The organism is Pseudomonas sp. RL, assembly GCF_000647775.1.
In the GTDB taxonomy this organism is placed as follows: Bacteria; Pseudomonadota; Gammaproteobacteria; order Pseudomonadales; family Pseudomonadaceae; genus Serpens; species Serpens flexibilis.
Genome location: NZ_JBOY01000013.1, coordinates 1 through 52,096, shown reverse-complemented (window position 1 = coordinate 52,096; position 52,096 = coordinate 1). Strand labels below are relative to the sequence as shown.

48 protein-coding genes and 2 pseudogenes are annotated in these 52,096 nt (G+C 65.6%); 15 read left to right on the top strand and 35 right to left on the bottom strand.

Translation table 11 applies throughout. The features are described from left to right. Positions 1-393: pseudogene (locus AS93_RS20815) on the top strand (ribonuclease E); the annotation flags it as partial. 177 nt (positions 394-570) lie between these two features. On the opposite strand, the gene murB reads toward AS93_RS20815, so the two are convergent. From murB to AS93_RS0103630, 11 genes are all read right to left on the bottom strand, one after another. After that, positions 571-1,590, bottom strand: coding sequence for a UDP-N-acetylmuramate dehydrogenase (gene murB / locus AS93_RS0103680; RefSeq protein WP_027589340.1), 1,020 nt, complete (start codon positions 1,588-1,590; stop codon positions 571-573). Then, positions 1,587-2,051, bottom strand: a complete 465-nt coding sequence (locus AS93_RS0103675; protein WP_027589339.1) for a low molecular weight protein-tyrosine-phosphatase — start codon at positions 2,049-2,051, stop codon at positions 1,587-1,589. The genes murB and AS93_RS0103675 overlap by 4 nt, the downstream gene beginning before the upstream one ends. A gap of 2 nt (positions 2,052-2,053) precedes the next feature. Next, the gene (gene kdsB / locus AS93_RS0103670) at positions 2,054-2,818 is read right to left on the bottom strand and encodes a 3-deoxy-manno-octulosonate cytidylyltransferase (RefSeq protein ID WP_027589338.1); all 765 of its coding nucleotides are present in this window, start codon (positions 2,816-2,818) and stop codon (positions 2,054-2,056) included. After that, the gene (locus AS93_RS0103665) at positions 2,815-3,006 is read right to left on the bottom strand and encodes a Trm112 family protein (RefSeq protein ID WP_027589337.1); all 192 of its coding nucleotides are present in this window, start codon (positions 3,004-3,006) and stop codon (positions 2,815-2,817) included. The genes kdsB and AS93_RS0103665 overlap by 4 nt, the downstream gene beginning before the upstream one ends. A gap of 10 nt (positions 3,007-3,016) precedes the next feature. Continuing rightward, entirely contained in the window at positions 3,017-4,036 is a 1,020-nt protein-coding gene (lpxK, locus tag AS93_RS0103660; RefSeq protein ID WP_027589336.1) for a tetraacyldisaccharide 4'-kinase, read from the bottom strand. Next, positions 4,036-4,464: a biopolymer transporter ExbD gene (locus AS93_RS0103655; RefSeq protein WP_027589335.1), complete on the bottom strand. Its 429-nt coding sequence runs from the start codon at positions 4,462-4,464 to the stop codon at positions 4,036-4,038. Before AS93_RS0103655 ends, lpxK begins: the two co-directional genes overlap by 1 nt. After that, a complete protein-coding gene (locus AS93_RS0103650) occupies positions 4,461-5,111 on the bottom strand; it encodes a MotA/TolQ/ExbB proton channel family protein (RefSeq protein ID WP_027589334.1) in 651 nt (216 codons plus the stop codon). Before AS93_RS0103650 ends, AS93_RS0103655 begins: the two co-directional genes overlap by 4 nt. 70 nt (positions 5,112-5,181) lie before the next feature. Continuing rightward, positions 5,182-7,404 (bottom strand): DNA internalization-related competence protein ComEC/Rec2, encoded by a 2,223-nt coding sequence (locus AS93_RS0103645; protein ID WP_027589333.1) that lies wholly within the window; start codon positions 7,402-7,404, stop codon positions 5,182-5,184. A gap of 54 nt (positions 7,405-7,458) precedes the next feature. Further along, positions 7,459-8,703, bottom strand: a complete 1,245-nt coding sequence (locus AS93_RS0103640; protein ID WP_027589332.1) for a lipoprotein-releasing ABC transporter permease subunit — start codon at positions 8,701-8,703, stop codon at positions 7,459-7,461. Positions 8,704-8,708: 5 nt separating this feature from the next. Further along, positions 8,709-9,392 (bottom strand): lipoprotein-releasing ABC transporter ATP-binding protein LolD, encoded by a 684-nt coding sequence (lolD, locus tag AS93_RS0103635; RefSeq protein ID WP_027589331.1) that lies wholly within the window; start codon positions 9,390-9,392, stop codon positions 8,709-8,711. After that, on the bottom strand, positions 9,385-10,632 hold the full coding sequence (locus AS93_RS0103630; protein ID WP_027589330.1) for a lipoprotein-releasing ABC transporter permease subunit: 1,248 nt from the start codon (positions 10,630-10,632) through the stop codon (positions 9,385-9,387). The genes lolD and AS93_RS0103630 overlap by 8 nt, the downstream gene beginning before the upstream one ends. Positions 10,633-10,775: 143 nt before the next feature. On the opposite strand from AS93_RS0103630, the gene AS93_RS0103625 reads away from it, so the two are divergent. Genes AS93_RS0103625 through AS93_RS0103615 form a run of 3 tightly spaced genes read left to right on the top strand, consistent with a single transcriptional unit; the run spans position 10,776 to position 12,391 of the window. Beyond that, positions 10,776-11,345, top strand: coding sequence for a PilZ domain-containing protein (locus AS93_RS0103625; protein WP_027589329.1), 570 nt, complete (start codon positions 10,776-10,778; stop codon positions 11,343-11,345). Between the two features lie 10 nt (positions 11,346-11,355). Further along, positions 11,356-11,649 carry a hypothetical protein gene (locus AS93_RS0103620; RefSeq protein WP_027589328.1) on the top strand — a complete coding sequence of 98 codons (294 nt, stop codon included), beginning with the start codon at positions 11,356-11,358 and terminating at the stop codon, positions 11,647-11,649. A 19-nt stretch (positions 11,650-11,668) separates the two neighbouring features. Then, a complete protein-coding gene (locus AS93_RS0103615) occupies positions 11,669-12,391 on the top strand; it encodes a glycerophosphodiester phosphodiesterase family protein (protein ID WP_027589327.1) in 723 nt (240 codons plus the stop codon). 239 nt (positions 12,392-12,630) lie between these two features. Here AS93_RS0103615 and sthA read toward each other — a convergent pair whose 3' ends face one another. The 10 genes from sthA to AS93_RS0103565 all read right to left on the bottom strand — a co-directional run bounded on the left by sthA (position 12,631) and on the right by AS93_RS0103565 (position 23,054). Next, positions 12,631-14,025, bottom strand: coding sequence for a Si-specific NAD(P)(+) transhydrogenase (gene sthA, locus AS93_RS0103610; RefSeq protein ID WP_027589326.1), 1,395 nt, complete (start codon positions 14,023-14,025; stop codon positions 12,631-12,633). Between the two features lie 124 nt (positions 14,026-14,149). Continuing rightward, positions 14,150-14,383: a (Na+)-NQR maturation NqrM gene (nqrM, locus tag AS93_RS0103605; RefSeq protein WP_027589325.1), complete on the bottom strand. Its 234-nt coding sequence runs from the start codon at positions 14,381-14,383 to the stop codon at positions 14,150-14,152. Then, positions 14,380-15,411 carry an FAD:protein FMN transferase gene (locus AS93_RS0103600; protein WP_027589324.1) on the bottom strand — a complete coding sequence of 344 codons (1,032 nt, stop codon included), beginning with the start codon at positions 15,409-15,411 and terminating at the stop codon, positions 14,380-14,382. Before AS93_RS0103600 ends, nqrM begins: the two co-directional genes overlap by 4 nt. Before the next feature lies 1 nt (position 15,412). Next, a complete protein-coding gene (nqrF, locus tag AS93_RS0103595) occupies positions 15,413-16,636 on the bottom strand; it encodes an NADH:ubiquinone reductase (Na(+)-transporting) subunit F (RefSeq protein WP_027589323.1) in 1,224 nt (407 codons plus the stop codon). Positions 16,637-16,651: 15 nt separating this feature from the next. Continuing rightward, on the bottom strand, positions 16,652-17,260 hold the full coding sequence (gene nqrE / locus AS93_RS0103590) for an NADH:ubiquinone reductase (Na(+)-transporting) subunit E (protein ID WP_027589322.1): 609 nt from the start codon (positions 17,258-17,260) through the stop codon (positions 16,652-16,654). After that, positions 17,260-17,934, bottom strand: coding sequence for an NADH:ubiquinone reductase (Na(+)-transporting) subunit D (locus AS93_RS0103585; protein WP_175444378.1), 675 nt, complete (start codon positions 17,932-17,934; stop codon positions 17,260-17,262). Before AS93_RS0103585 ends, nqrE begins: the two co-directional genes overlap by 1 nt. Next, on the bottom strand, positions 17,931-18,719 hold the full coding sequence (locus AS93_RS0103580) for a Na(+)-translocating NADH-quinone reductase subunit C (RefSeq protein ID WP_027589320.1): 789 nt from the start codon (positions 18,717-18,719) through the stop codon (positions 17,931-17,933). Before AS93_RS0103580 ends, AS93_RS0103585 begins: the two co-directional genes overlap by 4 nt. Then, complete coding sequence (locus AS93_RS0103575; protein WP_027589319.1) at positions 18,712-19,923, bottom strand: NADH:ubiquinone reductase (Na(+)-transporting) subunit B; 1,212 nt, start codon at positions 19,921-19,923, stop codon at positions 18,712-18,714. Before AS93_RS0103575 ends, AS93_RS0103580 begins: the two co-directional genes overlap by 8 nt. Before the next feature lie 3 nt (positions 19,924-19,926). Further along, the gene (locus tag AS93_RS0103570) at positions 19,927-21,264 is read right to left on the bottom strand and encodes a Na(+)-translocating NADH-quinone reductase subunit A (RefSeq protein ID WP_027589318.1); all 1,338 of its coding nucleotides are present in this window, start codon (positions 21,262-21,264) and stop codon (positions 19,927-19,929) included. A 347-nt stretch (positions 21,265-21,611) separates the two neighbouring features. Continuing rightward, a complete protein-coding gene (locus AS93_RS0103565) occupies positions 21,612-23,054 on the bottom strand; it encodes a glyceraldehyde-3-phosphate dehydrogenase (protein WP_027589317.1) in 1,443 nt (480 codons plus the stop codon). Positions 23,055-23,257: 203 nt separating this feature from the next. Between AS93_RS0103565 and mfd the strand changes: the two genes are divergently transcribed. Continuing rightward, positions 23,258-26,701 carry a transcription-repair coupling factor gene (gene mfd / locus AS93_RS0103560; RefSeq protein ID WP_027589316.1) on the top strand — a complete coding sequence of 1,148 codons (3,444 nt, stop codon included), beginning with the start codon at positions 23,258-23,260 and terminating at the stop codon, positions 26,699-26,701. Between the two features lie 12 nt (positions 26,702-26,713). Further along, positions 26,714-27,262 (top strand): CsiV family protein, encoded by a 549-nt coding sequence (locus AS93_RS0103555; RefSeq protein ID WP_027589315.1) that lies wholly within the window; start codon positions 26,714-26,716, stop codon positions 27,260-27,262. A 158-nt stretch (positions 27,263-27,420) separates the two neighbouring features. On the opposite strand, the gene nagZ is transcribed toward AS93_RS0103555, so the two are convergent. From nagZ to AS93_RS0103540, 3 genes are all read right to left on the bottom strand, one after another. After that, positions 27,421-28,416, bottom strand: coding sequence for a beta-N-acetylhexosaminidase (nagZ, locus tag AS93_RS0103550; protein ID WP_155956101.1), 996 nt, complete (start codon positions 28,414-28,416; stop codon positions 27,421-27,423). A gap of 22 nt (positions 28,417-28,438) precedes the next feature. Then, positions 28,439-28,963 carry a L,D-transpeptidase gene (locus AS93_RS0103545; RefSeq protein ID WP_027589313.1) on the bottom strand — a complete coding sequence of 175 codons (525 nt, stop codon included), beginning with the start codon at positions 28,961-28,963 and terminating at the stop codon, positions 28,439-28,441. A gap of 67 nt (positions 28,964-29,030) precedes the next feature. Then, a complete protein-coding gene (locus AS93_RS0103540; RefSeq protein ID WP_027589312.1) occupies positions 29,031-29,738 on the bottom strand; it encodes a TetR/AcrR family transcriptional regulator in 708 nt (235 codons plus the stop codon). Between the two features lie 186 nt (positions 29,739-29,924). Here AS93_RS0103540 and lexA point away from each other — a divergent pair, with 186 nt between their 5' ends. Together lexA and sulA are read left to right on the top strand one after the other, a co-directional pair. Beyond that, complete coding sequence (lexA, locus tag AS93_RS0103535; protein WP_027589311.1) at positions 29,925-30,536, top strand: transcriptional repressor LexA; 612 nt, start codon at positions 29,925-29,927, stop codon at positions 30,534-30,536. Positions 30,537-30,553: 17 nt separating this feature from the next. Continuing rightward, positions 30,554-31,006 (top strand): SOS-induced cell division inhibitor SulA, encoded by a 453-nt coding sequence (gene sulA / locus AS93_RS0103530; protein WP_027589310.1) that lies wholly within the window; start codon positions 30,554-30,556, stop codon positions 31,004-31,006. 6 nt (positions 31,007-31,012) lie between these two features. Here sulA and AS93_RS0103525 read toward each other — a convergent pair whose 3' ends face one another. From AS93_RS0103525 to fadB, 6 genes are all read right to left on the bottom strand, one after another. Then, positions 31,013-31,246: a hypothetical protein gene (locus AS93_RS0103525; RefSeq protein ID WP_027589309.1), complete on the bottom strand. Its 234-nt coding sequence runs from the start codon at positions 31,244-31,246 to the stop codon at positions 31,013-31,015. A 121-nt stretch (positions 31,247-31,367) separates the two neighbouring features. Then, positions 31,368-31,865 (bottom strand): DUF6586 family protein, encoded by a 498-nt coding sequence (locus tag AS93_RS0103520; RefSeq protein WP_027589308.1) that lies wholly within the window; start codon positions 31,863-31,865, stop codon positions 31,368-31,370. A 55-nt stretch (positions 31,866-31,920) separates the two neighbouring features. Further along, complete coding sequence (gene topA, locus AS93_RS0103515; RefSeq protein WP_027589307.1) at positions 31,921-34,524, bottom strand: type I DNA topoisomerase; 2,604 nt, start codon at positions 34,522-34,524, stop codon at positions 31,921-31,923. Positions 34,525-34,622: 98 nt separating this feature from the next. Beyond that, positions 34,623-34,874: a DUF1653 domain-containing protein gene (locus AS93_RS0103510; protein ID WP_027589306.1), complete on the bottom strand. Its 252-nt coding sequence runs from the start codon at positions 34,872-34,874 to the stop codon at positions 34,623-34,625. A gap of 140 nt (positions 34,875-35,014) precedes the next feature. Beyond that, a complete protein-coding gene (fadA, locus tag AS93_RS0103505) occupies positions 35,015-36,190 on the bottom strand; it encodes an acetyl-CoA C-acyltransferase FadA (protein ID WP_027589305.1) in 1,176 nt (391 codons plus the stop codon). A gap of 30 nt (positions 36,191-36,220) precedes the next feature. Next, complete coding sequence (gene fadB / locus AS93_RS0103500; RefSeq protein WP_027589304.1) at positions 36,221-38,368, bottom strand: fatty acid oxidation complex subunit alpha FadB; 2,148 nt, start codon at positions 38,366-38,368, stop codon at positions 36,221-36,223. Between the two features lie 373 nt (positions 38,369-38,741). Here fadB and AS93_RS0103495 point away from each other — a divergent pair, with 373 nt between their 5' ends. Further along, positions 38,742-39,185: a universal stress protein gene (locus AS93_RS0103495; protein WP_027589303.1), complete on the top strand. Its 444-nt coding sequence runs from the start codon at positions 38,742-38,744 to the stop codon at positions 39,183-39,185. Between the two features lie 95 nt (positions 39,186-39,280). On the opposite strand, the gene AS93_RS0103490 is transcribed toward AS93_RS0103495, so the two are convergent. Continuing rightward, positions 39,281-39,964, bottom strand: a complete 684-nt coding sequence (locus tag AS93_RS0103490; RefSeq protein WP_027589302.1) for a hypothetical protein — start codon at positions 39,962-39,964, stop codon at positions 39,281-39,283. Between the two features lie 13 nt (positions 39,965-39,977). Then, complete coding sequence (locus tag AS93_RS0103485; protein ID WP_027589301.1) at positions 39,978-41,876, bottom strand: ATP-binding cassette domain-containing protein; 1,899 nt, start codon at positions 41,874-41,876, stop codon at positions 39,978-39,980. Positions 41,877-42,095: 219 nt separating this feature from the next. Here AS93_RS0103485 and AS93_RS0103480 point away from each other — a divergent pair, with 219 nt between their 5' ends. Continuing rightward, the gene (locus AS93_RS0103480) at positions 42,096-44,021 is read left to right on the top strand and encodes a transglycosylase SLT domain-containing protein (RefSeq protein ID WP_027589300.1); all 1,926 of its coding nucleotides are present in this window, start codon (positions 42,096-42,098) and stop codon (positions 44,019-44,021) included. 181 nt (positions 44,022-44,202) lie between these two features. Here the strand turns inward: AS93_RS0103480 and recX are convergent, their stop codons facing one another. From recX to AS93_RS0103465, 3 genes are all read right to left on the bottom strand, one after another. Further along, positions 44,203-44,652 (bottom strand): recombination regulator RecX, encoded by a 450-nt coding sequence (gene recX, locus AS93_RS0103475; protein WP_027589299.1) that lies wholly within the window; start codon positions 44,650-44,652, stop codon positions 44,203-44,205. 11 nt (positions 44,653-44,663) lie between these two features. Continuing rightward, positions 44,664-45,713 (bottom strand): recombinase RecA, encoded by a 1,050-nt coding sequence (gene recA, locus AS93_RS0103470; RefSeq protein WP_027589298.1) that lies wholly within the window; start codon positions 45,711-45,713, stop codon positions 44,664-44,666. Between the two features lie 90 nt (positions 45,714-45,803). Then, positions 45,804-46,304, bottom strand: a complete 501-nt coding sequence (locus AS93_RS0103465; protein WP_027589297.1) for a CinA family protein — start codon at positions 46,302-46,304, stop codon at positions 45,804-45,806. Positions 46,305-46,702: 398 nt separating this feature from the next. Here AS93_RS0103465 and mutS point away from each other — a divergent pair, with 398 nt between their 5' ends. The 5 genes and pseudogenes from mutS to AS93_RS18635 form a co-directional block, all read left to right on the top strand. Beyond that, the gene (gene mutS / locus AS93_RS0103460) at positions 46,703-49,282 is read left to right on the top strand and encodes a DNA mismatch repair protein MutS (protein ID WP_177324717.1); all 2,580 of its coding nucleotides are present in this window, start codon (positions 46,703-46,705) and stop codon (positions 49,280-49,282) included. Positions 49,283-49,423: 141 nt separating this feature from the next. Next, on the top strand, positions 49,424-49,747 hold the full coding sequence (gene fdxA, locus AS93_RS0103455; protein ID WP_027589295.1) for a ferredoxin FdxA: 324 nt from the start codon (positions 49,424-49,426) through the stop codon (positions 49,745-49,747). Positions 49,748-50,021: 274 nt separating this feature from the next. Then, positions 50,022-50,447: a hypothetical protein gene (locus tag AS93_RS0103450; RefSeq protein WP_027589294.1), complete on the top strand. Its 426-nt coding sequence runs from the start codon at positions 50,022-50,024 to the stop codon at positions 50,445-50,447. A 156-nt stretch (positions 50,448-50,603) separates the two neighbouring features. Next, positions 50,604-51,005 carry an META domain-containing protein gene (locus AS93_RS0103445; RefSeq protein ID WP_027589293.1) on the top strand — a complete coding sequence of 134 codons (402 nt, stop codon included), beginning with the start codon at positions 50,604-50,606 and terminating at the stop codon, positions 51,003-51,005. Between the two features lie 224 nt (positions 51,006-51,229). Next, a pseudogene (locus tag AS93_RS18635) lies at positions 51,230-51,973 on the top strand (leucine zipper domain-containing protein); the annotation flags it as partial. Positions 51,974-52,096 lie beyond the last annotated feature (123 nt).

The following is a 52,096-nucleotide window of genomic DNA, read 5'->3' as shown; positions in this document are numbered from 1 at the left end:
GCTGCGGCGTCGGTCGAACCGCAGGTCAGCGCTCCGGTCGAGCAGCAGCCCGTCACGGTTGTCGAGGCTCCGGCCCCGGCGGTTGCACCCACGCCGGCTCCGGCGCCGGTACAACCGTCCAGCGGCCGCGCCTCCAACGACCCGCGTGAAGTTCGCCGTCGCCAGCAGGAAGCCGAACGCCTGGCACGTGAAGCCGAGGCAGCCCGCGCCGCGCAAGCCAATGCCGAGGCCGCCGCTCCGGTAGAGCAACCGCAGCAGGAAGAGGCCAAGAACCTGGAAGCCCAGGCGCAGGAAGCCGAAGGCAAGGACGAGACCGCCGTTCAGGTCGAGGCCGACAGCCAAGCCGAGGAGCCGGCTCGTGATGAAGAACAGCAGACCAAGCTGCCCTCGTAATCACACCCGCTGAAACGAAAAAGGGGATGCCGATGGGCATCCCCTTTTTTGTTCCCTAACCTCCACGCTTTGCAGGAGCGGCTCAGTCGCGATGCTTTTCTTGCAGGCCCACCAGAAGCTCGCGACTGAAGTCGCTCCTACACAGCGTCCCCGGTCTCTTGCTCCCGCAGACAAGCATCACCAGACGTTGGGCTCGATCTCCAGCTCGACACCGAAGCGCGCGGCAATGTCCGCCTGGATGCGCCGCGCCAGGGCCAGCAGCTCGGCGCCAGTCGCCCGGCCATGATTGACCAGCACCAGCGCTTGCTTGTCGTGCACGCCGGCATCGCCATCCCGATAGCCCTTCCAACCGGCCTGCTCGATCAGCCAGCCGGCGGCCAGCTTCACCCTACCCTCACCGGCCGGATACGCCACCAGCCCGGGGTACTGCTCGCGCAAGCGAGCCGCGTGGTCGGCCGGTACCAGCGGATTCTTGAAGAAGCTGCCGGCATTGCCCAGCACCGCCGGATCGGGCAGTTTCTCGCTGCGGATCGCACAGACCGCGCGACTGACATCCCGTGCCGTGGGCGCCTCGCAGCCCTGTGCAGCCAATTGCTGACGCAACGGACCATAGTCCAGTCGCAGCTCGGCGTGCCTGCTCAGGCGAAAACGCACACGCAGGATCAGCCAACGCCCGGCCTGGCGCTTGAACAGGCTGTCGCGATAGCCGAAGGCGCAGTCCGCCAGCGAGAAATCGCGCAGCTCGCCGCTCTGGCGCTCCAGCGCGGTCAGGCCGGCAAACACATCCTTGATCTCAACCCCGTAGGCACCGATGTTCTGCATCGGCGCGGCGCCCACGGTGCCGGGGATCAGACTGAGGTTCTCCAGGCCGCCCAGCCCCTGCTCCAGCGTCCAAAGCACGAAGGGGTGCCAGGGCTCGCCCGCTTCGGCCTCGACGACCACGGTTTCGCCGTCGTCGCTGTGTACCCTCTTGCCCATCAGCGCCATGCGCAGCACCAGGGCATCCTGATCGCCGGTCAGCAGCAGGTTGCTGCCGCCGCCGATCGGACGCAGCGCCCAGCCGTTGCGCGCGGCCAGCGCCAGCGCTTCGCGCACCTCGGCTTCATCACGCGCCTCGGCGAAGTGTGCGGCGCGCGCCGCCACACCGAAGCTGTTGTAGGACTTGAGGGACGGGTTTGCAGTGATGGTCAGGCTCACAGGCGCCCCTTGATTTCGGCCAGCAAGGCATCGCTGGCCGCTTCGATCAGGTCCAGCACCTGCTCGAAGCCGTCGGCGCCGCCGTAGTAGGGATCCGGCACCACGCCCCGGCCCAGGCCGTAGCGGCGCAGCAGCAGATCCAGCTCGGCGCGTGCATGGTCAGGCTGGATATCCTTGAGGCGCAGCAGGTTGTCATGATCCATGGCCAGGATCAGGTCGAAGCGCTGGAAGTCCTCGGCGGCCACCTGGCGAGCGCGCAACGGGCTCAGATCATAGCCGCGCTGCAGGGCAGCCCGGCAGGTGCGCGGGTCAGGCCCCTTGCCCACATGCCAGTCGCCAGTGCCCGCGGAGTCGATGTGCACGCGATCTTCCAGCCCCGCGGCACGCACCCGCTGACGAAACACGCCTTCGGCGGTCGGCGAGCGGCAGATGTTGCCCAGGCAGACGAACAGGATGTTCATCCTCAGGCTCCCAGCAGGCGGCGTACGCGCTCCAGATCTTCGGGGGTGTCCACACCGGTTGGCGGCGCTTCGAGGGCGTCGGCGACGTGGATACGCACGCCGTGCCAGAGGGCACGCAGCTGCTCCAGGGACTCGGTCTTCTCCAGCCAGCAGGCGCCCCAGGCGACGAAGTCGTGGAGGAAGCCCGCGCGGTAGGCATAGATACCGATGTGGCGGCGGTAGGGCACGCCCTCGGGCAACTGCTCGCGGCTGCTGGCGAAGGCGTCCCGGGCCCAGGGCAGCGGTGCGCGGGAGAAGGTCAGCGCCAGGCCGCTCACATCGCTGACCACCTTGACCACGTTCGGATTGAACAGCGCCTGCACGTCATGGATCGGCTCGGCCAGGGTGGCGATGCCAGCCTGCGGGTTGGCCGCCAGGTTGGCGGCCACCTGGTCGATGATCGCCGGGGGAATCAGCGGCTCGTCGCCCTGCACGTTGACCACGATAGCGTCGGCCGCCAGGCCCAGCTGACTGGCAACTTCGGCCAGCCGGTCGGTACCGGAGTCATGGTCGGCGCGGGTCAGCAACACGTCCGCACCGAAGGCGCGGCAGGCCTCGACGATGCGCGCATCGTCGGTGGCCACCACCACGCGGGCGGCGGAGGATTTGCAGGCCTGTTCCCAGACATGCTGGATCATCGGCTTGCCGGCAATGTCCTGCAACGGCTTGCCGGGCAGGCGGGTGGAGGCGTAACGGGCGGGAATGACGACGGTGAAGGCCTGGCTCATTTACGGGTGTCCAGGCGCTCGTCGACGGTCAGGGTGCGGGCTTCGCTTTCCAGCATCACCGGGATGCCGTCGCGGATCGGGTAGGCCAGGCCGGCGCCCTTGCTGATCAGCTCGGTCTTGTCCTCGCTGAGCTGCAACGGGCCCTTGCATACCGGGCAGGCCAGGATATCGAGCAGTTTCGGGTCCATCGGAAAATCCTCACGAACAGGGAAGGCGCTCCGGCAGCAGACGCGCCAGCTGGGCGTCGAACCAGGCGACGAAGGCCGGCGACGGCACGGCGTCGACCGCCAGGTACCACCAGTCGTCGGCGGCGAAGTCACGGCATTTGACCGCATCCTTCTCGGTCATCACCAACGGCAGCGGCGGGCTGAAAGTCAGCTGCTCGGCGTCGTACTGGGCATGATCGGCGAAGGGATGGGCAATCGGGCGCCAGTGTAGCGCTTCGAGGGTGGCGAAGAAACGCTGCGGATTGCCGATGCCGGCCACCGCGTGCAGGCTCTGGTCCGCGGGGAAATAGCTCAGCGGCCGGCGCGCGCCGTCGTTCACCCGCACCAGCTCGCTCGGTTGCAAGTGAAAGGCATAGCCCTCGGCGCGGTCGTGAGTCGCACCGTTGAACAGCACGGCGTCCACGCTTTGCAGGCGCTCCTCGGGCTCGCGCAGCGGGCCGGCGGGCAGGCAGCGGCGATTGCCCAGGCCACGCGCGGCGTCGATCAGCACCAGCTCCAGATCCCGCGCCAGGCGGTAATGCTGCAGACCGTCGTCGCAGAGAATGAGATCGACCGGCTCGCTGTCCAGCAGCGCACGCACCGCCCTGCCCCGATCGGGGTCGATGCACAGCGGCACTCCGGTACGGCGCACGATCAGCGCCGGCTCATCGCCGGTGATCGCGGCGTCCTGATCGGGCAGCACCCGCCAGGGCAAACTCGGCGGCTTGGCGCCGTAGCCGCGACTCACCACGCCAACGCGCAGCCCGCGCGCCCGGCAATGCTGGATCAGCCAGAGGATCAGTGGCGTCTTGCCGGTGCCGCCGACGGTGATGTTGCCCACCACGATGACCGGCACCGGCGCGCGATAGATCTCGCCGTGGCCCGCCACGAACGCGGCGCGCTTGCGGCGCACCACGCGGCGATAGAGGGATTCGAGGGGGCGCAACAGGCCCAGCACCGGATGATTGCGCTCCTGGTACCAGGCCTTCAGCAAGCGATCGGAAAGACTCATCAGGGCGTCGCCTGGGCCTCAACCGTAGCGATGCGCAGACGCGAGAAGCCCAGCTTGCCCGCCGCATCCATGGCAATCACTACGGCCTGATGGGGCGACTTGCCGTCGGCACTGATGGTCAATGGCAGGCTGGTGTCCCCTTCGGACTCCCGCTGCAGGGAGGTCATCAGGCTGCTCAGGTCGCTCTTGACCAGAGCCTTGCCGTTCACCGAGAAGCTGCCGTCCGCGCCGACCAGCACTTCCAGCGGTCGCAGCTCGGTTTCCTGCATCGGCGCACCACTGACTGCCTCGGGCAGGTCCACCTTCAGGCGGGTTTCCCGGGTGAAGGTGGTGGTGACCACGAAGAACAGCAACAGGATGAAGACCACATCGATCAGGGGGGCCAGACCGATCTCCACGGTGTCCCGCTGTCTGCGCCGGAATTTCACGCCTTGCTGCCCTCGCGCTTGTTGCTCTCGGCCAGGTCGACGCTGCGCTCACCGTGCACCACGTCCACCAGTTTGATGGCTTCCTGTTCCATGCCGACCACCAGCTCATCGACGCGCCGCTGCAGGTAGCGGTGGAAGAACAGGGCCGGGATGCCGACCATCAGGCCTGCGGCGGTGGTGATCAGCGCCTTGGCGATGCCGCCGGCGAGCAGCGGCGCATTGGCCATGCCCGAGCCCATGAAGGCGCTGAAGATGTCGATCATCGCCAGCACGGTACCCAGCAGGCCGAGCAGCGGCGCGATACCGGCAATGGTGCCCAGGGCGTTGAGGTAGCGCTCCAGATCATGAATGACCCGGGAGGCGGCTTCCTGGATGCACTCCTTCATGATGTCGCGGCCATGCCGGGAGTTGGCCAGACCGGCGGCGAGAATCTCGCCCAGCGGCGAGTTGGCGCGCAGTTCCTTGAGGCGCTCGTGGTTGAGCTTCTTGTCCTTGATCCAGCGCCAGACCAGACCCAGCAGGTGCGGCGGCGTGACCCGCGACGGGCGCAGGGTCCAGAAGCGTTCGACGATGATGGCTGCGGCCGTGACAGAACAGAGAATGATCGGCAGCATGATCCAGCCGCCGGCTTTAACCAATTCCCACACTGTGGCAATCCTCCGGAAAAGTGCGCGCCACTCTACCACAGGGTGATTCGTCAGCCGACCGCCCGGCTTCTCAGTTTTTTCGCCAGAAACGACGCTCGGAACGCCAGCCTTGAGCGCTTGCGCGGGTACCCAGCCGAATGCTCAGGGCGCCATCCGTCACATTGTCATGGATGTGCACGCCCTGTCGGGCGTAGCGGGCCAGCACCCGCGGGTGGGGATGGCCGAAGGCATTGTGTGCGCCGCGCGAGAACAACACGGCCGTCGGCGCCACCGCGGCGATAAAGGCCGGCGTCGAGGAGAAGCGGCTGCCGTGGTGCGGCGCCAGCAGCCAGTCGGCCCGCAGGTCGAGGCCGCTGCCCAGCAGCACCGCCTCGGCGCGCGCATCAATGTCGCCGGTGAGCAGCAACCGCTCGCCGCCGGCCTCGACCCACAGCACACAGGAGGCGTCGTTGCCGCCGCGTGCCTGCGCCCAGCGCCAGACCTGGAACGCCACGCCATCCCACTCCCAGCGCGCGCCGGCGGGGCAGGCCTGGGCATCCAAGCCGGCCAGGCGCTGGGGTTCGCCGCTCCACAGCGTGGCTTCCGGCATTTGGCGCAGCACTGCCGCCGCCCCGCCGGCATGGTCGTTGTCGCCATGGCTGATCAGCAGCGTATCCAGGCGCTGGATGCCCAGCGCCCGCAGCGCCGGCAGCACCACGCGCTCGCCCAGGTCGAAATCGCCGAAGCGCCCGGCGGCGTCGTAGAGCAGCGCATGCTCGCGGGTGCGGACCAGCACCGCCAGGCCCTGCCCCACATCCAGTTGCCAGACCTCCGCCTGCCCCTCCGGCAACGACGGACGCGGGGGAAACAGCAACAGCAGCGCCAGCGGCAGACCGAGCAGGCGCAGCGGCACGCCCGCCGGCAGCAGCACCAGCACGAAACCCAGCGCACCGAGCGCCCAGGCCCAGGCCGGCAGGTGCCCGCCCAGCCAGGCCGGCAACAGCGCCGCCAGCCATTCCAGCAGGCGGAACAGCAGCTCCAGCGCCCCGCCCGCCAGCCACCAGAGGCCCTCGGCCAGCGGCGCCATCGGCAGCAGCAGTGTGGCCAGCAGCGCCAGGGGCACCACCAGGAAACCGACCCAGGGCACAGCCAGCAGGTTGGCCAGCGGACCACTGACACTCACCGGCAAGGCCAACGCCAGCAGCACCGGCAGCAGCCCCAGCGCGGCGGCCCACTGGGCGCGCCCCAGGCTGCGCCACCAGGGCCAGCCACCCAGTCGTCCGGAAAACACCAGCAGCAGCACGCCCACCGCCGCAAAGGACAGCCAGAAGCCGGCCTGCAGGCTGGCCAGCGGCTCGATCAGCAGCACCAGCAGCAACGCGGCCAGCAAGGGCGTCCAGATGCCCAGCTGGCGATAGCGCAGCCGCCAGAGCAGCACCAGGGCGAGCATCGCGCAGGCGCGCTGTACCGGCACGTCGAAGCCGGCCAGCCAGCCGTAGCCGAGCGATGCCGCCAGGGCCAGCGCGCAGGCCCAGGGCAGCCAGGGCAGGAACCCGGGCCAGACTCCCAGGCGCGCCAGACCGGCCACCCCGCCGTAGACCAGCAGAGCGATCAGGCCGATGTGCTGGCCGGAGATCACCATCAGGTGCACGGTGCCGGTGTCCTGCAGCACCCGCCACTCGGCGCTCGACAGCCCCGAACCGTCGCCCAGCACCAGCGCCACCAGGCCGCCTTCGCGGCCGAACGCCGGCATGGCCAGCAGCCGCTGACGCAGGCCGTCGCGCCAGGTGTGCACACCCTCGGCTTCCGCCAACCGTTCCCCACTCTTCACCGTGCCGGTGGCGCCGATACGCTGGGCGAGCAGCCAGGCCTCGTAATCGAAGCCACCGGGGTTCAGCATGCCGTGGGGCCGCTTGAGATGCACCGCCAGGCGCCAGCGCTCGCCACTGTGCAGCGCCGGCCCCTGCGGCCAGCTCAGGCGCAGCCGGGCGGGCAGTTCGGCGCGTCGCGCGCTCGGCTCTTCCAGCACGAAGCGCACCACGCCGTCACGTTGTTCCGGCAGGCCGACCACCTCGCCCTCCAGCCAAAGGATGCGACCGTCCAGCTCAGGACTCAGCCGGTCATCCAGCGCCAACTGCGCCGAGGCGCAGGCCCAGGCCAGGCCAAGGGCGAACAGCCCCAGTGGGTAGCTGCGAAACGGGAGCAGCAGTACGCCGACCGCGGCCATCAGCAGCAGCCAGGGCGTTCCGGGCAAGCCAGGAAGAAAGCGCAGGGCCAGCAGGCCCGCGCCCAGCGCCAGCATCCCTGTGCGCATCGGGTTCTCCGCCGGGGGCGTCCGTGCCTCCGGTTGGTGGCTGGGGGTGAAGCGTTACTCGTAACGGAGCGCTTCGGCCGGCTGGGTGCGCGCCGCACGCCAGGCCGGATACAGGGTAGCCAGGAAACTCAGGACCAGCGCCGCCGTGCAGATCAGCGCCACATCCAGCCATTGCAGGTCGGAGGGCAGGTAGCTGACGAAATAGATGTCGGAACTGAGGATCTGCTGGCCGCTCAGGCGCTCCAGCCAGCCGACCAACTGGCTGACATTCAGCGCCGTCAGCACACCGAGCACGCCGCCCAGCGCGGTGCCCACCAGGCCGATCAGCGTTCCCTGCACCATGAAGGTAGCCATGATCTGCCCGGGCGTGGCGCCCAGGGTGCGCAGGATGGCGATGTCGGTGCGCTTGTCGGCCACCACCATGATCAGCGTGGCGATGATATTGAAGGCGGCCACCGCGATGATTAGCAGCAGCAGCAGGCCGATCATGGTCTTTTCCATCTGCATGGCGGCGAACAGGCTGCCCTGGGTGCGCGTCCAGTCGCCGATCCGGTAGCCGTCGCCCAGCTGCGCGCTGAGCTCTGTCGCGATGCGCGGCGCCGCGTACAGGTCGGTGACCGCCAGACGCAGCGCCGGCACCTGACCGGGCTCCAGGCGCAGCATCTGCGCGGCATCGGCGATGTGCACCAACGCCAGCGAGCCGTCCAGCTCGGCGCCCACCTTGAAGATACCGGCCACGGTCAGGCGCTGCATGCGCGGCGTGACACCGGCGGCCGAATCGCTGGCCTCGGGCACGATCAGGGTCAGCTTGTCGCCGATGCCGAGGGCGAAGCGCCGGGCGATCAGCTCGCCGATCACCACGCCGTAGTCATCCGCCCGCAGGTCGCTCAACGCGCCGCGCAGCATGTGTCGGCCGACGATCGACACGTCATCCTCGCGGGACGGATCGATGCCGTTGACCTGCACCGGCAGCATGCCGCCCTTGTAGGCGAGCATGCCTTCCAGCTCGGCCAACGGCACCGCGCCGGTGACTTGCGGGTGCTCCTGCACACGGGCGGCCACCGCCTGCCAGTCGTCCATCGGTTCGGCGGCAGTGAGCGTGGCGTGCGGCACGGTGCCGAGGATGCGCCCGCTCATTTCCTTCTGGAAGCCGTTCATCACCGACAGCACCACGATCATGGCCAGCACGCCGAGGGTCAGGCCCAACATCGAGGTCAGCGAGATGAAGGAGATGTAGTGGTTGCGCCGCTTGGCCCGCGTGTAGCGGGCGCCGACGAACAGGGCCAGGGGTCTGAACATGCGCCCTACTCCGCCACCAGGCGGCCTTCGGCCAGCCGCAGCACGCGGTCCATCTGCCGCGCCAGCTCGGGGTCGTGAGTCACCACCAGGAAGGCGGTGTGCAGCGACTGGCTGAGTTCCAGCATCAGCTCCTGGATGCCCTGCGCGGTATGCCGGTCCAGGTTGCCGGTGGGTTCGTCGAGCAACACCAGCGCCGGGCGGTTGACCAGCGCACGGGCGATGGCCACGCGCTGACGCTCGCCGCCGGACAGCTCGGACGGCTTGTGCTCCAGGCGATGACCGAGGCCGACCCGCGCCAGCAGCTCGCTGGCCTGCCGGCGCGCTTCGGGAATCGGCGTCTTGCCGATCAACAGCGGCATGCAGACGTTCTCCAGGGCAGTGAATTCCGGCAGCAGGTGATGAAACTGGTAGACGAAGCCCAGGGCCCGGTTGCGTAGCAGGCCGCGGGCCTTCTCGCCGAGGGCCGAGAGTTCCTCGCCAGCCAGCCAGACGCTGCCCTTGCTCGGGGTATCGAGCCCGCCCAGCAGGTTGAGCAGCGTGCTCTTGCCCGAGCCGGAACTGCCGACGATGGCCACGCGCTCGCCGGGCAGCAGCTCCAGCTGCACATCGCTGAGCACTTCCACCGGCTGCGGGCCTTCCTCGTAGCTCTTGCCCAGGTTGCGACAGCTCAGCACCGCCTTGTCACTCATAACGCAAAGCCTCCGCAGGCTGGGTGCGCGCCGCACGCCAGGCCGGATAAAGGGTGGCGAGAAAGCTCAGCAGCAGGGCCGAGCCGCAGACCATCAGCACATCCTCGAGCAGCAGCTGGGACGGCAGGTAGTCGATGAAGTACACCTCGGCGCTGAGGAATTTGTGGCCGAGCAGGCGCTCCAGCGCGGCAATGCCGTCGCTGATGTTCAGCGCCGCGAAGATACCCAGCAGCGCGCCGAGCAACGTGCCGACCACGCCGATCACCGTGCCCTGCACCATGAAGATGCCCATGATGCGCGCCGGCGAGGCGCCCAGGGTGCGCAGGATGGCGATGTCGGATTTCTTGTCGGTGACCACCATCACCAGGGTGGAAATGATGTTGAACGCGGCAACCGCGACGATCAGCAACAGCAGCAGGCCGATGATGGCCTTCTCCATGCGGATCGCCTGATAGAGGTTGCCGTGGGTCCGGGTCCAGTCGCGGGCGAAGAAGTCCTCGCCCAGGCTGCCGGCCAGCAGCCAGGACAGGCCGGGCGCCTGGAACAAGTCGGCGAACTTCAGGCGCAGGCCCTGCACCTGATCCGGCCGCCAGCGCTTGAGGCGCGCGGCGTCCTCGATATGGGCGAGGGCCAGGAAGCCGTCGATTTCCCCGGCGCCGACATGGAAGATGCCGGCCACGGTGAAGCGCTTCATGCGCGGGAACATGCCGGCCGGGGTGACCGCCACCTCGGGCGCGACAAAGGTGACCTTGTCACCGATCTTCACGCCGAGCTTCTCGGCAGCCCGATCGCCGATCAGCAGACCGAACTCGCCCGGCTGCAGTGACGCCAGGCCGCCTTCGACAAAGAACTGGTCGACAATCGACACCTGGGACTCACGCTGCGGGTCGACGGCGTTGATCAGCACTTTCTGCACCTGGCCCGCATTCGTTAGCAGCCCCTGCATCAGCGTGTAAGGGGCCACCGCCAGCACCTCGGGGTGCTGCTGCAGGCGCTCGGCCAGCGCCGGCCAGCCACTCAGCGCCTGGCCGGTTTCCAGGCTGGCGTGCGGCACCATCCCCAGCACCCGCTCGCGCATCTCGCGGTCAAAGCCGTTCATGACCGACAGCACCAGGATCATCACCATCACGCCCAGGGCCAGGCCCAGCATGGAGGTGAGGGAAATGAAGGAAACGAAACGACTGCGGCGCCGGGCACGGGTATAGCGGGTGCCGATGAAAACTGGAAGCGGTCTGAACATGAAGGAGGAAACGTCCGTTCGGCCATGAAAACCGCCTCTTGCGGGGCGGGCGAAACATCCCGGCACAGGTGCGTCTGGCCATCTGGCCGTTGGACGCCGGGCGTCTTACACTCTGGCGACCCCAAGTTTGCCATCGGATCGCCATGCCCATGCAAGACGCAGATCGCCGCGAATACTACCGCATCGAAGACCAGGTCGCAGTGCAAATCGTTCCGCTGGCGGACGACGGCGACACCGCGCTGCCGGAGGATGCACAGCTGTTCAATCTGCTCGGCGAACTCAGCCTGCTGGACTTCGAGGCCCAGCATCTGCTGCGCCAGATGGGCGAGCGCGACCGCCTGACCGGCAGCCTGCTGCGGGTAATGAACCGGCGTATCGACCTGATCGGCCAGGCCATGACGCACGGCCTGCAGGCACAGTTCGGCGTACCGCAGACCGTCACCCTGAGTGAAGGCGGCATCAGCTTCCAGCATGCCGAGGCGCTGGAGCGCGATGCGCTGGTCGGCCTGCGCCTGCTGTTGATGCCCCATGGTCTGGGCCTGCTGCTACGGGCACGGGTCGCGCACTGTCAGCCGCTGTCCGAAGGCAGCTACCACATCGGCGCGGAGTTCGAAGCGTTGACCGACGCACAACGCCAGCTGCTGGCCCGGCATATCCTGCAGAAGCAGGCCCAGGCCCGTCGCCAGGCCCGCGAACTCTCCGATCAGCCATGAGAATCCGCGCATGACCCGCCTCGTTTTTCTGCTTGCCCTGCTGCTGCCCTTTTCCGTTCCGGCCGACACCCTGCGCGTGCCGGTGGGCCAGCAGGGGGATCCCGGCCTGCACCTCCCTCGGCAGGGTGAAAGCCAGCAGGCAGTCGAAGCCCGCTTCGGTCAACCCGAAACCCGCCATCCGGCCGTTGGCCAACCACCCATCGGCCGCTGGGACTACCCCGGCTTTTCCGTGTATTTCGAAAGCGGCAAGGTGATCGACAGCGTTCGCCACCCGCGACCCACCCCCCCTGCGCAGGGCCAGTGACCCTGCCACTGGAGATTGCATGACCCTGATCTACGGCCACCGCGGCGCCAAGGGCGAAGCCCCGGAAAATACTCTGGTCAGCTTCCGCAAATGCCTGGAGCACGGCGTCACCCGCTGCGAGCTGGACCTGCACCTGTCGCGTGACGGCGAGCTGATGGTGATCCACGACCCGACCCTCAAGCGCACCACGGGGCGGCGGGGCAAGGTGGCCGAGCACAGTGCCGAGGAGCTGCGCAGCTACGATGCGCGCCTGGGCGGCCCGGGCTGGCCACAGCCGACGCCGATTCCCACCCTGGCCGAACTGTTCGAGCAGTGCCCGTTCGAGCACTGGCAACTGGAGGTCAAGAGCGCCTCGCGCGAGCGCGCCAGCCGCACCGTCAAGGCAATTCATGCGCTGACCGAACGGTACGGGCTGGCCGACAAGGTCACGGTGACCTCCAGCTCCCGCGTGGTATTGCGCGCCCTGCGCCACTGGGCGCCTGAGCTGTCGCGCGGCCTGGTGGCCGAATATGCCTGGCTGGACCCGCTCAAGGTGGCGAAGCAGTACGGTTGCGACCTGCTGGCCCTGAACTGGACGCTGTGCACCCCGGAACGCCTGCTCAAGGCGCAGCAGCAAGGGCTGCATGTGTCGGTATGGACGGTCAATGAGCCGGCGCTGATGCGCCGTCTCGCCGACTTCGGGGCGGACAGTGTGATCACCGACTTCCCGGGGCTGGCGGTGGAAACGCTGGGGCTCGCGTAGCAGGTAGGGCGGACAACGTTTGTCTGTCCGCCAAGACCGGCACTCCCGAAGCGACGTGCTTTCCGCTCGGCGAACAGGTGGAGCGCTGTCCGCCCTACGAGGCAGACATCCCCCAAAACAAAGGCCCGCACAAGGCGGGCCTTTGGGCCTGATTCAGAAGCTCTCCCGGTTTGGCCATTGCCAGAGCCGGGGGTCCTGCAGGGGTTCCCCGCCCGGCTCAGGCAACCGGACGGAGCCCGTCAAAAAAGCCGGTTGAGGCCGTCGAACGCCGCCACCCGGTAGGCCTCGGCCATGGTCGGGTAGTTGAAGGTGGTGTTGACGAAGTACTTGATGGTATTCGCCTCGCCCTTCTGGTTCATGATCGCCTGGCCGATGTGCACGATCTCCGAAGCCTGATAGCCGAAGCAGTGCACGCCGAGCACTTCCAGCGTTTCGCGGTGGAAGAGGATCTTCAGCATGCCGACCGGCTCGTAGGAGATCTGCGCACGGGCCATACCTTTGAAGAACGCCTTGCCGACCTCGTAGGGAACCTTGGCCTGCGTCAGCTCGCGCTCGGTCTTGCCGATGGAGCTGATCTCCGGAATCGTGTAGATGCCGGTCGGCACGTCGTCGACGAAGCGCCAGCTGTCGTTTTCCATGATGCTGCCGGCGGCCGAGCGACCCTGGTCATAGGCCGCGCTGGCCAGCGACGGCCAGCCGATCACGTCGCCGGCGGCATAGATGTTCGGCACCTGGGTGCGGTAGTGCTCGTCCACCTGGATCTGGCCACGGCTGTTGGGCTTGATGCCGATGTTCTCCAGGCCCAGCTTGTCGGTGTTGCCGGTACGGCCGTTGCACCACAGGAAGGCGTCGGCCTTGATCTTCTTGCCGGACTTCAGGTGCAGGATCACCGCATTCTCGGTGCCCTCCACCCGCTCGTACTCCTCGTTGTGGCGAATGATCACGTTGTTGGTGCGCAGGTGGTAGCTCAGCGCATCGGAGATCTCGTCATCCAGGAAGTTGAGCAACTGGTCACGGGTGTCGACCAGGTCGACGAGCACGCCCAGACCACTGAAGATCGACGCATATTCGGTGCCGATCACGCCGGCGCCATAGATGATGATCCGGCGCGGGGTGTGGGTCAGCTTGAGAATGGTGTCGCTGTCGTAGATGCGCGGATGGTTGAAGTCGACATCCGCCGGACGGTAGGGACGCGAGCCGGTGGCGACGATGATCTGCTTGGCCACCAATCGCTCGACCGCGCCGTTCAGGCAGACCACCTCGATGCAGTGCTCATCGGCGAAACTGGCCGTGCCGAAGAAGGTGGAGATGCGGTTGCGCGCGTAGTAGCTGGTACGCGAGGTGACCTGCTTGCCGATCACCTTCTCGGCGCTCTTCAGCACATCCTGGAAGGAGAACCAGCGCGGCTCGCCAATCTGGCGGAACAGCGGGTTGGTGTTGTATTGCATGATCTGGCGCACCGAATGACGCAGCGCCTTGGAGGGAATGGTGCCCAGATGGGTGCAGTTGCCGCCCACCAGCGGACGCTCGTCCACCACCGCGATCTTGCGCCCCGAACGCACCGCGTTCATTGCCGCGCCTTCACCCGCCGGACCCGTGCCCAGCACCACTACGTCGAAGTTGTAGACCGCCATGTGTACTCCTCAAAACGCGCCGGGGCGGCACGCGGTCGCCCACGGCAATTGCCCCGCGCCGCGCGCCGGGCCCTTGTCTGTCCCGGCCGGGCCGGGAGTACGGCGCCCAGGGCGCCGGTTTGCATCAGCGCCGGGTGGCGTCGTAGGCCAGATCCGTCTTGCCGGCGTCTTGCGCCTTTTCGGCGTTGACCTCTTCGCATTTCTGCCGGTCACCGCCGCAGATGGAGCACTCCTTCTCGATACCCAGCGCGGCGATGCCGCCGCAGGAACCGGCGATTGGTTTGCGCCCGGCGAGCACGCCGACGGACATGCCGAGCACCACCAGCAGAAGAACGATGAACGTGATAAGCCAGGTCATGGCTGTACTCCTTGCGCCGGGAACAGCGCATCGAATGCGGGGCTGCCTGTGGAGACGAAGCCCTCTGCCGCACGGGTCACGAACAGCGCGGCGACATGATGGTCCTGCGCATAGGCCAGGCCCTCCTCGGGCCCGAGCACCATCAGCAGGGTGGACAGGCCGTCGGCCTCCATGGCCGAGGGCGTCACCACGGTGACAGCCGCCAGTGTATGGGTTATCGGCGCGGCCTGGCGAGGATCGAGGGTGTGCGAATAACGACGCCCGTCCTGCTCGAAGTAGTTGCGGTAATCGCCCGAGGTGGACACCGACAGCCCATCGAGCTCGACGATGCGCTGCACCGCGCGGACATCGCTCTGCGGCGCCTCGATGGCGATCCGCCAGGGCGCCCCGTCCGGCTTGCGGCCCTGGGCCTTCAGCTCGCCGGTGACTTCCACCAGATAACTGTTGGCACCCTGCGCCTGCAGCAGCTGCGCGATACGGTCCACCGCCTGGCCGGCGGCGATACTGTTGAAATCCACCTGCACCGCGTCACGGGCCTTGCATAACTGTCCATCGCGAACCTCCAGCAGCCGGTAGCCGTACTGTTCGCGCGCCGCGTCGATCTCCGCCGTATCAGGCACACGCTGGCCGCGCGACTTCGGACCGAAGCCCCAGAGATTCAACAGGGGCTCCAGGGTCAGATCGAAGGCCCCCTCGCTGCGGTGCGACAGCTCCAGGCCATAGCGAGCCAGCTCGAGCACCGGCGCGGGCATGGCCTGACAACCAGCCGGACCGTTGTTGAAGGCTTCGATCAGGGAATCGCTGCGATAGGTAGACACCTGCCGGTCGATCTCGGCGAGCAGTGCATCAACCTCCTTCTGCAAGGCTTCCGGGTGCGGCACGCCGCTGCCGCGCACGTACTTGACCGAATAGGTGCTGCCCATGGTCGGGCCGCCGAAGGTTTCCACGCTTTCGGAAAACAGGCAGCCCGTCAGGGCTGCCGCCGAAGCGACAGCGATGACGGGCTGCAGGACAGCTCGAAGACGCATGCTAGCCGCCGAAATCGTCGAGCAGGATGTTCTCCGGTTCGACGCCGAGGTCGGTCAGCATCTTGATCACCGAGGCGTTCATCATTGGCGGGCCGCACATGTAGAACTCGCAGTCCTCAGGAGCGGCATGGCTCTTGAGGTAGTTCTCGTACAGCACGTTGTGAATGAAGCCGGTGTAGCCGGTCCAGTTATCTTCCGGCAGCGGGTCGGACAGTGCCAGGTGCCAGGTGAAGTTCGGGTTCTCTTCGGCCAGCTTGTTGAACTCGTCCACGTAGAAGGCTTCGCGCATGGAACGGGCGCCATACCAGAAGCTGATCTTGCGCGTGGACTTGAGGCGCTTGAGCTGATCGAAGATGTGCGAACGCATCGGCGCCATGCCCGCGCCACCGCCGATGAAGACCATCTCGTTGTCGGTGTCCTTGGCGAAGAATTCGCCGAAGGGTCCGTACACGGTGATCTTGTCGCCCGGCTTGAGGCTGAACACGAAGGAGGACATCTTGCCGGCAGGAATGTCGTCACGACCGGGCGGCGGCGAAGCAATACGGATATTGAACTTCACGATGCCCTTCTCTTCCGGGTAGTTCGCCATGGAGTACGCGCGGATCACGGTCTCGTCGACCTTGGACACGTAGCGCCACATGTTGAACTTGTCCCAGTCGCCGCGGTACTCGGGCTGGATGTCGAAGTCCTTGTAGGCGACGGTGTGCGGCGGGCATTCCAGCTGCACGTAGCCACCGGCGCGGAAGTCCACGTTCTCGCCTTCCGGCAGACGCAGGGTCAGCTCCTTGATGAAGGTGGCCACGTTGGGGTTGGACTCCACCGTGCATTCCCACTTCTTCACGCCGAAGACTTCTTCCGGCACTTCGATCTTCATGTCCTGCTTGACCGGAGTCTGGCAGGACAAGCGCCAGCCGGCGGTCGCCTCGCGGCGGGTGAAGTGCGAGGCCTCGGTGGGCAGCATCTCACCACCGCCACTCTCGACGATGCACTTGCACTGGGCGCAGGTACCGCCGCCGCCACAGGCCGAGGACAGGAAGATGTTGTTGGCCGCCAGGGTCTGCAACAGCTTGCCGCCGGCCGGAACGGTGATGGTCCGCTCGCCGTTGATTTCGATATTGACGTCGCCGCTGGAAACCAGCTTGGCGCGCGCCGCCAGGATGATCACCACCAGTGCAAGCACGATGGCGGTGAACATGCCGATGGCAAGGAAGATTTCGTAGTTCATCTGATCATCCCGTCCTTACAGCTGCACGCCGGAGAAAGACATGAAGCCCAGCGACATCAGGCCGATGGTGATGAAGGTGATGCCCAGTCCCTGCAGCCCTTCCGGTACGTCGCTGTACTTGAGCTTCTCGCGGATACCCGCCAGCAGCGCAATGGCCAGCGCCCAGGAGAAGCCCGAGCCGACGCCGTAGACCACGCTCTCGGAGAGGTTGTAGTCGCGCTCCACCATGAACAGGGTGCCGCCCATGATGGCGCAGTTCACGGTGATCAGCGGCAGGAACACGCCGAGGGCGTTGTAGAGCGCCGGCACATACTTGTCGAGCAGCATCTCGAGGATCTGCACGATGGCGGCGATCACCCCGATGTAGCTGAGCAGGCCGAGGAAGGACAGGTCCACCTCGGGCAGTCCAGCCCAGCTCAGCGCGCCTGGCTTGAGCAGGTAGGCGTAGATCAGGTTGTTGGCCGGCACGGTGATGGCCTGCACGACCACCACGGCGACGCCCAGACCGATCGCCGTCTCCACTTTCTTGGAGATGGCGATGAAGGTGCACATGCCGAGGAAGAACGCCAGGGCCATGTTCTCGACGAACACCGCCTTGACGAACAGGCTGATGTAATGCTCCATCAGAACGCCTCCTTGTTGGACACTTGCGGGGCCATCGTGAAGGACGGTTTCTCGACCTGCTCCTTCTTCCAGGAGCGCAGCGCCCAGATGATCAGACCGATCAGGAAGAATGCCGACGGCGGCAGCAGCAGCAGGCCGTTGGGCAGGTACCAGCCACCGTCATTGATCACCGGGATGATGGTGTAGCCGAACAGCTTGCCGGCACCGAACAGCTCGCGGATCACGCCCAGCACGATCAGCATGGCGCTGTAGCCCAGGCCGTTGCCGATACCGTCGAAGAACGACAGCAGCGGCGGGTTCTGCATGGCGAACGCTTCGGCGCGACCCATCACGATGCAGTTGGTGATGATCAGGCCAACGAACACCGACAGCTGCTTGGACAGCGAGTAGGCGTACGCCTTGAGCACCTGATCCACCACGATCACCAGCGAGGCGATGATCACCATCTGCACGATCATGCGGATGCTGCTGGGGATCTGGCTGCGGATCATCGAGATGAACAGGTTGGAGAAACCCGTCACCAGGGTGAGCGCAATGGACATCACCAGCGCGGTCTTGAGGTTGGAGGTGACCGCCAGGGCCGAGCAGATGCCGAGGATCTGCAGGCCGATGGGGTTGTTGGCGAAGACCGGATTGAACAGGACTTCCTTGATGGTGGGTTGCGACATGCTCACGCCTCCCCTGCACGAAGTTTGGCAATAAAGGAACCGAAGCCGTTCTCACCCAACCAGAAATGCAGCAGGTTGTTCACGCCGTTGCTGGTCAGGGTGGCGCCGGCCAGGCCGTCGACCTGGTGGATCGCCTTCGGGCTCTGTGCGTCGACGTTGCCCTTGACGATCTGCACGGCCAGGTTGCCGTTCTCGTCGAACAGCGACTTGCCGAGCCACAGCGATTTCCACTTGGGATTGTCGACTTCGCCGCCCAGGCCGGGGGTTTCGCCGTGCTGGTAGAAGCCGAAACCGGCCACGGTGTTCAGGTCGCCTTCCACGGCGATGAAACCGTACAGGGTCGACCACAGGCCGTAGCCACGCACCGGAAGCACCAGGGTCTGCAGTTCACCTTCGCTTTCCACCAGGTACACGGTGGTGTAGCGCTCGCGGCGCTTGATTGAGGCGATATCCTGCTGGCCCGGCAGGGCCTTGGACAGTTGCGGATCCTTGGCGGCCGCCAGCGGGTCGAAGCTGGTCGGATCCAGTTCGTCGGTGAAGGTGCCGGTTTCCAGATCGACGACCCGCGCGGTGATGCGCTGCGCGTACAGGTCACGCACCTGACGGGCACTCATGCCCGCCTCGCCCAGACCGGCGATGGACAGGATGCTACGCTGCTTGTCGAGCTGGCGGTTGGCTTCCTGGGTCGGGCGCAGGGCCACGGCGGCGCCGGCGACGAACACCGAGCAGACCAGGCAGACCAGCAGGGCCACCGTCAGGGTGCGAGCGGTGGATTCTTTCTGATTAGACATTGCGTGCCAGCCTCCGCTTGATGTTGGCCTGAACGACAAAGTGGTCGATCAGCGGTGCACACAGGTTGGCGAACAGGATCGCCAGCATCATGCCTTCGGGGAAGGCCGGGTTGACCACGCGGATCAGCACCACCATCAGACCGATAAGGATGCCGAACACCCACTTGCCGGTGTTGGTCATGGACGCCGACACCGGGTCGGTGGCCATGAACATCATGGCGAAGGCGAAACCACCGGTGACCAGGTGCCAGTACCAAGGCATGGCGAACAGCGGATTGGTGTCCGAACCGAGGGCATTGAACAGGGTGCTCAGCGCGATCATGCCGATCATCACGCCGGCGACGATGCGCCAGGATGCGATCTTGGTCAGCAGCAGCACACCACCGCCCAGCAGGATGGCCAGGGTGCTGGTCTCGCCGATCGAACCGTGCATGAAGCCGAAGAAGGCGTCGCTCCAGGTCAGGCCCTGGGCGGTGATCGCCTCGATGCCACCCTGGGCGCCGAGACTCAGCGCGGTGGCGCCGGCATAGCCGTCGACCGCGGTCCAGACCGCATCACCGGAGATCTGCGCCGGGTAGGCGAAGAACAGGAAGGCACGACCGGCGAGCGCCGGGTTGAGGAAGTTCTTGCCGGTACCGCCGAACACTTCCTTGCCGATCACCACACCGAAGCTGATGCCCAGCGCCACCTGCCAGAGCGGAATGCTCGGCGGAACGATCAGGGCGAACAGCACGGAGGTGACGAAGAAGCCTTCGTTGACCTCGTGCTTGCGGATGGAGGCGAACAGCACTTCCCAGAAGCCGCCGACGATGAAGGTCACCGCGTAGATGGGCAGGAAGTAGGTAGCGCCCTGGACGAAGTTGTCCCACAGGCTGTTCGGGTCGAACCCGGCCAGCATGCCGGTCAGCGCAAAACGCCAGCCTTCCTGCGCCGCCAGCAGCTCGGGGCTCTGGGCGAAGATCAGGTTGGCCTGGTAACCGACGTTCCACATGCCGAAGAACATGGCCGGGAAGGTGCACAGCCACACCGTGATCATCATGCGCTTGAGGTCGATGCCGTCACGCACGTGAGCGGTGGTGCGGGTCACACTGCCGGGGCGGTAGAAGAAGGTGTCGATCGCTTCGTAGAGCGCGTACCACTTCTCGTACTTGCCGCCTTTTTCGAAGTTGTGCTCGATCTTGTCGAGGAATGCGCGAATACCCAAGGCTTAGCCCTCCTTCTCGATGCGAGTCAGGTTGTCCCGCAGGATGGGGCCGTACTCGTACTTGCCGGCGCACACATAGCTGCACAGCGCCAGGTCTTCCTCATCGAGTTCCAGGCAGCCGAGCTTCTGTGCGGTTTCGGTATCGCCGACGATCAGGGCGCGCAGCAACTGGGTCGGCAGGATGTCCAGCGGCATCACTTCCTCGTAGTTGCCGACCGGCACCATGGCGCGCGGGCTGCCGTTGGTGGTGGTGGTGAAGTTGAACAGCTTGCTGCCCATCAGCTTGGACACGAAAACGTTCAGTACCGAGTGCTTGTTCACGCCGGCACGCAGGTAGTGGAGCATTTCGCGCTCCTTGCCTTCGGCCAGGCAGGAAACCTGCTGGTGGTAGCGACCCAGGTAGGCCAGTGCGCCATGGGCGGTACGGCCACCGAACACCGAGCCGGAGATGACCCGGGAATTGCCCGGGTTCAGCTGACCGGCGGTCAGCTCGTCCAGATGCGCGCCCAGACGGGTACGCAGCAGACGCGGTTGAGTCACGACCGGACCACCCAGGGCCACCACGCGCTCGACGGACAGTTCACCGGTGGTGAACAGCTTGCCGATGGCAATCACATCCTGATAGCCGATGGTCCAGACGCTCTTGCTGGCGCTCACCGGGTCCAGGAAGTGCACATGGGTGCCGGCCAGACCGGCCGGGTGCGGACCGGCGAAGGCCGCGGTGTGCACATTGGCCAGGCTCTCGCCCGGCAGCTGCACGCCTTCGGCCTTGCACAGCTGCACCTTGGCCAGGCGCGCCAGCACCTGCAGACCCTGAGCAAAGGCATCGGCCTGATCGGCGATGACGACCTGCGGATCGGCAGCCAGCGGATGGGTGTCGATGGCAGTGACGAAGATGGACGAGGGAACGGCGTCGACGGCAGGCACCTTGCTGTACGGACGAGTGCGCAGCGCCGTCCACAGGCCGGACTGCTGCAGATTCTCGCGAACCTGCGCGTCGCTCAGCTGTCCAAGCGCTTCAACCGGGTAATGAGCGAATCGCACCGTTTCATCGCCGTCCAGGTCGATGACCACGGACAGCAGGACGCGCTTCTCGCCCCGGTGAATCGCGCTGACCACGCCGGCACCCGGCGCGGTGTAGATCACGCCCGGGTTCTTCTTGTCAGAAAACAGCTCTTGACCCAGCTTGACGCGATCCCCGACCTGAACAGCCATGGTCGGTTTCATGCCGTGGTAGTCGGGCCCCAGCAGCGCGACGCTGCGCACCGGCCGAGCCGGCTCGATGCGCTGCGCCGGAGCGCCGGCGATGGGCAAATCAAGCCCACGTTTTATTCTGATCATCAGGATGCCTAACCAGTAGTTGAAATTTTCGCTTCGGCAATCCCTGCGCATTGGACCAAGGTCCAATTGCCGACGAAAGGAAGTTTCGTCGCATGCACAAAGTCTGCCGAACCCCTAAAAAATCCGGCCGATTATAAGGACGCACCCTACAAAATGGCCACCGGGATGGCGCTATTTTCTTGATCCAAAACAGTCAACCCGTCGAACGGGGGCATATTGCCGCAGCGCACAGGCGCATGCGAAAGCAGCCCCTCGGCCGAGCGAAGCTGAGCGCGCACGCCCCAGCAACGGACCGCAAATGAAAAACGGGAGCCGAAGCTCCCGTCCTTGTGACGCCCGCGAAGCGGTTAGCGCGGGAAGGCCGGCGGGTTGACCCCAGCCATGTCTTCCATCACGCGCACCACCTGGCAGCTGTAGCCGAACTCGTTGTCGTACCAGACGTACAGGACGACACGGTTTTCGTTGCAGATGGTCGCTTCGGCGTCGACCACGCCGGCATGGCGCGAACCGACGAAGTCGGTGGACACCACTTCCTGGGACTGCACGAAGTCGATCTGCTTCTGCAGCTCCGAGTGCATGGCCATCTGGCGCAGGTACTCGTTGATCTCCTCGCGGTCGGTGGCCTTTTCCAGGGTCAGGTTGAGAATGGCCATGGAAACGTTCGGCGTGGGCACGCGGATGGCGTTGCCGGTCAGCTTGCCCTTGAGCACCGGCAGGGCCTTGGCGGCAGCGGTGGCTGCGCCGGTCTCGGTGATCACCATGTTCAGCGGAGCGCTGCGACCACGGCGGCTGCCCTTGTGGAAGTTGTCGATCAGGTTCTGGTCGTTGGTGTACGAGTGAACGGTCTCGACATGGCCATGGACGATGCCGAACTTGTCATAGACGGCCTTGAGCACCGGCACGATGGCGTTGGTGGTGCAGGAGGCCGCGGAGACGATCTTGTCTTCGGGGGTGATTTCGGCATGGTTGATGCCATGCACGATGTTCTTCAGCGCACCCTTGCCTGGGGCAGTGAGGATCACGCGATCCACGCCCGGGCACTTCAGGTGCTGGCCCAGGCCTTCGGCGTCACGCCACTTGCCGGTGTTGTCCACCAGCAGGGCGTTCTTGATGCCGTACTGGGTGTAGTCCACCGAAGACGGATCGTTGGAATAGATCACCTGGATCAGGTTGCCGTTGGCGGTGATGGTGTTGTTTGCCTCGTCGATGACGATGGTGCCGTCGAACGGACCATGCACCGAGTCGCGACGCAGCAGACTGGCGCGCTTGGCCAGGTCGTTCTCGGCGCCCTTGCGCACGACGATGGCGCGCAGGCGCAGGCCGTCGCCGCCACCGGTCTTCTCGATCAGGATGCGCGCCAGCAGGCGGCCGATACGACCGAAGCCGTACAGCACCACATCGGTGCCTTCGCGCTTCTCGCCGCGCTTGTTGGCCAGGCTGGCCAATTCTTCGCGCACGAAGGTGGCCAGGTCGGTGCCGCCGGCTGCCTTGTACTTGGCGACCATCTTGCCCAGGTCGACCGACGCGGCACCCAGGTTCATCTCGCTCATGGTTTTGAGGATGGTGTAGCTGTCATGCACCGACAGCTCGTCTTCGCCGCTCAGGCGGTGACGGGCAAAGCGGTGCGCCTTGAGAATGGCGATCACCGAACGGTTGATCAGGCCGCGACCGAAGATCGAGGTCACCACATTGTTGTTGCGGTAGAGCTGACCGATCAGCGGAATCATGGCCTCGGCCAGAGCTTCGCGGTCGATCCACTCACCAAGACATTGGTCGGGCTTCTGAGTCACAGGCAGTACCTTCGCTACATGTAGGACGGAAAAAAAGGGGCTACATTATGCCGGCGAGCCACGGACGGGGCAATCGGCAGCCGTTTCGAGGCACCAGTGTAGCCCTCCCGGCGCGCCGCACTTGCAAACGACGGCATCCACGGTGCCTGCCTCGGCTCGGCACGTTACAATTGCCGACTTTCGTTCCCCGATCCGAGTCGCCCGTGTCCGTACTGCGTCTTCCGACCCTGCCGTCCGCGGCAGGCAAACAGCACTGGGGCAACCTGCCTGGCGCCGCCCTGTCCCTGGCCATCGCCGAGGCCGCCAGCGCGGCCGGCCGGCGCCTTACCCTGCTGCTGACTCCCGACAGCCAGAGCGCCGAGCGCCTGAAGGAAGAGCTCGCCTTCTTCGCGCCAACCCTGCCGGTGCTGCACTTCCCCGACTGGGAAACCCTGCCCTACGACCAGTTCTCGCCGCACCAGGACATCATTTCCCAGCGCATCGCCACCCTCTACCGGCTGCCGGAGATCCGTCACGGCATATTGGTGGTGCCGGTCAACACCGCCCTGCATCGCCTGGCGCCGACCCGCTTCCTGCTCGGGCGCAGCCTGGTGCTGGACGTGGGCCAGCGCCTGGATGTGGAGGACATGCGCGGGCGGCTGGAAGCCGCCGGCTATCGGTGCGTGGAAACCGTCTACGAACACGGCGAGTTCGCCGTCCGCGGCGCGCTGCTGGACCTGTTCCCGATGGGCAGCGACACGCCCTACCGCATCGACCTGTTCGATGACGAGATCGAGACCTTGCGCACCTTCGACCCGGAATCCCAGCGCTCGGTGGACAAGGTCGAATCGATCCGCCTGCTACCGGGCCGCGAGTTCCCGCTGGACAAGAAGTCGGTCACCGATTTCCGCGGCCGTTTCCGCGAGCGTTTCGATGTGGATTTCCGCCGCTGCCCGATCTATCAGGACCTGAGTACCGGCATCACCCCGGCGGGCATCGAGTACTACCTGCCGCTGTTCTTCGAGAAAACCTCGACGCTGTTCGACTATCTGCCCGAAGACACCCAGGTATTCTCTCTGCCGGGCATCGAGCAGGCCGCCGAGCAGTTCTGGCTGGACGTGCGCAACCGCCATGAGGACCGCCGCCTGGACCCCGAGCGCCCCGTCCTGCCGCCGGCCGAACTCTTCGTTCCCGTGGAGGACTGCTTCGCCCGCCTGAAGCGCTGGCCCCGCGTGGTCGTCGACAGCCAGGACCTGCAAACCGGCGTCGGCCGTGAGCGCTTTCCGGCCCGGCCGCTGCCCGATCTGGCGCTGCAGGCCAAGGCCGCCGAGCCGCTGGCCGCGCTGCGCCGCTTCCTTGAGGAGTATTCCGGCCGCGTGCTGTTCAGCGCCGAGACGGCAGGCCGTCGCGAAGCGCTGCTGGAGCTGCTCGGCCGCCTGAAGCTCAAGCCCCGCGAGGTGAATGGCTGGGTGGACTTCCTGGCCAGCGGCGAACGGCTGAACATCTGCATCGCGCCGCTGGACGAGGGGCTGCTGCTCGACGACTTGGCGCTGATTCCCGAAAGCCCGCTGTTCGGCCAGCGCGTCATGCAGCGTCGGCGCCGGGAGAAGACCCGCGACCACGGCGACAACGTCATCAAGCACCTCACCGAACTGCGTGAGGGCGCCCCGGTGGTGCATATCGATCACGGTGTCGGCCGCTATCAGGGTCTGGTCACCCTGGACTATGACGGCCAGAGCAACGAGTTCCTCGTCCTGCAGTACGCCGACGACGCCAAGCTGTATGTGCCCGTCACCAGCCTGCACCTGATCGCCCGCTACACCGGCAGCGACGAGGCACTGGCCCCGCTGCACAAGCTCGGCTCCGAACAGTGGCAGAAGGCCAAGCGCAAGGCCGCCGAGCAGGTGCGCGATGTGGCGGCCGAGCTGCTGGACATCTATGCCCGTCGCGCGGCCCGCAAGGGCTATGCCTTCAAGGACCCTGCCGCCGACTACGAAACCTTCAGCGCCGCGTTCCCGTTCGAGGAAACCGTCGACCAGGAAGCGGCCATCGAGGCGGTACGCCACGATATGCTGGCCAGCAAGCCCATGGACCGCCTGGTGTGCGGCGACGTCGGCTTCGGCAAGACCGAGGTGGCCATGCGCGCCGCCTTCATCGCCGTGCACAGCGGCAAGCAGGTCGCCGTGCTGGTGCCCACCACCCTGCTGGCCGAGCAGCACTACAACAGTTTCCGCGACCGTTTCGCCGACTGGCCGGTGCGCGTCGAAGTGATGAGCCGCTTCAAGTCAGCCAAGGAAATCGCCGACGCCGCCGCGCTGCTGGCCGAGGGCAAGGTGGACATCGTCATCGGCACCCACCGGTTGCTGCAGAACGACATCCGCTTCAAGAACCTGGGCCTGCTGATCATCGACGAGGAACACCGCTTCGGCGTGCGCCAGAAGGAACAGCTCAAGGCGCTGCGCAGCGAGGTGGACATCCTCACCCTCACCGCCACGCCGATTCCGCGTACCTTGAACATGGCGGTGGCCGGCATGCGCGACCTGTCGATCATCGCCACGCCGCCGGCGCGTCGCCTATCCGTGCGCACCTTCGTCATGGAGCGCCAGCCGGCAGTGATCAAGGAAGCCCTGCTGCGCGAACTGCTGCGCGGCGGCCAGGTGTACTTCCTGCACAACGACGTGAAGACCATCGAGAAGTGCGCCGCCGAACTGGCCGCGCTTGTGCCCGAGGCGCGCATCGCCATTGGCCATGGGCAGATGCCCGAGCGCCAGCTGGAACAGGTGATGAGCGACTTCTACCACAAGCGCTTCAATGTGCTGGTGGCCTCGACGATCATCGAGACCGGCATCGACGTGCCCACCGCCAATACCATCATCATCGAGCGCGCCGACAAGTTCGGCCTGGCCCAGCTGCACCAGCTGCGCGGCCGGGTCGGCCGCAGCCACCACCAGGCCTACGCCTACCTGCTTACTCCGCCGCGCCGGCAGATGACCGAGGACGCGCAGATGCGCCTGGAAGCCATCGCCAACGCCCAGGACCTGGGCGCTGGCTTCGTGCTGGCCACCCACGATCTGGAAATCCGCGGCGCCGGCGAACTGCTCGGCGAGGGCCAGAGCGGGCAGATCCAGGCGGTGGGCTTCACCCTGTACATGGAAATGCTCGAACGCGCGGTCAAGGCCATCCAGAAGGGTGAACAGCCGAACCTCGACCAGCCGCTGGCGAGTGGCACCGAGATCAACCTGCGCGTCCCGGCGCTGATTCCGGACGACTACCTGCCCGATGTGCACGGTCGCCTCATCCTCTACAAGCGCATCGCTTCGGCGCCGGATGAAGACGCCCTCCAGGAACTGCAAGTGGAGATGATCGACCGCTTCGGGCTGCTGCCGGAGCCGGCCAAGCACCTGATCCGCCAGACACTGTTGAAACTGCAGGCCGAGAAACTGGGCATCCAGAAGATCGACGCCGGTCCGCAGGGCGGGCGCCTGGAGTTCTCCGCCAATACCTGCGTCGACCCGCTCACACTGATCAAGTTGATCCAGAGCCAGCCGAACCGCTACAAGTTCGAAGGCGCTACCCTGTTCAAGTTCCAGGTGCCCATGGAGCGCCCGGAAGAACGTTTCAATACGCTCGAGGCCCTGCTTGAACGCCTCGCTCCACAACCTGCCTGAAGGACCCGCCCGATGCGCTTAATCCGTCCCTTCGCCCTGCTGCTGGCCCTGCTGGCTCCGCTGGCCCAGGCGCAGACCGCGCCCGCCACCGAAAGCACCGGCCCGGTGCCCTACCATCTGGAAGTGGTGCTGTTCCGCCAGGGTGAACCCATCGCCAGCGGCCAGCCGGCCCCGGAGGACTGGACTCGCAATGCCGACCTGCGCGCCAGCGATCTGCGCGCCAGTACGCGGCTGGACGCGGAAGTGGCCAAACTGACACCGGAGAACGGCTACGAGGTGCTGATGCACCGCGCCTGGCGCCAGACCCTGGGCCCGACCGCCACCCGCGTGGCGATCGGCGAAGGCGAACCGCAGCTGGGCCAGTATCCGGTGCAAGGCACCTTGCGCCTGCGCCTGGATCGCCTGGTAGAAATGCAGGCCGAGCTGTGGGTCAACCAGCTGAATGAAGGGCAGATCGTGCAGAGCGAGCAGATCAAGCAGAACCGCCGCCTCAAGCCGGGCGAGCTGACCTTCGTGGATGGCACCAGTCTGGGGCTGCTGGTGCGTGCCACGCCGGAATAAGGCGGTCCGGCCCGCACGAAGCCTGTAGGGTGGGCAACGTTTTCCTTGCCCACCATCGCGCCGGCACGGCGCGCTTGCGGCCAGAACAGCGCTGACCGCACTACAACCCTGCCACCACCTGTAGCATCGAGGGTGGGACGGCCCCTAGTGAAAAGCCGCTACACCAATCCCGCACTACGAAGTTCGCTCAGCGCCTTCAGCCAGCGCGGCCGCTGCTTGTATTCGCAGGTCGCGTAACCACGGCCGCGCATGCTGGCCAGGCGCTGCGGCGCCTGAACCCGCAAGCGCTGCAAGGCGGACAAGGCCAGCTCCGCCGCGGCCCGGTCATTGCACACCAGCCCCATGTCGCAGCCTGCGGTCAGTGCCGCCTCGATGCGAGCCGCCGCGTCGCCCGCCACGTGGGCGCCGGCCATCGACAGGTCATCGCTGAAGATCACACCCTTGAAGCCCAGCTCGCCGCGCAGGATGTCCTGTAGCCAGCGACGCGAGAACCCGGCCGGCTGCGGATCCACTTCCGGGTAGATGACATGCGCCGGCATGACCGCCGCCAGGTCTTGCGCCAGCCGGGCGAAGGGCTGCAGATCGCAGGCGCGGATCTGTTCGAGGCTGCGCCCGTCACGGGGGATGGCCACGTGGGAATCGGCTTCGGCCCAGCCATGGCCGGGGAAGTGCTTGCCAGTGGCGGCCATGCCGGCCTGGCGCATGCCACGAATGAAGGCACGTGCCAGCCGGGCCGCCCGCTCCGGGTCGCTGGCGAAGGCGCGATCGCCAATCACCGCGCTGTGGCCGTGATCCAGGTCCAGCACCGGAGCGAAGCTCAGATCCAGACCGACCGCCAGCACCTCGGTGGCCATCAACCAGCCGCAGTGCTCGGCCAACGGCTCGGCCCGGGCGCACTCGGCGATCCGGCGCATGGCCGGCAAGCGCACGAAACCCTGGCGAAGACGCTGCACCCGCCCGCCCTCCTGGTCCACTGCCAGCAGCAGGTCGGGACGCAGGGCGCGGACCGCGGCAATCAGCTCGCGAACCTGACGCGAACATTCGATGTTGCGGGCAAACAGAATCAACCCGCCGACCTGCGGCTGGCGCAGCAGTTGGCGATCCTCGGCGGTCAGCCAGGTGCCGGCGATGTCCAGCATCAGGGAACCCTGCAAAACAGTGCTCACGGAAAAATCCTTATGACAATGGTGCACCGGCCCACTGTGGACACGGCGCTTCGTCGATACGCACCGGGCAGTAGGCCGGCACGCGGGGAAACAGCTTCAGCAGGTCACGGTTGCGCAAGCGTACGCAACCGTGGGACCCGGGCACACCCAAGGGCTCGCAATCCGGCGTGCCGTGCAGATAGATGTAGCGACGGAAGGTATCCACTTCGCCCAGCCGATTGCGTCCTGGCTCACAGCCGCTGAGCCAGAGAATCCGGGTCAGGATCCAGTCGCGCGCCGGGAAAGAGGCATGCAGTTCCGGCGTCCAGATTTCGCCCGTCCAGCGCCGACCGCGCAGCACCGCACCCTCCGGCAGACCCTCGCCGATCTTCGCCCGCACGTAATGAAGGCCGCGCGGCGTGCAGCCGCTGCCCAGCCGCTCACCCGCTCCGTTGAGCGCGGTGGAAACCGGCACGCGCAGGCACAGCACGCCGTCAGCGAAGCCATACAGGCACTGATCGGCGAGCGAGATATGCAGGAAGTCGAGAGCAGGCATGGCATGACGGCCCGGAAACAGGCCGCTAGCTTAGCGCATGCCTACGTGGAGCCCAACCGCCCGGCGGTCAGGCCTTGGCGGGCGCATTGCCGGATTTGCTGCGCGGCTTGAGCTGAGCCGCCATCAGGTTCGGATCGGTGAGACCCGTGTCGGCGCGCGCGCCAGCGGCCAGGAACGGAACCATCATGCGCATGACCTGTTCGGTGGAGGTATGCACGCCGTAGTCGTTCTCCGCCATGGCGCGCAACGCCTTGATACCCGACATGCTGAAGGCCGCCGCTCCGAGCATGAAATGCACGCGCCAGAACAGTTCCAGCGGCGGAATCTTGGGCGCGGCCTCGATCACCAGCAGCATGTAGCGGCGAAACACCCGGCCATAGACCTCCTCCAGGTACTTGCGCAAATGGCCCTGGCTCTGGCTGAACGCCAGCCCCAGCAGGCGCATGAAGATCGACAGGTCATTGCCGCTACGCGGCTTCACGGCCAGTGCCTGCTCCAGCAGCAGCTCGAGCAGCTCTTCCAGTTCCGGTTTATGCTCCGGCAGTGCCTGTCGGCGATCCAGTTCCTTTTCCAGGCTGGCGCAGAATGGCCCGAGGAAGCGCGAGAATACCGCCTGGATCAGCGCCTTCTTGGAGCCGAAGTGATAGTTGACCGCCGCCAGATTGACACCGGCCTTGCTGGTGATCAGCCGCAGCGACGTTTCGGCAAAGCCCTTTTCGGCGAACAGCTGTTCCGCCGCATCGAGTATCCGCTCCACGGTTTCTGACTGAGCCATCGTCTTCATTCACCTGACAAACACTTGTTTGAAACATACGTTTTCGGTTGCGCCCAGTCAAGGCAACTTGCCGCAGGCATCGCAGCACTTGCGCACTTCGGCGATCGTCCGGGCGCCTGGTGATTGGCGAGCGGCAAAAACACTGTATATAATCCCAGCAACTGGATAAATACACAGAGGCTGGACATGCTGAAACTGACGCCCCGCCAAGCCGAGATTCTGGCCTTCATCAAGCACAGCCTGGAGCGCCACGGCTACCCGCCCACCCGCGCCGAGATCGCTCAGCAGCTGGGCTTCAAGTCACCCAACGCCGCCGAGGAACATCTCAAGGCCCTGGCCCGCAAGGGCGCCATCGAGATGATTCCCGGCGCATCCCGGGGCATCCGCATCCCCGAAGGCGAGCAACAGGAAAGCGACGAGGGCGGCCTACCGGTCATCGGCAGGGTCGCGGCAGGCGCTCCGATCCTCGCCCAGGCGCATATCGAAGACACCTTCAAGCTCGATGCCGGCATTTTCAAACCGCGCGCCGACTATCTGCTGCGGGTCCGCGGCATGAGCATGAAGGACGCCGGCATTCTCGATGGCGACCTGCTGGCCGTTCACGCCACCCAGGAAGCCCGCAATGGGCAGATCGTAGTCGCCCGCCTCGATGAGGAAGTCACCGTCAAGCGCTTCAAGCGTGACGGCAAACACGTCTGGCTGCTGGCGGAAAACCCCGAGTTCGCCCCCATCAAGGTCGATCTCGAGCACCAGCAACTGACCATTGAAGGCCTCAGCGTCGGTGTCATTCGCCGCTAGCCGGCAAGGAGCTTCCCATGCAGTACCAGCAGCAGATGCCCGATCGCTTCCAGCCTTCCCTGTTCGATCCTCTGCTGCTGCCCCTTGGGGAAGCCAGCGAACCGGCGGAAACCGCCGACCATGTCAGCGAACTGTCGCTGCGCGGCGCGGCCGGGCATTGCCTGAGCCTGCTGGGACCCATCCTGCGGGAACTGAGTCAGGCAGCGGATGCCCGCTGGCTGACACTGATTGCCCCGCCCTCGCCGCTCACACCGGCCTGGCTGCGCAGCGCTTCGCTGAACCGCGAACGCATTCTGCTGCTGCAGGCCCGGGACCGCCAATCAGCCTTCAAACTCGCCTGCGAAGCCCTGCGGCTGGGGCGCAGCCATACCGTGGTCAGCTGGCTGCCGCTGTCGGCTCAGGAAAGCCGGGCACTGGCCCGTGCAGCCCGCCAAGGCTGCGCACAGAGCCTGAACATACGCATGAGCTGAGCGGATTCAGTGCAGAACCCGCGGGCCATCCGACTCGGGAAGCTCACCTTCGACCAGTCGACCGGCCATCTGCAGTCCGGCACTCAGCATGGCCTTGGCTACCTCGACGTGCTGCCCCTGCAGGAATTCGCGAGCGTCAGCGGAGAACTCCAAGGTCACCAGCGTTTCCTCGTCTTCGGCGCGGCGCAACGCGATTCGGCCATCAGGCAGTTCGACGATTTCCAGGAAAGCGGTCGGCATAATTTCGATCCCAGCGAGAGGGCTCGCATTGTAGCAGCCCGACAGACATTGCCCTAGTGGTCGGACGAAGGGCCGGGGATACACGGCGCTGTGGCCGTGGCCGCTCCTGCCAAGCCAGCCTTCAGCTGTCGACCATCGCCTCGCGAAAGCGCAGAGCCAGGGCTTTGAGCTCGGACTGCCAAACCGTCAGCATCCCCGCATCGACAGGCAACGTCGATGGCGCGGCGCTGGTGACGATCAGCCCGTCGTTCTCGGCCGGCTTGCGCGGCGCCAGGGGCGGTACAAAGAGTGCAGCATGGGCTTCGCGCAGGGCGGACAGCCAGCTGTCGCCACGCGCCGCCAGCTGGCGCAGCTCCGCCAGTTCGGGGCAGTCGGCAGCAATGCCCAGCAGAGATTCCACCGCTGGCACATCGGCACCGGGCAGGCGATAGAAGCCGGCGATCTCCTGCAACAGACCGAGCAGTGCGCCGTGAAGGTGGAACAGCGCCGCCTCGCGCTCGGCCTGGGCACGACCCGCGGCATCCAGTACGGCGCTCTGTTCGGCTTCACGCAGCGCCTTGATGGCGAGACCGGCGAAGTAGAGCTTCTGGTTGGTTCGGGTATAGCGTTCCTGGGCCACGACGGCGCCCTCCGGTAATCTGCGGTACGTGCCGCGGCCTGGGCCGCGGCCCTGTTCAGCGCTTGTCTTCGACCTTCCACTGCCCGTTGGCATAGAAGGCACGCCAGCCGGTGGGCTTGCCATCCACCTCGGACTGCACGTACTGCTCCTTGCTCTTGCGGCTGAAGCGGATCACCGCCGGACGGCCGTCCGGGTCACTGGGCGGCGCGGACAGCAGGTAATGGTGCTTGGGATCCAACTCGGCCTTGTGCGGCAGCAGCTCAAGCACCAGCGGCGCGCGGGTCTCGCGGTTCTTGGGGAACTGGCTGGCGGCCAGGAACAGCCCCGAAGCGCCATCACGCAGCACATAGGTGTCGCTCACCTTCTCGCACTTGAGCTCCGGCATCGGAATCGGGTCGCTCTTGGGCGGCGCCGCCTCGCCGCTCTTCAGCAGCTTGCGGGTGTTCTTGCAGCTGGCGTTGGTGCAGCCGAAGAACTTGCCGAAACGGCCGGTCTTGAGCTGCATCTGGCTGCCACACTTGTCGCACTCCAGGCTCGGGCCTTCGTAACCCTTGATGCGGTACTGGCCCTGCTCGATCTCGTAGCCACTGCAATCCGGATTGTTGCCGCAGATATGCAGCTTGCGGGTTTCATCCAGCAGGTAGGCATCCATCGCCGTGCCGCATTTCGAGCAGCGATGCTTGTTGCGCAGCAGCAGGGACTCGGATTCCCCCTCGTCGTCCGCGGCGATCTCGTCGCCCGGCACCAGGTTGAGGGTGGATTTGCAACGCTCCTTCGGCGGCAGGCTGTAGCCGGAGCAACCGAGGAACACCCCGGTCGAGGCGGTGCGGATCATCATGGGGCGGCCGCATTCCTTGCACGGGATGTCGGTCAGCGTCGGCTGGTTGGCGCGCATGCCGCCCTCGCTGGCCTCGGCGCGGGCGAGCTGCTGGCTGAACCGGGCATAGAAGCTGTCCAGGAGGTTCTTCCAGTCGCGCTCACCCTGGGCCACATCGTCCAGGCGCTCTTCCATGCCAGCGGTGAAGCCGTAGTCCATCAGATCGGCGAAGCTCTCCGACAGGCGATCGGTGACCACATCGCCCATCTTCTCGGCGTGGAAGCGACGGTTGTGCACGGTGACGTAGCCGCGTTCCTGAATGGTAGAAATAATCGCCGCATAGGTGGACGGCCGGCCGATGCCGCGCTTCTCCAGCTCCTTGACCAGGCTGGCTTCCGAGAAGCGCGCCGGCGGCTTGGTGAAGTGCTGGCTGGGGTCGAGCTTGAGCAGGTCGAGCGTTTCGCCCTCGGCCATATCCGGCAATACATCGTCTTCGCCCGGCTTGCTCTGTTGCGGCAGCACGCGGGTATAGCCATCGAACTTGAGGATGCGGCCCTTGGCGCGCAGTTCGAAATCGCCGGCGGCCACGCTGACGGTCGTCGACAGGTACTGGGCGGGCGGCATCTGGCAGGCCACGAACTGGCGCCAGATCAGTTCATAGAGACGCTCGGCGTCGCGCTCCATGCCCGACAGCTGATTCGGACGCAACTGGACATCGGAAGGACGAATCGCCTCGTGCGCCTCCTGAGCGCCCTCCTTGCTGGAATAGAGGTTCGGCTTTTCGGGCAGGTACTTCGAGCCGTACTCGGCCTCGATGAAACCGCGCGCCATGGCGATGGCGTCCTGCGACAGGTTGGTCGAGTCGGTACGCATGTAGGTGATGTAGCCCGCTTCATAAAGGCGCTGAGCCATCATCATGGTCTTCTTCACACCGAAGCCCAGGCGATTACTGGCCGCCTGCTGCAGCGTGGAGGTAATGAACGGCGCGGAGGGCTTGCTGGAGGTTGGCTTGTCCTCGCGCTTGGCGATGCGATACGCCGAGCGCTTGAGGCGCTCCAGGGCGGCCATGGCCTGCGCCTCGTTGACCGGCTTGAACGCCTCGCCCTGTTCGCGCACGACTTCGAAACGCACCTTGTCCTGTCGCGCCGTGCCGAGGTCGGCATGGACTTCCCAGTACTCTTCCGGGACGAAGGCGCGGATTTCGCGCTCGCGCTCGACCACCAGCTTGACCGCCACCGACTGCACGCGACCGGCGGACAGGCCACGGGCAATCTTGGCCCACAGCAGGGGCGAGACCATGTAGCCGACCACGCGGTCGAGGAAGCGGCGTGCCTGCTGGGCATTGACGCGGTTCAGGTCCAGCTCGCCGGGGCTGGCGAAGGCTTCCTGGATCGCCTTCTTGGTGATTTCGTTGAACACCACGCGCTTGTAGCGGCTGTCATCGCCGCCGATGGATTCGCGCAGGTGCCAGGCGATAGCCTCCCCCTCGCGGTCCAAGTCGGTTGCGAGGTAGATGGTGTCGGCGTCCTTGGCCAGGCGCTTGAGCTCCTCGACCACCTTTTCCTTGCCGGGCAGGATTTCGTACTGGGCTTTCCAGCCGTGCTCCGGATCGACACCCATGCGCGCGAACAATTGGCGCCGGGCCTTCTCCTTGGGCGAGAGGGTCGCGCCTTCGGCAGCGGCCTTGCCGCGCTTGGCCGGCTCCTTGGCGGCGCTCGAGCCGCTGGTCGGCAGGTCGCGGATGTGGCCGATACTCGACTTCACAACGTACTGGCTACCCAGATACTTGTTGATGGTCTTGGCCTTGGCCGGTGATTCCACGATGACCAGCGATTTACCCATGGGTTGGAGAATTCCTGACAAATAAATAAAGGAAGGGGGCCGCCTTGCGCGGAACCGCTATATATAGTGGCGATCACGCCAAGGTCAAGCTGCCGGCGTCAAGGCTCCAACTCCGGCTTGAGTCCGATCAAGGGTGGTTCTTCCCGCACCAGCGCGAAGCGCGGCAAGCGCTCGCCATTCAGATCGACCGTTTCGCAGAACATGCGCAGAGGCCGGATCCACAGGCCGTATTCGCCGTACAGCGCCTGGTAAATCACCATTTCCTCTTCGTTCTCCGAATGGCGGGCCACACCGAATACCCGATATTCATGCCCCTTGTAGTGGCGATACACGCCAGTCGTTATGCGCATCGATACCACTCCGATAACACAGGATGCATTTGCGTCAGCAGGTATCGGCAGCCGCGCTGAAAACCACACCCGCTTTTTGCACCGACAAACCAAAAAAGAAAACCGGGGCACGAGGCCCCGGTCTTTTCGATCCCGTTCGCTTAGACGCGTTCGAAGACCGTGGTGATGCCCTGGCCGAGACCGATACACATGGTCGCGACGCCGAGGGTGCCACCGTTCTGCTTCATCACGTTCAGCAGGGTGCCGGAGATACGGGCACCGGAGCAACCGAACGGGTGACCCAGTGCGATGGCGCCGCCGTTCAGGTTGACCTTCTGGTCCATCTTGTCCAGCAGCTTGAGGTCCTTCAGCACCGGCAGGGCCTGGGCTGCGAAGGCTTCGTTCAGCTCGACATGATCGATGTCGTCCATGCTCAGACCAGCGCGCTTGAGCGCTTTCTGGGTGGACGGCACCGGGCCGTAGCCCATGATCGCCGGGTCGACACCGGCTACCGCCATGGCGCGCACCACGGCCATCGGCTGGATGCCCAGGTCCTTGGCGCGCTGGGCGCTCATCACGATCATGCAGGACGCGCCGTCAGTGATCTGCGAGGAGGTACCGGCGGTCACGGTGCCACCCTTCGGGTTGAATGCCGGCTTCAGCGAAGCCAGGCCTTCGTAGGTGGTTTCCGGACGGATGGTCTCGTCGAAGTCGAACACCTTCAGGAAGCCGTTCTCGTCGTAACCTTCCATCGGGATGATCTCGTCCTTGAACTTGCCTTCCTGGGTGGCGGCCCAGGCGCGCTGGTGAGAGCGCACGCCGAACTGGTCCTGGGCCTCACGGCTGATGCCGTGCATCTTGCCCAGCATTTCGGCGGTCAGGCCCATCATGCCCGAGGCCTTGGCGGCGTACAGGGACAGCTGCGGGTTCGGGTCCACGCCATGCATCATGCTGACGTGGCCCATATGCTCCACCCCGCCGACCACGAACACGTCGCCGTTGCCGGTCTGGATCGCCTGCACGGCGGTGTGCAGGGCGCTCATGGAGGAACCGCACAGGCGGCTGACGGTCTGGCCGGCGCTGGTGTGCGGGATCTGGGTCATCAGCGACGCCATGCGGGCGATGTTCCAGCCCTGCTCCAGGGTCTGGTTGACGCAACCCCAGATCACGTCCTCGACCTCGGCCGGGTTGATCTTGTCGTTGCGCTCCAGCAGTTTGCTGATCAGGTGCGCCGACATGGTCTCGGCGCGGGTGTTGCGGTGCATGCCACCCTTGGAACGGCCCATCGGGGTGCGGCCGAAGTCGACAATGACGGCGTCTCTCGGATTCAGACTCATTTCTCTATATCTCGCTCTGTTCTGTCCGCATTAACCGAAGAACTTCTGGCCCTTGGCGGCCATTTCACGAAGCTTGGCGGTCGGGGTGTACAGCGCGCCCAGGTCGGCGTACTTGTCGGCCAGGGCCACGAACTCGGCCACACCGATGGAATCGATGTAGCGCAGCGCACCCCCGCGGAAGGGCGGGAAGCCGATGCCGTAGATCAAGCCCATGTCGGCTTCGGCGGCGGTTTCGACGATGCCGTCTTCCAGGCAACGGACGGTTTCCAGGCACAGCGGGATCATCATGAAGTTGATGATGTCCTCGTCGGTGACTTCGCGCTGCTCGTAGACGATCGGGGCCAGCACGTCCTGGACGGAGGCATCGACCACCTTCTTCGGCTTGCCGCGCTTGTCGGTCTCGTAGGCGTAGAAGCCCTTGCCGTTCTTCTGGCCCAGGCGGTTGGCCTCGTACAGCGCGTCGACGGCGGTCTTGCGCTCTTCCTTCATGCGATCCGGGAAGCCCTCGGCCATCACGTCACGGGCATGGTGGGCGGTGTCGATGCCGACCACGTCCATCAGGTAGGCCGGGCCCATGGGCCAGCCGAACTTCTCCATGATCTTGTCGATGCGCACGAAGTCCACACCGGCGCTGACCAGCTTGGCGAAGCCGCCGAAGTAGGGGAACAGCACGCGGTTGACCAGGAAGCCGGGGCAGTCGTTGACCACGATCGGGTTCTTGCCCATCTTCTTGGCATAGGCCACGGTGGTGGCGATGGCGGTCTCGCTGGACTTCTCGCCACGGATCACTTCCACCAGCGGCATCATGTGCACCGGGTTGAAGAAGTGCATGCCGACGAAGTTTTCCGGGCGCTTGAGCGCCTTGGCCAGCAGGTTGATGGAGATGGTCGAGGTGTTGGAGGCCAGCACGGCATCTTCCTTCACCTGGTCTTCCACTTCGGCCAGCACGATCTGCTTGACCTTCGGGTTCTCGACCACGGCTTCGACCACGATGTCGACGTTCTTGAAATCGCCGTAGGACATGGTCGGACGGATGGCGTTCAGCGCCTCGGCCATCTTGGCGGCGGTCAGGCGACCCTTCTCGACGCGGTTGCCGAGCAGCTTGGAGGCCTCGTTCAGTCCCATCTGGATACCCTCTTCGCGGATATCCTTCATCAGGATCGGGGTGCCCTTGACGGCCGACTGGTAGGCGATGCCGCCCCCCATGATGCCGGCGCCGAGCACGGCGGCCAGCTGTACGTCGCGGGCCTGCTTGTCGTAGCCCTTGGCTTTCTTCTTCAGTTCCTGGTCGTTGAGGAACAGACCGATCAGGCTTTCGGCGACCGAGGTCTTGGCCAGCTTGGCAAAACCGGCAGCTTCGACTTCCAGCGCCTTGTCGCGGCCCATGTTGGCCGCCTTCTGGATGGTCTTGATGGCTTCCACCGGAGCCGGATAGTTCGGGCCCGCCTTGCCGGCCACGAAGCCCTTGGCGGTCTCGAAGCTCATCATCTGCTCGATGGCGTTGAGCTTGAGCTTTTCCAGCTTGGGCTGGCGCTTGGCCTTGTAGTCCAGCTCGCCAGCGATGGCGCGCTTGACCAGATCCAGGGCGGCATCACGCAGCTTGTCGTCGGCAACCACGGCATCGACGGCGCGCACCTTGAGGGCGGCATCGGCCTTGTTCTCGGCGCCGCCGGCAATCCACTCGATGGCGTTGTCGGTACCGATCAGACGCGGCAGACGCACGGTGCCGCCGAAGCCCGGGTAGATGCCCAGCTTCACTTCCGGCAGACCGATCTTGGCGCTTTCGGCCATTACGCGGTAATCCGCGGCCAGGCACATTTCCAGACCGCCGCCCAGGGCGATGCCATTGATGGCAACCACGGTGGGAACAGCCAGGTCTTCGAAATCGTTGAAGATCTTGTTGGCTTCGAGGTTGCCGGCGACCAGTTCAGCCTCGGGCAGCTTGAAGTTGTCGACGAATTCGGTGATGTCGGCGCCGACGATGAACACGTCCTTGCCGCTGGTCACGATCACGCCCTTGACGGAGGCGTCGGCCTTGATGCTATCGACGGCCTGACGGAGCTCGTTCAGGGTGAGGCGGTTGAACTTGTTGACGGACTCACCCTTGAGGTCGAAATTCAATTCGACGATGCCGCCCTCAAGAGCCTTAACCGTGATGGCTTTACCTTCGTAAATCATCAACTGATCTCCAGGTATGGAAGCTGAACTGTTATACATCGATCGCCGGATACCACAGGTCAGTGCCTGTCGCGGCGTGTTTACCGGCACACCCGTCGATGCATGGAGTCGTGCGTAATAGAGCAGTGCAAGGCAAACGCTCAATTCATACGATCGTTTGATTCGGGTGTGCCAACCTTCCTGCAAAAGGCCCGGCTTGTCAATTGGCGCTCTGCGCATTCCCGCATACCGCACCGGCCAATCGCATTCTGCTAGCATTCAGCCCGCTTTGTGGTGAACGTTAGCAACCCGTTCGAGAAATCATCATGAAACCCCGGCCGGAGCCATACTTGCCGCAATGGTGAATGACCCGGCATTCCAGGAGGAAATGATCATGCAGTACCAGCACATACTGGTCGCCATCGACTTGGCAGAGGAATGCCATCCGGTGGTGGAACGCGCCGCCACCCTGGCACGCAGCCACAATGCCCGGCTGTCGATCGTGCACATCGTCGAGCCCATGGCCATGGCCTTCGGCGGAGACGTACCGATGGACCTGTCGATGCTGCAGCAGCAGCAGTTCGACCAGGCGCGCGAACGCCTGGATACCTTCACCGGACGCTACGGCGACATGCTGCCGGCGGACCAGCGCCACCTCGCGTACGGCCAGCCGCGCCAGGAAATTCACCGCCTGGCCATCGAGCAGGGCTGCGACCTGATCGTGGTCGGCAGCCACGGCCGCCACGGCCTGGCCCTGCTGCTCGGCTCCACCGCCAACGACCTGCTGCACGGCGCGCCGTGCGATGTGCTGGCGGTGCGCCTGAAGAAAGAGGAATAGGGGAAGGTCTTGTGTGGGAGCGGCTGTAGCAACGATGCCTGGGTGCAGTCGCACCCAAAAGCTCGCGACTGAAGTCGCTCCTACAGGTCCGCGCTTTACTCCCCACCCTCCCCGGCACTCATCACCAGCGGCCGGATCTTGTGCAGCTGGGTTTCCAGCGACACCGTCATGCTGTTGGCCATGGAGAAGAAGGTCAGGAATGCCTTGAGGTTGGAGTCGCCCTCACAAGTGGCGTGAATCCGTTGCCAGAAGGCCTGGTTGACCAGTTGCAGCTGCTGGAACGCCTTCACCAGGCCGCGCAGTTCCCAGTCGGGGCGGCGACCTTCACGGCTGTTGAAGTACTGGCGCGCCAGGTACAGGGCCACGGCGCGCAGGATGAATTCGCGGTTGCTGGCGAACGGCAGGTGCTGCTGGGCCATGGGTCGCAGGCGCGCCAGCACCGGGCAGGCGCTGGTCGCCATGATCACGCCAAGCAGCGAGCGCAGACCTTCTTCCAGCCCCACCTGCTTGCTGTATTCGCGCTCCGGGGTGCGCACCCAAACGAAGGCCCGGGTCACGGCGGGCAATCCCTGGAAATCCTCAATGACTCGGTGCAGATCGACCGCCGCCGGACAATGCACGTGCTCGGCCTTGCTCAGCGGACAGTTGCCGCATTGCTGGTAATCCAGCCGCGTCCAGGCGGGCAATTTGTCCGCCGCGGGTCGCGGGTCGCGATCGAGTTCGATCTGGTAGCTGAACGTGTGTTCGTCGTCGAGGGTTATCCGGTACTCGATCGCCATTCAAGGCTCCTGGTCAGTCGTCCAATTCGGCCCACCTCTCGAGCAGGGCATCCAGCTCGTGCTGCAGGCTTTCCAGGCGAGCCAGGGCCGCACGGGTTTCCTCGGCCGGTCGCTGATAGAAGGACGGCGAAGCGGTTTCCCGCTGCAGGGCCGCCTGTTCCTCTTCCAGCGCTTCGATCTGTCCGGGCAGCGCCTCCAGCTCGCGCTGCTCTTTGTAACTGAGCTTGCGTCGCGGTGCCGCGACCGGTGCCGCAACTGGCGCAGGCGCCGGCTCTTCAGCCTTCGGCGCCTTGCCCTTTTCCTCGACGCCGAGCAGGCGCGGCGATCCGCCCTGGCGCAGCCAGTCCTGGTAGCCGCCGACGTACTCGCGCACCCGGCCGTCACCCTCGAACACCAGGGTGCTGGTCACCACGTTATCGAGGAACGCCCGGTCGTGGCTGACCATCAGCACGGTGCCCTGGAAGCCGAGCAGCACTTCCTCGAGCAGTTCCAGGGTTTCCACGTCCAGGTCGTTGGTGGGTTCGTCGAGTACCAGCAGGTTGGCGGGCTTGCTGAACAACTTCGCCAGCAGCAAGCGGGCACGCTCGCCGCCGGACAGCGCCTTGACCGGCGTGCGCGCGCGCTGCGGGCTGAACAGGAAGTCGCCCAGGTAGCTCAGCACATGGCGGCTCTGCCCATCGATGGTGATGAAGTCGCGGCCCTCGGCCAGGTTGTCGATGACAGTCTTTTCCGGATCCAGCTGCAGGCGCAGCTGATCGAAGTAGGCGACTTCCAGCTTGGTACCGGTCTCGATGCTGCCGGACTGCGGCTGCAGCTCGCCGAGCAGTAGCTTGAGCAGCGTGGTCTTGCCCGTGCCGTTGGCGCCAAGCAGGCCGATGCGGTCGCCGCGCTGCAGCACCAGAGAGAAATCCTTGACCAGCGGCTTGCCGCCAGGATGGGCGAAGCTGACATGCTCGGCGACGATCACCTGCTTGCCGGACTTCTCCGCCGTCTCCAGCTGCAGGCTGGCCTTGCCCTGGCGCTCGCGGCGCTCGGCACGCTCGGCACGCATGGCCTTCAGCGCGCGCACGCGGCCCTCGTTGCGGGTGCGCCGGGCCTTGATGCCCTGGCGGATCCACACCTCCTCCTGGGCCAGGCGCTTGTCGAACAGCGCGTTGGCGCTTTCCTCGGCGGCCAGCTGTTGCTCCTTGTGCACCAGGAAGCTGGCATAGTCGCCGTTCCAGTCGATCAGGTGGCCACGATCCAGTTCGAGGATGCGCGTCGCCAGGCTTTGCAGGAAGGCCCGGTCGTGGGTGATGAACAGGACGGCGCCATTGAAGCCCAGCAACGCTTCTTCCAGCCAGGCAATGGCACCGATGTCCAGGTGGTTGGTCGGCTCGTCGAGCAGCAGCAGATCCGGCTCGGCCACCAGCGCCTGGGCCAGCAGCACGCGGCGGCGCCAGCCACCGGAGAGCTCGGCCAGGGTCTTGTCGGCCGGCAGATTGAGACGGCTCAGGGTACTGTCCACCAGTTGCTGCAGACGCCAGCCATCCTTGGCCTCCAGTTCCTGCTGCACGTGCATCAGTTCGGTCAGATCGGCATCGCCCTGGATGTGCTGGCTCAGGTGGTGATAGCGCGCCAGCAGCTCGCCGACGCCGGCCAGGCCCTCCGCCACCACGTCGAACACGCTGCGTTCGTCGGCGCGCGGCAATTCCTGGGGCAGCTCGCCGATCTTCAGCCCCGGCGCCCGCCAGATTTCACCGTCATCCGGCGCCTGGGCATCCTTGGCCAGCTGCAGAAGGCTGGATTTCCCCGTACCGTTGCGGCCGATGACGCATACCCGCTCCCCTTTGGCGATCTGCCAGGACACACCGTCCAGCAGCGGCATGGCGCCGTAGGCGAGGGAAACATCGGTGAATTTGAGCAGGGTCATGGGCGCCTCCGAAAACTGGGCCGGCATTCTAACAGGAGCCCGCCCGGCGGACTCATCCATGCAGGCATGCCAGAAGAGCTCGCGAATGAATTGGCTCCCACGGGCTGCCCTGGGGAATGTGAGACACACAGCCTGTCGGAAGCACTTCCCCTGCCGACCGGCGTCAATCATCCATACTCCAGTTCGGATAAGCTCCGCCTTCGCGATTCTGGAAGTACCATGCGCCGATCTTTTCTCCTGATTGCCAGCCTTGCGGCCACCCTGTTGGCCCTGACCAGCCAGGCTGCCAGCCTCGACCAGCAGCGCCGCTGGTACGACGAGGCTTACGCGGCCCTGAAGAAAGGCGACGAAGGCCCGTATCGCCGGCATGCGGCCGCGCTGCGCAGCTATCCCCTGGAACCCTACCTCGCCTACGAGGCAATCAACCGCCGCCTGGGCAGCGCCAGCAACCGCGAGCTGGACAAATTCTTCACCGAACATGGCGACCTGCCCCAGGCATCCCGCCTGAAGCTGCGCTGGCTGCGCCTGCTGGCCCAGCGGCGCGACTGGCAGCCGTTCCTCGACCATTACGACCCGCGCCTGGAGCTCACCGAACTGGATTGCCTGTACGGTCGCTACCTGCTGGAAAGCGGCCAGCGGGAAGCCGGCCAGGCCCAGGCGGAACGCCTGTGGCTGGTAGGCACATCCCAGCCGGACGAGTGCGATGGCCTGTTCCGGCTGTGGAGCAATCAGGGCGGGCTAACCGAAGATCTTCGCTGGCAGCGCCTGCGCCTCGCCACCCTGGCCGGCAACCTCGGCCTGGCGACCCATCTGGCCAGCAATCTCACCACACTGCGTGCCGACGGCCAGCTGCTGCTCGAGGTGGCCCGCACACCGGAGCGCCTGAGCCAGAGCCAGAGCCAGCGCTTCCTGCGCGACGATGCGCGCATGGCGGAGATCGTCGGCCTCGGTCTGCGCCGCCTGGCGCGTCGCGACCCCGAGCGCGCTCTGGAACTGCTCGACCAGTACGCGCCTCACCTCACCTTCCCCACCGAGGAGAAGCTGGCCATCGCCCGCGATCTGGGGCTACGCCTGGCGAAACGCTTCGATAGCCGCGCCCTGCGCCTGATGGCCGACTACGATCCGGAGCTGCGCGATGCGACGCTCGCCGAATGGCGCGTGCGCCTGCTGCTGCGCCTGGAACGCTGGGAAGAAGCCCACCAGCTCACCAACCGCCTCGACGGCGAACTGGCGCAGAGCAACCGCTGGCGCTACTGGCGCGCGCGCAGCCTGCAGCTGTCCCAGGGCGACACGCCCAAAGCGCTGCAACTGTACCGGCCGGTGGCGACCGAACGGGATTTCTACGGTTTCCTGGCCGCCGACCGCATCGGCCAGCCCCCCCGCATCGGGCACCGGCCCCTGCAGATCGATCCACAGGTCCTGCAGCAGGTGCGCAACAGCGCCGGCATTCGACGCGCCCTGGAACTCTACCAGCGCGGCCAGATCGTCGACGCGCGCCGCGAGTGGTACCACGTCAGCCGCCTGTTCAGCCGCGACGAGCTGATCGCCCAGGCCAAACTGGCCCATGACATGGACTGGCACTTCCCGGCCATCCGCACCATCAGCCTGGCGCAACACTGGGACGACCTGGACATCCGCTTTCCGATGGCCCACCGCAACACCCTGGTGCGCACGGCCCAGCAGCGAGGCCTGGAGTCCAGCTGGGTCTATGCAATCACGCGTCAGGAAAGCGGGTTCATGGATGATGCCCGCTCCCATGCCGGCGCCACCGGCCTGATGCAAGTGATGCCGGCCACCGCCCGGGAAACGGCGCGGCGCTTCGGCATCCGCCTCCAGTCCCCCCGGCAGATCCTCGATCCCGACCTCAACATCCAGCTGGGTACCGCCTACCTCAGTCAGGTGCACCGCCAGTTCGGCCACAACCGCATTCTCGCCACCGCGGCCTACAACGCCGGGCCGCAGCGGGTGCGCCAGTGGCTGAATGAGTCCCGGGAGCTGGAATTCGACGTCTGGGTGGAAAGCCTGCCCTTCGACGAAACCCGCCAGTACGTGCAGAACGTGCTGACCTACGCGGTGATCTATGGGGACAAGCTGGGCGCACCGCAGCCTTTGGTGGAAGGACACGAGCGGGTGGTGAAGCCATAGGCAGGACAGGTCTGCACCCACCGGATCAGCTCTCCGTGGGAGCGGACTTGTCCGCGAGCTTTATATGCGCAGTGGCGCTCCAATGGTGGACAAGAAAAACGTTGTCCACCCTACGAAACAGACCCGTAGGGTGAATCGCGCTCCATCGATCCACCAACGCGCCGCAAGGCGCGCCGCGGTTTCAACCGCGCAACAGCCGCGAAATCTGCTCCATCGAAAACCCCCGGTAGGCCAGGAACCGTCCCTGGCGGGCGCGTTCCTTCTGATCCTGCGGGCGCACGCCGAAGCGCCGCTGCCAGAGCTCGTTCAACTGCTCGGCCCAGTCCACCCCGCATTCGCCGAGCGCTAGCTCAATCGCCTCGCGCGGCAAACCGCGCTGGGCCAGTTCCTCGCGAATGCGCAAGGGGCCGTAACCGGCGCGGGCGCGGCTCGCGATGAAGCTGTCCAGGTAACGGGATTCGTCGAGCAGCCCTTCTTCGGCCAGGCGGTCGAGGGCGCTGTCGATCAATTCAGGCGGGGCGCCGCGCCGGCGCAGCTTGCGCGCCAGCTCGACGCGACCGTGCTCGCGTTGCGCGAGCAGGTCCATGGCGGCCCGTCGCACGGCGACGGGCGTATCCAGCACGACAGGCATGGCTCAACCGATCAGAGATCGTCCAGCTCGGCCACGTCTTCCTCGCTGTCGGCGCTGGCCTTCAGGTTGCCGGGGCTGACCAGCAGCTTCTCGCGGATAGCCTTGTCCAGGGTGCTGCGCACCTCCTGGTTGTCGTCCAGGTACTTGGCGGCGTTGGCCTTGCCCTGACCGATCTTGCTGCCCTGGTAGCTGTACCAGGCGCCGGACTTCTCCAGCAGGCCCAGTTGCACGCCCAGGTCGATGATCTCGCCGTTGCGGTAGATGCCCTTGCCGTAGAGAATCTGGAACTCGGCCTGGCGAAACGGCGGCGCCACCTTGTTCTTGACTACCTTGACGCGGGTTTCACTACCGACCACCTCGTCGCCTTCCTTCACCGCGCCGATGCGGCGGATGTCCAGGCGCACCGAGGCGTAGAACTTCAGGGCGTTACCGCCGGTGGTGGTTTCCGGGTTGCCGAACATCACGCCGATCTTCATGCGGATCTGGTTGATGAAGATCACCAGGCAGTTGGCGTTCTTGATGTTGCCGGTGATCTTGCGCAGCGCCTGGGACATCAGGCGGGCCTGCAGGCCGACGTGGGAATCACCCATCTCGCCTTCGATTTCCGCCTTGGGCACCAGCGCGGCCACGGAGTCGACGATGATCACGTCCACGGCGTTGGAGCGCACCAGCATGTCGGTGATTTCCAGGGCCTGTTCGCCGGTGTCCGGCTGGGAGACCAGCAGGTCGTCGACGTTGACGCCCAGCTTGGCGGCGTAGTCGGGGTCCAGCGCGTGCTCGGCGTCGACGAAGGCGCAGGTGGCGCCCTGCTTCTGGGCTTCGGCGATCACCGACAGGGTCAGGGTGGTCTTACCGGAGGACTCCGGACCGTAGATCTCGACGATACGGCCCTTGGGCAGGCCACCGATGCCCAGGGCGATATCCAGGCCCAGGGAACCGGTGGAAATGGCCGGAATGGCCTGGCGGTCATGGTCGCCCATGCGCATCACCGCGCCCTTGCCAAACTGCTTTTCGATCTGGCCCAGGGCCGCCGCCAGGGCGCGCTTCTTGTTATCGTCCATTGAGAAGTCCTCGCTAAATTCGACAGGGCCCGACGGCCACCAAACAACTGTATAAGTAGCCAGTATTAGAGCATAGGCTTCCGCACTCGCCTACCCCTCGAACGGATTTTCTCCGACGGCCAGCCGGATCAGACCATTCAAGGCCGCCTCAACCGACTGACGGCGCACTTCGGCACGATCGCCGGCGAACTGGAAGCGATGCGCATGTACCTGCGGGCCATCCGCCCAGGCCAGCCAGACGGTGCCGACCGGCTTGTCCGGCGTGCCGCCGTCCGGTCCGGCGATGCCGCTGACCGCCACCGCGAAGCGCGCCCCGCTGTGCTGCTGCGCACCCCGCGCCATGGCCTCGACCACTTCGCGGCTGACCGCGCCAACGGTGGCAAACAGCTCCGCCGGCACGCCCAACTGGGCAATCTTCTGGGTGTTGGAATAGGTGACGTAACCCGACTCGAACCAGGCAGAGCTGCCGGGAATGCGGGTAATGGCCTCGGCGATACCCCCGCCCGTGCAGGATTCGGCGGTGGTGGCCTGGGCCTGCTGCGCCAGCAGCACGTCGCCCAGGCGCTGGGCCAGCGGGGTGAGAATGTCCATCGGATGTCCTCCATGCCCGGAAGGGCGAAACCCTACACCAGGAGTGTGACAAGTGGGGTCGGATTTATCCCGGCCGAAAGTGGCGCGGTCGCAACCCGGGCGCGGAATTCAGCACCGCAAACGGACATAAAACCGGCCCCCGCCGGAGCTTGGATCGGCGGACAAAAAACAACGATGTCCGCCCTACGCCGACCGGGCGGCAACGGTAGGGCGGACAACGCTTCACCTGTCCGCCGCTGGGCGCTATGCCGGAGCTGGGATCGGCGGACAAGAACGACGTTGTCCGCCCTACATTGGCGTAGTCACAAACCCCAACGGCGGGCGCGCCCGGGTGCGGGAACAGGTGCCGGATGGTAACCTTCCGCGCTCGCACCACCCCAGCCAGCGCCCGGATTCTTATGCCCAAGGACACCCTCGATTTCTCCTCACACACCCCGATGATGCAGCAGTTCTGGCGGCTCAAGAGCCAGTACCCGGACCAGCTGATGTTCTATCGCATGGGCGATTTCTATGAGCTGTTCTACGAGGACGCCAAGAAGGCCGCCAAGCTGCTGGACATCACCCTCACCGCCCGCGGTCAGTCCGCCGGGCAGGCGATTCCGATGGCCGGCATTCCTTTCCACTCGGCGGAGGGCTACCTGGCCAAGTTGGTCAAGCTCGGCGAGTCGGTGGTGATCTGCGAACAGATCGGCGACCCGGCCACCAGCAAGGGCCCGGTCGAGCGCCAAGTGGTGCGCATCCTCACCCCCGGCACGGTGAGCGACGAGGCGCTGCTCGACGAGCGCCGCGACAACCTGCTGGCCGCGCTGCTCGGCGACGAGCGCCTGTTCGGCCTGGCCGTACTGGATATCACCAGCGGCCGCTTCACCGTGCAGGAGATCAAAGGCTGGGAAGCGCTGCTCGCCGAGCTGGAACGCCTCGATCCGGCCGAACTGCTGATTCCCGACGACTGGCCCCAGGGTCTGCCCGCCGAGAAGCGACGCGGCAGCCGCCGTCGCGCGCCCTGGGATTTCGAGCGCGACTCCGCCTTCAAGAGCCTTTGCCAGCAATTCGGCACCCAGGACCTCAAGGGCTTTGGCTGCGAAGGCCTGAGCCTGGCCATCGGCGCCGCCGGTTGCCTGCTCGCCTATGCCAAGGAAACCCAGCGCACCGCCCTGCCGCACCTGCGCAGCCTGCGCCACGAGCGCCTGGCCGACACCGTGGTGCTGGACGGCGCCAGTCGGCGCAACCTGGAAATCGACACCAACCTCGCCGGTGGACGCGACAACACCCTGCAATCGGTGCTGGACCGCAGCCAGACCGCCATGGGCAGCCGCCTGCTCGGCCGCTGGCTGAACCGCCCGCTGCGCGACCGCGCCGTGCTGGAAGCCCGCCAGGACGCCATCGCCTGCCTGCTGGAACGCTACCGCTTCGAAACCCTGCAGCCGCGCCTTAAGGACATCGGCGACGTGGAGCGCATCCTCGCCCGCATCGGCCTGCGCAACGCCCGCCCGCGCGACCTGGCGCGCCTGCGCGATGCACTGGCCGCGCTGCCCGACCTGCAACAGGCCATGGGCGATCTGGAAGCGCCCCATCTGCAGAGTCTGGCCACCAACGTGCGCACCTACCCCGAGCTGGCCGACCTGCTGCGACGCGCCATCATCGACAACCCGCCGGCGGTGATCCGCGACGGCGGCGTGCTGGCGCGCGGCTACGACGCCGAGCTGGATGAGCTGCTGTCGCTCTCCGAGAACGCCGGCCAGTACCTTATGGACCTGGAAGCCCGCGAAAAGGCGCGCACTGGCCTGCCCAACCTCAAGGTCGGCTACAACCGCATCCACGGCTACTACATCGAGCTGCCGCGCGTGCAGGCCGAGCAGGCGCCGGCCGACTACCAGCGCCGCCAGACCCTCAAGGGCGCCGAGCGCTTCATCACCCCGGAGCTGAAGGCCTTCGAGGACAAGGCGCTGTCGGCCAAGAGCCGCGCCCTGGCCCGCGAGAAGCTGCTCTACGAAGAACTGCTGGAGCGGCTCATCGGCGAGCTGGCGCCACTGCAGGAAACCGCCGCCGCGCTGGCCGAGCTGGACGTGCTGAGCAACCTGGCCGAGCGCGCGCTGACCCTCGATCTCAACCGTCCGCGCTTCGTCGAGGAGCCCTGCCTGAAGATCGAGCAGGGCCGCCACCCGGTGGTCGAGCAGGTGCTGACCACGCCCTTCGTAGCCAACGACCTGACCCTCGACGACGCCACGCGCATGCTGGTCATCACCGGCCCGAACATGGGCGGTAAGTCCACCTACATGCGCCAGACCGCGCTGATCGTGCTGCTCGCCCACGTCGGCAGCTTCGTACCGGCCAAGGCCTGCGAACTGTCCCTGGTGGACCGCATCTTCACCCGCATTGGCTCCAGCGACGACCTGGCCGGCGGGCGCTCCACCTTCATGGTGGAAATGAGCGAAACCGCCAACATCCTGCACAACGCCACCGACCGCAGCCTGGTGCTAATGGACGAAGTGGGCCGCGGCACCAGCACCTTCGACGGCCTGTCGCTGGCCTGGGCGGCCGCCGAGCATTTGGCCAAGCTGCGCGCCTGGACGCTGTTCGCCACCCACTACTTCGAGCTTACCGTGCTACCGGAAAGCGAGCCGGTGGTGGCCAACGTGCACCTGAACGCCACCGAACACAACGAGCGCATCGTCTTCCTGCACCACGTACTGCCCGGCCCGGCCAGCCAGAGCTACGGCCTGGCCGTGGCGCAACTGGCCGGCGTGCCGTCACCCGTGATCCAGCGCGCCCGCGAGCACCTGGCGCGCCTGGAAGTCACCAGCCTGCCCCACGAGGCTCCGAAAGCGCCCCAGGGACAATCCGTCGCACCCGTGCAGAACGACCTGTTTGCCAGCCTGCCACACCCCGTGATCGACGAGCTGGCGCGGCTCCACCCGGATAATCTGACCCCGCGTCAGGCGCTCGAATTGTTATATGCGTGGAAGAGTCGGATATAACCGACCCGCGCGGGAGCTGTTAGAATCCGCGCGTTTTTGATATCGGAGCTTGCCCGGTTGCCTGAGCCGCGGCGGTCCCTGTTTCGAGCGGGAGCCTGGCAAAGACCAGACCCAGCCGTCGCCTGAGGAGAGAGATAGGCCATGACCTTCGTCGTCACCGACAACTGCATCAAGTGCAAATACACCGACTGCGTGGAAGTCTGCCCGGTGGACTGCTTCTACGAAGGCCCGAACTTCCTGGTCATTCACCCGGACGAGTGCATCGACTGCGCCCTGTGCGAACCCGAATGCCCGGCCCAGGCGATCTTCTCCGAAGACGAGGTGCCCGAGGACCAGCAGGAGTTCATCGAGCTCAACGCCGACCTGGCGGAAGTCTGGCCGAACATCACCGAGCGCAAGGAACCGCTGGCCGACGCCGAGGAATGGGACGGCGTGAAGGACAAGCTGCAGTACCTGGAGCGCTGATAGCTTCCCGGTAAAACGACAAGGCCCGCGAAAGCGGGCCTTGTCGTTTGCGGTGTAGGCGCTTTCCTGCACCGTAGGGTGGATCGCGCTCCACCGATCCACCAACGCGCCGCAAGGCGCGCCGTACCCGGCGCGATGGTGGACAAAAAATGCGTTGTCCACCCTACCCGCGTCAGGGCCACCCCGCCCCAACCAATCCTTGGTTAACCCCTCTACGGGGAACGTGCATACCGTGGGTTTGCTACCATTGCCGCCCCATTCGAGATCACCCGCCATGGCCGAACACGACTTCCGCTACAACCTGCTCAACCCCGCCCATACCCTCACCGAATGCCGCGCCCTAGCGCCGGGCCGTTACCAGGTCACCGGCAACGGCGGCTCGATCCAGGCGGGCGATACGCTGCTGGTCACCCTCAAGGGCAGCCGCGAACTGGCCATGCGCCTGACCGTCGACAAGGTCCGCCACCTGATCAACCCGCCCGGCCAGTGGCTGGCGACCGCCAGCGGCCCCGCGTTCCGCGAGCTGGCCATCCACAACTGGAAGGTGAACTGCGACAACTGCGGCGCCCAGCTGGATTTTGAATTCGCCGTCGACGCCAGCCTCGGCAAGGCCGCCCAACAGCCCGCCGCCGAAGCGCGCATCGCCGAACTAGGCTGGAGCAAGGCAGTCCAAGGTCACCTCTGCCCCGCCTGCCGGTAAGCCCAACGCACCCGTTGCGGAATACCCTGTAGGGCGGACAACGCTTTTCCTGTCCGCCGCTAGGGGCCGCGCCGAAACCCGGGCCGGCGGACAAAAACAACGTTGTCCGCCCTACGCATTACAATCCCCGGCAATCCGCAATCCAACGAGGCCACCATGAACAAACTCGTCCCCATCCTCGCCACCGCCCTGCTCCTCACAGGCTGCGCCAGCACGACTTCGCCCAGCCTGCCGCTCGACACCCCCTACAAGGTGGAATGGATCGGCGAACGCCCGCTGATCGACAGCAGCCATCTCACCGTGACCCTCGGCGCCGACGGCCGCGCATACGGCCATGCCGGCTGCAACCGCTGGTTCGCCAGCTACCAGACCAATGGACAGAACCTGAGCTTCGACCACGCCGGCGCCACGCGTATGGCGTGCGCCCCGGCCCTGATGGAACAGGAAGACCGCTTCCTCCAGGCACTGGGCCAGGTGAAGCGCTGGGAGATGGGGGAAAACGGCGAGCTGCGCCTGTGGTATGCGGAGGACCAGGCGCTGCGGATGCTCGCCGAATAGCCGCAAGAACCCAAACTGTGGAAGCGAATTCACTCACGAGCCTTGGGTGGGCACCGCAAAAACGCTCGCGGACAAGTCCGCTCCCACACAACCAACAGCACTCTCCGCGCATAGGGTGGTCAGGTTCTCATCGAACCCTAGCTGTGATCTCTCAGTAGGTTGTTCATCCGGGGCATTCCCGGAATTCTGGAAGTGTGACCCACACAGCCTTCCAGGAGCCCCGGATGAACCTGCATAAACATGCCCGTCTTACCCCTCGCGGTCTAGCCCTTCTTGTCCAGCGTATCGAGCGGGGGTTACGTGTCGAGGAGGCCGCTCAGGCTGCAGGTGTCAGCGTGCGGACCGCCTACAAGTGGCTAAGGCGTTTTCGGGAGGAAGGCGAAGCGGGCTTGGCCGATCGCTCGTCACGGCCAAAACGTTGCCCGCATGCCACCTCAGAGACTCTGGTTGCGCGCCTCGTCGAGCAACGGCGTGTCCGCAAGACCTATCGACAGATCGCCAGCGACCTGGGTTTGGCCGTCAGCACCGTGGCGCGGCGCCTCAGAAAGATCGGCATACATCGCCTGGCCGAGTTGGAGCCCGCATCTCCTGTGGTGCGCTACGAATACGCGCAGCCTGGCGATCTGCTGCATCTGGATATCAAGAAGCTGGGACGCTTCCGCAAGCCCGGCCACCGGATCACGGGTGATCGCCAGCAGAACTCCGACGGCGCCGGTTGGGAGTTCGTCCATGTGGCAATCGACGATGCCAGCCGAATAGCGTTCAGCTCCCTGCATCCGGATGAGCGAGGCGCAAGCGCCTGTCGCGCGCTGCTTCAGGCGCTGCGCTACTACCGAGGCCTGGGTGTCCGCTTCACGCGCATCATGACCGACAACGGCACCTGCTACCGCTCCAAGCGTTTCCGTCGCCTGGTTCGCCGGCTGGGCTTGCGCCACCTCTGGACCAAGCCCTACACACCACGCACCAACGTAAGCGCTCCATAAACCCCATCTACCAATGACCCGCCGTGTTCAGGATGCTGCGCTCCCCATTTTCCTTTGGAGCCCGCCATCCATGATGCGTCCCGACGCCAAGGTCCAGAAGGTCTACCT

Excerpts from the sequence above, each read along its gene's own strand:
- fadB (WP_027589304.1), bottom strand. The coding sequence starts at position 38,368 with ATGATTTACGAAGGTAAAGCCATCACGGTTAAGGCTCTTGAGGGCGGC.
- mutS (WP_177324717.1), top strand. The coding sequence starts at position 46,703 with ATGCCCAAGGACACCCTCGATTTCTCCTCACACACCCCGATGATGCAG.
- AS93_RS0103525 (WP_027589309.1), bottom strand. The coding sequence starts at position 31,246 with ATGCCGACCGCTTTCCTGGAAATCGTCGAACTGCCTGATGGCCGAATC.
- AS93_RS0103540 (WP_027589312.1), bottom strand. The coding sequence starts at position 29,738 with ATGGCTCAGTCAGAAACCGTGGAGCGGATACTCGATGCGGCGGAACAG.
- sulA (WP_027589310.1), top strand. The coding sequence starts at position 30,554 with ATGCAGTACCAGCAGCAGATGCCCGATCGCTTCCAGCCTTCCCTGTTC.
- AS93_RS0103620 (WP_027589328.1), top strand. The coding sequence starts at position 11,356 with ATGACCCGCCTCGTTTTTCTGCTTGCCCTGCTGCTGCCCTTTTCCGTT.
- AS93_RS0103630 (WP_027589330.1), bottom strand. The coding sequence starts at position 10,632 with ATGTTCAGACCGCTTCCAGTTTTCATCGGCACCCGCTATACCCGTGCC.
- lolD (WP_027589331.1), bottom strand. The coding sequence starts at position 9,392 with ATGAGTGACAAGGCGGTGCTGAGCTGTCGCAACCTGGGCAAGAGCTAC.
- AS93_RS0103480 (WP_027589300.1), top strand. The coding sequence starts at position 42,096 with ATGCGCCGATCTTTTCTCCTGATTGCCAGCCTTGCGGCCACCCTGTTG.
- AS93_RS0103555 (WP_027589315.1), top strand. The coding sequence starts at position 26,714 with ATGCGCTTAATCCGTCCCTTCGCCCTGCTGCTGGCCCTGCTGGCTCCG.
- AS93_RS0103495 (WP_027589303.1), top strand. The coding sequence starts at position 38,742 with ATGCAGTACCAGCACATACTGGTCGCCATCGACTTGGCAGAGGAATGC.
- nqrF (WP_027589323.1), bottom strand. The coding sequence starts at position 16,636 with ATGAACTACGAAATCTTCCTTGCCATCGGCATGTTCACCGCCATCGTG.
- lpxK (WP_027589336.1), bottom strand. The coding sequence starts at position 4,036 with ATGAGTCTTTCCGATCGCTTGCTGAAGGCCTGGTACCAGGAGCGCAAT.
- nqrE (WP_027589322.1), bottom strand. The coding sequence starts at position 17,260 with ATGGAGCATTACATCAGCCTGTTCGTCAAGGCGGTGTTCGTCGAGAAC.
- AS93_RS0103625 (WP_027589329.1), top strand. The coding sequence starts at position 10,776 with ATGCCCATGCAAGACGCAGATCGCCGCGAATACTACCGCATCGAAGAC.
- nqrM (WP_027589325.1), bottom strand. The coding sequence starts at position 14,383 with ATGACCTGGCTTATCACGTTCATCGTTCTTCTGCTGGTGGTGCTCGGC.
- AS93_RS0103570 (WP_027589318.1), bottom strand. The coding sequence starts at position 21,264 with ATGATCAGAATAAAACGTGGGCTTGATTTGCCCATCGCCGGCGCTCCG.
- sthA (WP_027589326.1), bottom strand. The coding sequence starts at position 14,025 with ATGGCGGTCTACAACTTCGACGTAGTGGTGCTGGGCACGGGTCCGGCG.
- AS93_RS0103545 (WP_027589313.1), bottom strand. The coding sequence starts at position 28,963 with ATGCCTGCTCTCGACTTCCTGCATATCTCGCTCGCCGATCAGTGCCTG.
- AS93_RS0103615 (WP_027589327.1), top strand. The coding sequence starts at position 11,669 with ATGACCCTGATCTACGGCCACCGCGGCGCCAAGGGCGAAGCCCCGGAA.
- AS93_RS0103485 (WP_027589301.1), bottom strand. The coding sequence starts at position 41,876 with ATGACCCTGCTCAAATTCACCGATGTTTCCCTCGCCTACGGCGCCATG.
- AS93_RS0103665 (WP_027589337.1), bottom strand. The coding sequence starts at position 3,006 with ATGGACCCGAAACTGCTCGATATCCTGGCCTGCCCGGTATGCAAGGGC.
- recX (WP_027589299.1), bottom strand. The coding sequence starts at position 44,652 with ATGCCTGTCGTGCTGGATACGCCCGTCGCCGTGCGACGGGCCGCCATG.
- AS93_RS0103600 (WP_027589324.1), bottom strand. The coding sequence starts at position 15,411 with ATGCGTCTTCGAGCTGTCCTGCAGCCCGTCATCGCTGTCGCTTCGGCG.
- lexA (WP_027589311.1), top strand. The coding sequence starts at position 29,925 with ATGCTGAAACTGACGCCCCGCCAAGCCGAGATTCTGGCCTTCATCAAG.
- fdxA (WP_027589295.1), top strand. The coding sequence starts at position 49,424 with ATGACCTTCGTCGTCACCGACAACTGCATCAAGTGCAAATACACCGAC.
- AS93_RS0103445 (WP_027589293.1), top strand. The coding sequence starts at position 50,604 with ATGAACAAACTCGTCCCCATCCTCGCCACCGCCCTGCTCCTCACAGGC.
- recA (WP_027589298.1), bottom strand. The coding sequence starts at position 45,713 with ATGGACGATAACAAGAAGCGCGCCCTGGCGGCGGCCCTGGGCCAGATC.
- AS93_RS0103645 (WP_027589333.1), bottom strand. The coding sequence starts at position 7,404 with ATGCGCACAGGGATGCTGGCGCTGGGCGCGGGCCTGCTGGCCCTGCGC.
- AS93_RS0103580 (WP_027589320.1), bottom strand. The coding sequence starts at position 18,719 with ATGTCTAATCAGAAAGAATCCACCGCTCGCACCCTGACGGTGGCCCTG.
- AS93_RS0103450 (WP_027589294.1), top strand. The coding sequence starts at position 50,022 with ATGGCCGAACACGACTTCCGCTACAACCTGCTCAACCCCGCCCATACC.
- topA (WP_027589307.1), bottom strand. The coding sequence starts at position 34,524 with ATGGGTAAATCGCTGGTCATCGTGGAATCACCGGCCAAGGCCAAGACC.
- AS93_RS0103640 (WP_027589332.1), bottom strand. The coding sequence starts at position 8,703 with ATGTTCAGACCCCTGGCCCTGTTCGTCGGCGCCCGCTACACGCGGGCC.
- kdsB (WP_027589338.1), bottom strand. The coding sequence starts at position 2,818 with ATGAGCCAGGCCTTCACCGTCGTCATTCCCGCCCGTTACGCCTCCACC.
- AS93_RS0103465 (WP_027589297.1), bottom strand. The coding sequence starts at position 46,304 with ATGGACATTCTCACCCCGCTGGCCCAGCGCCTGGGCGACGTGCTGCTG.
- AS93_RS0103675 (WP_027589339.1), bottom strand. The coding sequence starts at position 2,051 with ATGAACATCCTGTTCGTCTGCCTGGGCAACATCTGCCGCTCGCCGACC.
- fadA (WP_027589305.1), bottom strand. The coding sequence starts at position 36,190 with ATGAGTCTGAATCCGAGAGACGCCGTCATTGTCGACTTCGGCCGCACC.
- AS93_RS0103510 (WP_027589306.1), bottom strand. The coding sequence starts at position 34,874 with ATGCGCATAACGACTGGCGTGTATCGCCACTACAAGGGGCATGAATAT.
- AS93_RS0103490 (WP_027589302.1), bottom strand. The coding sequence starts at position 39,964 with ATGGCGATCGAGTACCGGATAACCCTCGACGACGAACACACGTTCAGC.